Genomic DNA, 52,163 nt, shown 5'->3' with positions numbered 1-52,163 from the left:
CGGCAGGCTGAAGTGGATCCAGAACCCCGAGGAACTGGCTTCCGTCATCAAGAGGCTCTGCGCGGTCGCCGGGCAGGGGTCCGACATCCGTGTCCGCGCCCGGCTGGGCACGCGCGGCGGCTGGCAGACGATCCATACCGATGCCGAAAATGCCTGCGCCGGCTGACGCCATCGCCGACTGGCGTCCGGCGCAGGCCGTGGCGGCGCGCTTCGCCGGTTGGGCGGCCGGCACGGAAGGCTCGTCGCGTTCCTCCGCCTTGATCCGCATCGGCCTGGCGATGCTGTTCTGGTCGCGCTGGGCGTGCGAGCTGCTGCTCTATATGGACCAGTCGCCGGCCGGCCTGTTTCTCGCCGCCAACTTCTTCGTCGCCACGACGCTGCTCTTCATCGGCTATCACAGCCGCCTCGCGGCTGTCTGGACCGGCTCGGTCGGGCTGGCGATGTACTATTACTTCGGCTTCGAGCTCGGCCGCGAGCCCTGGACCCACCACCACACTTATCTGCTGGCGGTCGCGGCACTTTTGATCGCGCTCACCCCTTGCGATCGCTCCTATTCGCTGGACCGCTATTTGGCGGTGACGCGGGCCGAGCGCCTGGGCATTTCGCCGCCGGCCGAGCGCGGCAATCTGTGGGGGCTGCGGCTGATCGTGGTCCAGCTTTCGGTCCTCTATTTCTTCGCCGCCTTCGACAAGTCGAACCACACTTTTCTGAGCGGCGCCCGCCTCGAGCAGATATTCCTCTGGTTTTACGCTGGTTCGGACTATCCGGCCGGCCTTGCCTGGCTCGCTACCACCCTGGCCTTCGGTGTGGTCGCGCTCGAATATTGCCTTGCCTTGGGCCTGCCGTTTCGCGCGACCAGGCGCTATCTGGTCCTGCCGGGCCTGGCCTTCCACGCCATCATCTATGTGACCCTGCCGGTCTACACGTTCAGTGCCACCATGGCGTTGCTCTATCTCGCTTATTTCGACGCGGACGCCGTCGACAGGGTCATCGCGCGTCTCCAGGGGATCGGATCGGCAGCGACTGCCAAAGGAGAAATCTCGTGAAGCGTGGTTCGTTGGGCGCCGTCGCCGTCGCCGCCACCGGCCTGGCCATGGTCTGCGGCATGGCACGTGCCGGCGATGCGAATGACTATTATCCCAGGCGGACATGGGATTCCTTCACGGGCGGCCAGATGAACACCTCGTTGCTGGTGTTCCGCGACCTCAACAGGAACGGCGTCTACGATCTCGGCGACCGGCCGATGTCGCGCGTGGCTGTCGAGCTCGACAGGCCGAACGCCAGCACCATCATGCGATTGACCAATGCCGGCGGCTTCGCCAACTTCCGCATGTCGGTCACGCAGCGCGATTTCGAGGTCGTCGATCCCGGGCACTATGCGTTCCGCGTCGTGCCGCCGCCAGGCTACTCGGTCACCACCGGCAACGCCGCGCAGGAAAGCGATTATGTCGTTTCGCCCGGATCGCCGGGCGACATGATCGCCAGGACGACGACGCACCCTGTCGGACTTGCGGCGGATCTGACGATCAGCGGCGCGGTCGCTGCCGGGTCGCGCGTTTCGCTGACAGGGCCGGACGGCGTCACGACCGTCGCCAAGGTCGGTCCGGACGGGCGTTTCAGCGCCGCCGCTGCACCCGGCGAATGGCTGGTCGATTTTTCGGCCGGAGGGGCGACCGAGCGGCGGCATGTCGTCGTCGGCGCGGCGCCGGTGGTGCTCTCGGGGTTTTCGGGCAAAAGCGCACCGGCCGAGGCGCCGCTGCCCGTGGAGCATGTCGTCGGCTTCGACGACCTGTTGACGTCGCCCGGCGTGTTCGAGATCCCGTCGGGCTATGGCGGGCTCGACTGGTACAACCTCGTTGCCATGCACCAGCGCTTCACCGACGGCCCGGGCTATACCAACACCACCATGTCGGGCGAATTCATCGCCTACAACAGCTCAGGCCATCCCGCGCAGGTGTTCAGCGAAAAACCGTTCGATTTCACCGGCGCCTATTTCGGCGCCGGCTGGGACGATGCGGAGGGTGAGACGCTCATCCTCAAGGCCTGGCGGGGCGATGAGCCCGCCTATGAGGATCGCCTGACGCTATCCGCCAACGGTCTGGTCCACTTCGCGGCCGACTACAGGCGCATCACGCGGCTCGAGATCCGCACGCAGCATTACTGGCAGGCCGCTGTCGACGATTTCGCCTACCGCACCGGCCCATAGGGCGGCTCACCGCGCCGCGCAGGCGGCGAACCGGAACAGGCTTGAAGGACGTTGCTTTCTGCCGCTCCGGCGTGTGGCGTTTAAAGCATGTCTTCCGAAAGTGGGAACCGGTTTCGGGACAAAGACATGCGTAAATCAAAGACCTAAAGCGCATGGAGCGAATCCGAAGGATCGCGACGCGCTTTAGAGGTCAAGCGGCGTCAGCAAGACACTCGTTGGGAGGCTCCGCAGAAACGGGGCCCGCCATCCGAATGGCCGCCGTTGGAAACCTGATGGCCGCCATGGCCGCCATTGCTGCCGCCGTTTCCGGGGTTGCCGCCACTGCCGCCACCGTTTCCGGCGCCACCGCCATTGCCGCCGCCGTTTCCGGCGCCACCGCCATTGCTGCCGCCGTTTCCGGTGTTGCCGCCACTGCCGCCACCGTTTCCGGCGCCACCGCCATTGCCGCCGCCGTTTCCGGCGCCACCACCATTGCCGCCACCATTTCCAGCGCCACCGCCGTTACCGCCGCCATTTCCGCCAGCGTTGCCGCCATTCCCGCCGTTGCCGCCATTCCCTCCATTCCCTCCATTGCCGCCGTTCCCGCCATTGCCACCGTTCCCGCCATTGCCGCCTGCCGCTTGCGCCAGAAGTGCGCGCTTGGCCTCCTGCAGCATGGCTTTCGCATCCGGCTGGTGGAACTCGTCTCGCGGCTCTGGCAGGACCGACGCGGCGCGGCTCGAAATGGCCGCCGGCAGCAGCATGGTCGACGCCAGAAGCGCCGTGGCCAGCATAGTTCTCGGAAAGGAAAGGCGCGCGAAATCGGCCTTCGAGACGAGTTCGAAAATCCGTAAGCCTCGCGCCGGCCATCGCCGGGCGGCCTTCGCCCTGATCTTCATTGAGATGAAACCTGCCACCGCCGTACCCCCGTCACGACTATAGACAGGTTCGACGCCCGTTCTCGACCATCCCAGAAATAGTCAGGGCCCGGCGCGCCTTACGGCCGGCGCGCGCGGCCCATTCGGTGTGCTCGCCTCAACCCTTCAGCGCACGCGCCGCCGCCTCGGCAAAGGAGATGTCGCCCTTGATCTCGCGCATTGCCATCGAGGTCACCGTGCGGCGAACGCCGGGCAGGCGGCTGAGCTCCTCGCGCAGCATGCGGTCGAGCGCCATCATGTCGACGGTGACGATCTGCAGCAGATAGTCGGCTTCACCCGTGGTGGCGTAGCAGCGGCGGATCAGCGGATGCTTCTTCACCGCCGCCTCGAAGGCGTCCGACACCTCGAAGTCGATCGATACCTGGATGAAGGCCTCGATGCCGAAGCCGATCCTGGCCGGGTCGATGCGGGTGGAATATCCACGGATGACGCCTGCCTCTTCCAGCGCCTTCACGCGCTTCCAGCACGGCGTCTTGCTCAAGCCGACCTCCTCGGCGAGCTCGCCGAAGGAGATGCGCGCATCGCGCTCAAGCGCGGCGACTATTCTGCGGTCCAGGGCATCCAGCACTGTTCGTTCTCCATCGGGGGAAGCGCGATCGAGTATCGTTCTTCGTTTTGCGCCGATTGGATAACAGAAAGGAACAATGTTCAAGCCGGGGGCGCTATTGTTAAGGCGGTCAAGAGCATGCGCGAGAGGATGAGCCATGGACAAGACGGACTATCACGCCCGCATCGAGGCGCCCGAGATGCGCGACTACGGCGTCTACCTGAAATGCGACCAGCTGCTCGCCTGCCAGAAGCCGCTTGCCGAGATGGTCAACGCCGACGAACTGCAGTTCCAGATCGTGCACCAGGTCGAGGAGCTGTGGATGAAGCTCATCGCCTACACGCTGGTCGACGTGCTCGACTACCTGGAAAAACAGGACACGCACCGCATCGTCACGCTGATGGGCCGTGTGCACCGGCTGATGCGCATGATGACGGCGCAGCTCGATCTCCTGGAGACCATGTCGCCCAAGGAGTACCAGCAGATCCGCCTGCAGCTCGGCAATGGCAGCGGCCAGGAATCGCCGGGCTTCAAATTCCTGCTGCGCCTGCCGCCGGACCTTTGGCGGGCCTTCAAGCATGCTTATCTCGATGGCCGCGGAGTGACCGTGGCGGACATCTATGACGAGCACTACGACCATGGCGACGCCTATGTCGTGGCCGAGGCGCTGATCGAGTTCGACGAGCTGTTCCAGAAATTCCGCGCCAACCACCTCTACCTGATCCACCGCTCGATCGGGCTGGGCTCGAGATCACTGAAGGGCCGCCCGGTGGAGATGCTGGAAGGCGGCGCCCGTCACCGCTTCTTCCCCGAGCTCTGGGACATACGCTGCGACATGACCGACCGCTGGGGCGCCGAATACGGCACCGTGCGGGACTCGATCAGCCATCCGCCGCACCATTCTCCTTCTCCCCTTGTGGGAGAAGGTGGCCGCGAAGCGGCCGGATGAGGGGTGCTCCAGGGAACGCCGGCCTCTCACTCCGCTGGAACACCCCTCATCCGTCTCGGCGCTGACGCGCCGATCCACCTTCTCCCACAAGGGGAGAAGGGAAGGGCGCCGCGCCTCACGCCCAACTATTTTTCCACCCCCCTGTCGGAACCATCGCCCTTCGTCCGTCCTTGGAGCACATCAACCACTTCAACCGGAGGGACACTCGTGGAAACCCAATCGACCTGGCAGACCGTCGCCATTCTCATCGCCCGCCTGATCTTCGCCGCCATGTTCGCCATGGGCGTGGCCTTCAAGCTGATGGATATGGGCGCCACCGCCGGCTATATCGCCGCCGCCGGTTTCCCGTTCCCGCTGTTGCTGGCCTGGTGCGCGGCGATCCTCGAGACGCTGCTGGTGATCGCTTTCCTCACGGGCGCCTTCATGACGCCGCTGGCGCTGATCGGCGCGGTCTATGTCGTCTTCCTCGGCTTCGCCTTCCATGGCCCGTCGCACTGGGCCGGAAACCAGGCCGAGTTTGGCGCCTTCATGTCGCATTTCCCCTTCGCCGCCGGCCTGCTCTACGCCGCCGTCCACGGTCCGGGCAGCGTGCTCGCGCTCAAGCAGGGCTGGCCGGGCAGGGCGTGACCTTCCCCCTCACATCTGGTCGTTATACGGCTCCTTCATCTGCCCGACCATGCGCGCCAGCTTGGAGAAGGACGGCATGTCCGCTTCGGGCTGGCACTGGTTGGCGAGCTCGAGCAGCCGGATTGGGAAGTTGACGGCGTCGCGGCTCGACGCCGACATGCCTTCCGACCGGTCCTCGCCGGTTTCGACGGCCTCGGCTTTGCGCAGCGCGATGTCGATTTCCTCGACGGTGAGCACACCTTTGCGCACCAGCACATGGTTGATTGCCGCGACGGCCATCAGCAGGCCCTCGAGTTGGAGATTGGCGACGTTCATGGTGCTTCCTCCCATTGACCTCGCCACAAGAACGCATGAGCGGCGTTTCCGATCCGGGGGCCGGGAGCCTGCGCGGCTCTACGCCTCCATCAGCCGCTCGCCATACTCGCTCCAGAGCTGCTTGATCTCGCGGTTGCCGAGCGGCGGCGTCTGGCGGTCGCCGTAGAAGACGGCGACGGCGCTGAGGTCGTACTGGCCCTCGGCCTGGGCGATGAAGCGGATCGCCTCGCCGAGTGGTCTCGAATGAAAGATCGGATCGGCCTGGCCTCTGCCAAGGCTGCGAACGCCCGAAATGCTTGCAGGCACATGCCGCATCCGAAAGACGGATGCCATGGCAGGTCTGTCCATGCTGCTCTCCGCGATTCCCTAGGGGAATGATCCCATAAGCTCCGGCTAATGACCAGCCCGGGACAACCGGCCACAGCAAAAGCGTGGGGACGACACAACCTTGGAAAGAAGAGCCGGACATCCAAGAGAAAAGGCCGGGCGCCGGCCCGGCCTTCTGTCCGCGCGGCCGCCGCAAGGCAGCCTTCGCTTACTACCGTTGATCGGCCCGGCAGCTCGAGCCGGACCGGAAATGCTATCTGCGCCAGCGTTGCAGCCAGTCCGGCTCCGGGTCCGGATTCCGGCTGATCGCCATGCCGGCCAGCAGCCCGACAAGGCCGCCGATCAGCATGGCCGTCGAGAAGGTGCCCGGATTCTGCTGCACGGTTTCCGAAACGCTTTGCGCCTGCGTGCGCAACTGGCTTGCCGCGCGCGACGCGCGGCCGGAGGCGCCGCTGTAGAGGTTCGACGCGCGGTCGGCCGCGCTCTGGTACCAGCCCTGCGCGGTCTCGGCGGCCTCCTCGGCCTGCTCGGAAAGCGCCCGGTTCAGCCGGTTCACCTCGCGCTTCAGCTCCGCGATCTGCTTCTTCATCGCGCCTTCGGACGCCCTGGTGGAAGCCGTGTTGCCGCGCGATGCTGCGCCACTGCGCGACGCGCCGCTGCTGCGCGAGGCGGCGTTGCGGGAACGCGCTGCGCTGGCCGGGCTGTTGCTCGATGTGCCGGTGCCGTTTGCGGCGCCACCGCTACTGCTTTCGTTGTCTGCCATGGGTTTCTCCTTTGTGCCCCTTGCAACGGTCGGAAAGCCGCATGGTTCCGACCGACTTTGCCGGGCCGATGAAGCCGGCTTCAAGACAAAAGGCCGTGGAGTTGCTCCACGGCCTTTGCGTGGGAGCGAGTTGCAGGCCCTACTTGCCGCAATTCTTATCGTTGACGTTCGGCTGCACCGTGGCGGCTGAGGTGTTGTTGGCATCGCCCTGCGCGCCTTGCGGGCTGTTCGGGCAGTTCTTGTCGGCGTTGGAATTCATATCGCTGCCGGTGACGCTGCCGGTCGTGCCGGTGTCGGGCAAAGCCTGGTCGGGCGACGGAGCGGCCGGCGTCTTCGGCTGGACGGTCACGGTCTGGCCGCTACCGCCACTGCTGTCGGTCGAATTCGCGGTCTGGGCCATCGCCGCCGTGGCGAGGCCGATTGTCAGGGCCGAAGCCGCGAGAATTTTCGTAAGCATGATTCTTCTCCTCTGTTTCGAGACGGTTCGTCTGTTGCAGGGTCTGTCGCGTTGCGACTGAGGGTGGAACCCGTCGGACCACGGTTGGTTCCGACAAAAATTCGCGCGGCTTTTGACTTCGCTGTTCAATCCCTGGCTGTGGCGGATGGGATTTTTCGCCCGCATGTCCCGGAAAAGGCTGGCCTCAGCGCGATAGGAAAATATGCCTGCAACCTGTTGCCTGGTGAGGGCAGCTATGCTACTATTTTGTCCATGGTGCTGATTTGCGCCAACGACCCGCCGCGAGGCGGGTTTTGTTTTTGGCCCATCCATTTCTTTCGAGCGCTGGCGCGAAGGAGCGCGGCCTCACCATTCTGCCTGAGGCTCCATGCCACGCTATGCCACCATCATCACCGCCGATGACGGCGCCGAGATCGTCAGCGCCATCGGCGCGTTCGAGGGCGCGGACCCGCCACGCCGGACCGGGCGCGTCGAGCAGGTCGCGCCGGGCGTGCGCATCGGCATTGAAGCCACCAGGCCGTATGCGATCGTCGGCGCCGCCTGCTTCGCCGCCGGCCTTGTCATCGGGGTGCTGCTATGAGCGCGCTGCTGGCATGGCTTCTCACCAATCCGACGATCCTGGCGATCGGCGCCGGCCTTGTCGGGGCGCTCGGCTGGGGCTTTCACCAGCGCCTCGCGGGCGCAAGGGCCGAGCGCACCAAGCAGGCAGAGTCGGACGCTGCGGCCCGCAATATCGCCGACCAGATCGACAACGACATCGGCGCCTTGCCGGCTGAAGCGGTCAGGAAGGAGCTGAAGTCATGGGCAAGGGATTGATCCTCGTAGCCACTGTCGCCGCGCTTGCCGGCTGCGCGACAGCCAGGGGCGGTTTTTGCGCCGTCGCCGCGCCGATGCGCCTTTCCGCCAGGGCCGTCGAAACGCTGTCGGATCAGGAGGCGAGGGCGCTGCTTGCGCACAACCGCAAGGGCGAGAAGCTCTGCGGCTGGAGGGCGTGATGCAGGACATTTTCGATCTTCTGGGCATCAAGGGCCAGGTCGTGGCGGCGGGACTCGCCGGCGGCGTGCTGCGGGCGCTGTCGCGCCATCGCTACAAGCTGCGCGAGATGATCGCCTCGCCCATCTGCGGCGCCTTGGCCGCAGCCTATCTGACATTACCCGCCGTCGCGTGGGTCCAGGCGAGCGGCCTGCCGATGCCGGACGCCGCCGACGACACCACCACGCTCGCGGCTGCTTTCCTCATAGGTGTGTCGGCCATGTGGATTTCGGACATCGTGTTCGAGGTGGTGATGCGAAGGTTCAAATCGAAATCAGGCGAGTGATCGCGGCCGGGGCGGAGTCGCGGTGGGCCAGGTTTTCGAGATATTGAAACAGGCGCAATGGCATTTTTCCGAGACCTTCGTGAACCATTTCATGTTCTCAAGCGACATGTCGCTGCAAATGGACATTCATTGCACGGAGGAATCCAGATGACCAAAATGCTTCGCAATACTCTTCTTGCCTTTGTCGCCGTCGCTGCATTTGCCGGTTCGGCAATGGCCGACCAGCAAGGATGCGGCAACACTTCGACGAACAAGCTTTGGAGCGGTCGCTGCTGTGGCCTCGGCGACGGGGCCTGCCTTGGCGGCGGCCATGATCACGACCACGGTGGCCGGGGCCGGCAGCGCTGATCACCGCAATTGCGAACACCCGCCGAGCACTTGCCGGCGGGTGTTCGCCTTCGGTGACCGTCCAATCACGGCGCAATTCGCCAAGCCTTGGCGGACGACTACTCGAGCCGCTGGAAGAACCCGGCCACAACGCCTATCTATGGAGCAATCCAAAGGAGGTGTGACATGGCTTCTTCCACCGAGCGCGCGGTCCTTGCCGGCGGCTGCTTCTGGGGCATGCAGGATCTGATCCGACGCTTGCCCGGCGTGATTTCAACCCGGGTCGGCTACAGCGGCGGCGATGTCGCCAACGCGACCTATCGCAATCACGGCACTCACGCCGAGGCAATCGAAATCATCTTCGATCCGGCCAGGACCAGTTTCCGCACGCTGCTCGAATTCTTCTTCCAGATCCACGATCCGACGACGAAGAACCGCCAGGGCAACGACATCGGCCTGAGCTATCGTTCGGCGATCTACTACACCAGCGACGAGCAGAAGCGGATTGCCGAGGACACGATCGCCGACGTCGACGCGTCCGGCCTGTGGCCTGGCAAGGTCGTCACCGAGCTTGCTCCGGTCGGCCCCTTCTGGGAAGCCGAACCCGAGCACCAGGACTATCTGGAACGCTATCCCAACGGCTACACCTGCCATTTCGCGCGGCCGGGGTGGAAGCTTCCGGTCCGCCAGAAGGCTGCCGCATCATAGATCGGCAGCGAGGCTATAGCATTTAGCCTTGCTCATCCGAGCAAAAGCCCGCCATGCCGGAGAGGCATGGCGGGCTTTTTTGCGTTCAGGATGCTTGGCAGTGCCTTCGCGATTCAGCCTCTGACGGAAACGCTGAACCGCTCCAGGTATCGATCCAGGCAAATTCCGCGCGGAAACCGCGGTGCGCTTCCCCCGAACTGCCTTGGGCGGCTCAGCCCTTGGCGCGGCGGCTTTCATGTTCGTGGCTGCCGATCCAGTGGGCACGGATGCGGTCGCTGGCCTCGAGATAAGCCATGTCGATGAGATACGTCAGGAGTTTTTCGCCGTCGGCTTCGGCCTTCTGGCGAAGTTCTCGCAATATCCCCTGCGCAAACTGCAGGTTTTCCATTTTGCTAGGCTGGTCCATGGGCGCCCCCCAAATGTCTGCGCGATAAGTCTGGATCACTATGCTTGCATGAAAGTTGTAACATCATACGCGGTGTGGCTGCACTCGGTTGCACTGACGCCCGGCCAACGAACCTGTTGGACATTATGCGAAAATGTCGATATTTTACGCGCCCAATCGGATAGCGACCATGAACGAAGACGAGGGCGGCAGTCCTGACAAGTTGCAAGCCATGCTTGACGTGATTGCCAGGAGCGAGCCCTCGGTCGAGAGCGGGCAAGTCGATTTCGGCCGCTTGAAAGCCGATGCGGCCCGGGCAGCCGGGGTGCTGATCGAATTTTACGGCGATGCGGCGCTTGAGCGCGCCAGGCTTATCGAGCACCGATCGCCCCAATCGCATTTCGCGCGCATGGTCACGGCTGAGGTCGGCAGACGCGGCAAGCGAAGCTAACCCGCAAACGATCGGCGAAAGCTGCCTCAGGACGATCTTCGCCTCCTCAGCCTTCCGTCAAGCCGCTGCTCTACCTCTTCCTCGACGTTGTCCAGAAGATAGGACAATATGTCGTGTCCGATCGATCGCGCGATGTCCTTGGCTTGTTCGACGTGATTGTGGATCTCGCGCAGCGACTGTTCCTCGCACGTGGCGTCCTTCGTCAGATCGACGAACCAGCCAGGATAGAGCGCTGCCTCGCCCACGCCGTCTACGTAACATTGGCCGACGGCCAGGATCTTGCGCAGCCCCATCTTTTCTGACCGGACCCTGTAGACTTCCCTGAAGCCCGATTTGCGTTCTATTGCCTTGCGGATCGCCAATCGGACTCTGGGCCGGTCATCCACGTCGATGCTTTGCATGCACCGTTCCAGTGATGCGCCATGCGAGAATTCGTCGAGTGTCAGACCGAAATAGTCTGAAAGGTTGGCGTCGCCATAGACGCGGTCACGCTTGACGTCCCAAGTCCAGAACCCGTCAATCGGTGGATACCGCATATGCATGTTTCGGCCGTGTTCAGGCGCCGACGTCATGAAAACCGCCCCGTCCGGTTTCAAGATTCGACAGCACTATGTAGCAAAAAACGAAAGAAACAAAGGTGGCCTTTTGTACAAGGTCTGAAATCATAAGCCTTACTGCCTGTGGCAAGTCCGGGCGTCATATTTTGATACAACCAGAAAGGCAATGGTTTAAAAAATTTCTTAAGCCTAAAGAATTTTCACTTCGATATTGCAACTGCAGCTTGGTATTTGACGTGATGAACACAGCGGCCGTCAGGAGAAGCAAACCAAAAGGTTGTATTGGGAAAAAGGCGTGGCTAAAACATCTTAGTTCCGCGAAGCGGATAAAGCTCCATGGACGCCGCTGCCTGAAAACGTGCAGGTCACGACTCATCGCGAATGCTATCGGCGGCTGATTGACCGGCAAACCTACCGGTGGTTGAAAAGAGACGCAGCTTGGAGAAAAGCTTGGCGTCTCAATCGACAACCGGCCACCTTCCGAGCAGCGCCGGAGGCTTTCCAGGATGACGGGTCACTGCCGTTCAGACTTAAGTCCGCCGGCAATCCGACCTAGGCCGACCTTTGCTGTGGCCCGGGGTCGATTTCATCGCCGGCGACCGAATCAACGGCGACCCGGTCATGCTCGAACTGATGCGCCGCGGGGAGGGGCTGCAGCCAGGATTCGCGCCGTCCGATCCAGAGCTCGTACTCCGGCACCAGTCCTTCGGTCGGCGCGACGTCAAGGCTGCCGATCGTGACCTCGACTTCCTCTTCGCCGACGAACGGAACGCGGCTTCCGCAGGTAGGGCAAAAACTTCGAGCGCCATAGGTGCTGGTGATCCCGCTGGCTTCGAAGGCTTCAAGCGGCCATACGGCATAGGCATGGAAAGCCGATCCGCTGGTCTTGCGGCAATCCTTGCAGTGGCAGAGGCCGACCCGGCGCGGCTCGCCAGCCACGCGGAACTGCACGCCGCCGCACAGGCAACTGCCGGTGCGCGCGATTTCAGGCATTGCCGTTCCTCCCGCTGTTACACGCAGAACCAAGTCGCGGCCGGCCAGTCCTGCTGCTGGCTCCTACAACCCGCATGAGGTTGCTATGGTTCCGCGCGGGATCGCAAGAGGCAGTTATCGGTCGGGAAGATCGACCGGCTCCTCACACCGATAGACGCGGCACTCGCCGTCCTTGGCGGGAACGGTCGTCGATATTGGCACTTCCGGCCAGTCGCACTCATTGCCGAATTGCCGCACGAAGCGATCATAAGTGTCCGGACCGGTGGTCAAAACCACCGCATGGTCGCGTTTGATCCGCGCCTGCGTCTGCGCGCAAGTCATGGCGCGCGTATCCGGCCGGGCGTGGGCGGTGCTCGCGGGGCACAGCAGCGTGGCGGCGCTCAACAAGTTGCCGGCGAGGCGCGCGATCGACAGGGTTCTCATGGACACCAGGGTTCGGAGTTTCGTACCGAATATGGACCGCGGCTAAAAGACCGCAAGATATTTGAGCAACGATATGATTCCGATGATGATGACGATGATCTGCGCGATCTGTCTCGCGCGGGCGTCGAGCGGCAAGCGCTGCACAAGATAGAGCACCAGGATCACCACCAGGAAGGTGATCAGGATGCCGATGAGTACCGATGCGCCCATAAGTGAGCCTCCGTTATCCCAGGGTTGCCCTAACCGGGCTGCCCCAAACGTCGCGCATCAGAAAAAGGTTCCGCGAGGGCGAAGTGGAACGGGAGGTATGGCGCAGCGTTGTTCAGCACCTTTGAATATTCAGGATGCGAACATGAAGGACATATTCAGCACCGCGGCCATCATCGCGTCGATCGCGATTGCGATCGCACTCATGTTTTTGGTCCCGATCGGGCTTGAAGCCAATCCCGGGCCGCCGATCGTGTCATCCCACTCGGCCACGGCCGAATAGCATCGGCCCGCAGCCGAGCGGAACATGCGCGCCCCTTGCGAGTTGATTTCGTGATGAAAAGCGCCGGGTTGCGCTTCAGAGAGAGGAAGAGAACATGGGTCTCGGCACAATTCTTATCATCATTCTCATTCTGGCCTTGCTTGGCGGCTTCAGCGGCCTGGGGGGCGGGCCGTTTTATGGCACCGGCTATTATGGCGGCGGCGGTCTCGGGTTGATTCTTGTCATCGTCATTATTCTGGTCGTGCTCGGACGGATTTAAGAACAGCCAGAGCCATCAGGCCGGACAAATCAAGCCAGCGCCTCCCTGAGCTTCGCCGCCAGCTGCTCCAGCGTGAACGGCTTGGCGATGAAGTGCACATCGTGGTCGAGCACGCCGTTGTGCACGACGGCGTTGCGCGTGAAGCCGGTCATGAACACCACTTTCAGGGAGAGGGATTGCCTGCGAGCCTGTTCGGCGAGTTGCCGGCCGTTCATGCCCGGCATCACGATATCCGTCAGCATCAGCGCGATGGCGGCGTTCTGACCGAGTTTTTGTAAGGCTTCGTCACCGCCCGCGGCTTCGATGACGGTATAGCCGAGCTCCAGCAAGGCAGCGGCCGTCGAAGCGCGCACGCGGGCATCGTCCTCGACGAGCAGCACGGTTTCAGTTGCCGGAACATCGCTCCTGCCGCCGGCCTTCACCGGCTGCACCGCTTCCTCCGGACCGGTGAAGCGAGGAAGATAGATCTTGATTGCCGTGCCTTCGCCGGGCTCCGAATAGATCTTGACGTGTCCGCCGGACTGCTTGACGAAGCCGAACACCTGGCTGAGCCCCAGCCCCGTTCCCTTGGTCGCGGGCTTGGTGGTGAAAAATGGCTCGAAAGCCCTGGCCATGATGTCTGGCGACATGCCCGCGCCGGTATCCGTCACCACGATCATGACATACTGACCGGCCTTCACTTCAGGATGCGCCGCCGCATAGGCCTCGTCGAGATGGCAGTTGGCGGTCTCGACGGTGAGCTTGCCCTCTTCATCCATGGCGTCGCGCGCGTTGACTGCCAGGTTGATGATGGCGTTCTCGAGCTGGCTCGGGTCGACATGCGTCTTCCAAAGCCCGCCGGCCAGCACCGTTTCGATCTCGATCGCATGGCCGAGCGTGCGCCGCAAAAGGTCCGACATGCCGGTGACAAGGCGATTGGCATCGACGATCTGGGGCGCCAGCGGCTGCTGCCTGGAAAAGGCAAGCAGCCTGGCGGTGAGGTTGGCGGCGCGTGCCGCGGCATCTGCCGCCGCCTCGACGAAGCTCAGCACGTCGTGCTCGCCGCGAGCGAGCTTGCGCTGCGCGAGGTTCATGGCACTGGTGATGACGGCCAGCATATTGTTGAAATCATGTGCGATGCCGCCCGTGAGCTGACCCACCGCCTCCATCTTTTGCGCCTGGCGAAGCTGCGACTCCGCCTTCTCACGCGTTTCGATCTCGTTGAGCAGCGCCGTATTCTTGGCGCTCAATGCGTCCTGCGCGGCGGCCACCTCCCGGAAGCGGCGGCTGGATTGGCGAATCGTGTAGATGCCGAGCAGCAAGATGCCCAGCAGCGCCGCGAACGAGCCGACGCGCAGCCAGCCTTCGATCTGTTCCATCCGCTCGGCACGGGCAGCGAGGCTCGCGCCGTCGATGCGCCGGATCGCATCGATGTTGGCGCGGATCTGGTCCATGTCCAGCTTGCCCCTGCCGCCGCGCACGATCTCCAGCGCTTTCGCCGTGTTGCCCGCATCGTAGAGCCTGATCGTCTCAGCGAGCTCCGCTTGCTCGTGGGCAAGCGCGTCCTTGATGCCGAGCACCTGTTGCGCCCGATCGCTGCCGACCGGAACCTTCTCATCGACGCGCTTGAGCAGCGCCGGCAGCGCCTCGACCGCATGCTGATACGGCAGGAGATAGCTCTTGTCGCCCGTAAGCAGATAGCCGCGCTGGCCGGTTTCGGCGTCCTGAGCCAGCGAAAGCAGGCTCGACAGCAATTGCTGGGTTTCGATCGCTTCGCGGCTGGCGTTGCGGTCGGCGATCTGCGCTTCGGCAAGAATGGCTCGCGCGGTTATGATCAGCGCGACAACGGCAAAGCCGGCAAGAAGCGGGAGCGCTTGCCATCGCAGGGCGCGTCGCAGTCGGACGATCATTGCTTTGCAGTGGCCTGCGGAAAATCGTGAAATTCTCCAAGTGGTAGGCGCCGGTGAAGCGCAAGGCAATAGCCAAGTCCAAGGGGCAATGATCGCAAAAGCCCCGGCGGACCTGGCTATGTCAAACTTTAATGACGGCCGCCTTGGACAATGCCATGGTACGGGATTCCGCCACGGCGACGCTGTGGTCTATCGGCGGCTATCGGGTACCGCTAGCTGCCGCGCCCGCTACATTCGAGACAGACGATGCTGTGTCCTGGACAGTTAAGCCTGTGCGTGCCCTCCGGACAGCAATGGCCGTTCGAACTCAGCCAACGCGCGCAAACGAAAACTTTTTTGGCCCCGTGACAGCGGGGGCATTCCTGCGGACGCATCAATTCCTCCCGCGACGGGACGCGATGTTCCGCTTCAACGACCGTATTCATCCGTTTAGTCCCCAACGCCTGGATTATCGGTCAGATATGTTAATTCACTGTTCTTTACATTAGGGTTTATGAATGTGAAAGCCATGAAAGCGTCACCCCGTTTTGGTGCGCTTGCACGCTTTCCCTTTCCGCCGCCCTTGCTAAATGTGAGGCCGCCCCGTCTGATTCCGGCGGACAGGGCAGGCAACGGGAACCTTCTTGCAATGACATGGACCGGCGCGGGCGCGCTTTTAATCCTCGTGCTTACCTATGCCGGCGTCGCGGTCGGCCGCATTCCCGGGTTGCGCCTCGACCGCGCCGGGATCGCCCTGCTCGGCGGTGCCGCCATGATCGCCATCGGCGCGATCGGTATCGAGGATGCCTACAAGGCCATCAATTTCGACACCATCACGCTGCTCCTCGGTATGATGATCGTGGTCGCGCATCTGAAGGTTTCGGGTGCGTTTCGTGCACTTGGCGGCTTTGCCATCGAGCACGCCCATGCGCCCTTCATGCTTCTGGTCATGGTGACGCTGTTGACCGGCGTGCTCTCCGCCTTCCTGGTCAATGACGCGATCTGCCTGGTGATGGCGCCGATCGTCGTCCATGTCACCCGCGTCATCAACCGCAATCCGGTGCCTTACCTCATCGCCACCTGCACCGCCTCGAACTGCGGCAGCGTCGCCACCATCACCGGCAACCCGCAGAATATGGTGATCGGCGCGCTGTCCGGCATTTCCTATCCGGCTTTCACGCTGGCGCTCGCGCCTGTGGCCCTGTTCAGCCTGCTCTGCGTTATCGTCATCATACGCATCGTCTACCGCGCCGAATTCTCCCGCCCCGCCGAACTCAGCCCGGAAGTGTATCGAGGCCGCATGCTGCCCGGACAGGTGCTGAAGGCCACCATTGTCTGCGTGCTGCTGGCGCTCGCCTTCTTCGCCGGCGTTCCCGTCGCCAAGGCGGCGCTGATTGCCGGCGCTTTCCTGCTCGTCACCCGAGCAATCAAGCCTCGGCGCATCTATCGCGAGATCGACGGGCCGCTGCTCTTCATGTTCGCCGGCCTGTTCGTGGTGGTGGCGGGCGCCGAGCGCACGCTGCTCACGCCCGACATGATCGCCTGGGCGAAGAACATAGGCCTCGACGATGTCTGGCGGCTTTCCGGCTTCACCGCGGTGCTTTCCAACATCATGAGCAATGTGCCGGCGGTGCTGGCGCTGCGCCCCTTCATTCCCGGGCTGGAGAACCCGGAGCGCGCCTGGCTGGTGGTGGCGATGAGCTCGACACTGGCCGGCAATTTCACGCTGCTCGGCTCGGTCGCCAACCTGATCGTCGCCGAGCAGGCGAAGGCGGCCGGCAAGGAGCTTTCCTTCTCCGCCTTCTTCAAGGTCGGCCTGCCGCTGACGCTGGTGACGCTTCTCGCCGGCACCGCCTGGCTGGCGTTCACCTTCTAGCCACCGAGCTTCCTCAAGCTCGAAGATATTCTGCGCAAAGTCATCGAAACGATTGCGCAAACGTTTCGATCTCTATGGTTCGTTCAGATCCGCCGGAGAGCGGACGGGAAACGCGAGATTAGGGAGGGAGCGCTTGCGAGCACTCCGCACGAGCCGCCATGCCGACCATGGCTGAGGTCGCGCGCCGCGCCGGCGTCTCGGTTTCGACCGTCTCGCATGTTGTCAACCGCACGCGTTTCGTCTCGCCCGAAAAGGCGCAGCTCATCAACGATGCCATTGCCGCCATGGGCTATCAGCCCAATGAGCTGGCGCGCTCACTGAAAGTCGCCTCGACCAACAGCGTCGGGCTCGCCATTTCGGCCATCTCCAATCCCTACTTCACCGATATCATCTGCGCGGTCGAGGCAGAATGCGCGCGCCTTGGCCTGATGGTGTTCCTGTCGGATACGCAGGAAGACCCGGACCGCGAGCTTCAGGTCGTGCGCGCCTTCCACCAGCGCCGCGTCGACGGCGTCATCCTGGCGCCGTCCGGCTCGCCCGAGCGCGCGATCGCCTATCTCGCCGACAAGAAGCTGCCTTGCGTCTTGATCGACCGCTTCGCCGACGACCGCTTCGACCAGATCGGTGTCGAGAACGAGACGGCGATGCGGGCATTGATCGACCATGTCGCATCCTTCGGCCACCGGCGCATCGGCTACATCGCCGGCCAGCCGGGCCTCGCCACCACGCGCGAGCGCGTCGACGCGTTCCACGCCTCGCTCGCCGCCAATGGACTTGAATGCCTGCCGCACTATGTCTCGCCGGAGAATGTCGACACGGCGAGCGCCACGGCATCGACGCATGCGATCCTGTCGCTGCCCGCGCCGCCCACCGCATTGGTCACCGGCAACAACATGACGACGATCGGGGCAGTCCGCGCTATCCGCGAGAAAGGTCTTTCGATCCCGCGCGACCTCTCGCTTGTCGGCTTCGACGATTTCGAATGGGCCGACTGCTTCGAGCCCAGGCTGACGCTGGTCGAACAGCCTTGCACCGAGATCGGCCGCCAGGCGGCAACGCTGCTCAGCGAGCGCATCGCATCCAGCCATGCCCCGCCACGCGCTGTGCGGCTTAAAGCGACGCTGCAGGCCCGCGAATCCTGCGCGAGGCCGGTCAACAGGAGGTCGATATGAGCGCGCCGCTGCTTTCCGTCACCGGCGCCGTAAAGCGTTTCGGCGGCGTGCAGGCGTTGCGCGGCGTCGACTTCGATCTGAAGGCTGGCGAGATCCACGCGTTGCTCGGCGAGAACGGTGCCGGCAAGTCGACGCTGATGAACCTTTTGTCCGGCGTCTACACGCCGGACGAGGGCGAGATCCACATTGACGGCAAGTCGGTCACCTTCAACAACCCACGCGAGGCGCAGGCCGCCGGCATCGCCACCATCTTCCAGGAACTCGATCTCGTGCCCTCGCTCGATGTCGCGGCGAACCTCTTCCTCGGTCGCGAGCTGATGCGGCAGGGCGCCGTGCTCGACGTGCCTGCGATGCGTCGTGAGGCCAAGCGGCGGCTTGAGGCGATCGACCTCGCCATCGACCCGGCGCGCCTTGTCGCTGACCTATCGATCGGTCAGCGCCAGGTGGTGGCGATCGTCAAGGCGCTGTCTTATGCGTCCCGCGTGTTGATCATGGACGAACCGACGGCGGCGCTTACCGTCGGCGAGGTCGAACGTCTGTTCGAGATCATGAGGAAGCTTGCCGCCTCGGGCGTCGGCATCATCTACATATCGCACCGGCTGGAGGAAGTGCCTGAGATCGCCGATCGCGTGACGGTGATGCGCGACGGCCGTGTCGCCGGCATCACTGAGCCGCACGCGCCCCAGGCCGAACTGGTGCGCCTGCTGGTCGGGCGGCCGCTGGACGAGCTCTATCCCGAACGCGCCAGGAGCGCCGGCAAGCCACTGCTCACCCTTAGGGATGCCAGCTTCCGGCTCGTCCGGGAAAGCGCCGGTTGGCAGCCTCCGACTGGCGTCTCGCTCGAGGTCAGGGAAGGCGAGATCGTCGGCCTGGCCGGGATCATGGGGGCGGGGCGCACCGAACTGCTCTCCGCGCTTTACGGCACGGGCCTCGCTGGCCGCTGGCAGGGCGAGGTGGCGGTCGACGGCAAGCCGGTGAGGCTCGATTCCATTAACGCCGCGCGCAAGGCCGGCATCGCCTTCGTCACCGACGACCGGCGCGGCAGCGGCCTGATGTTACGCATGGCTGTCGGCCTTAATCTGGTGATGTCAGTGATCCGTCGCATATCGCCGGCCGGACTAATGTCGCCGCGCCGCCAGGCCGAGGCGGTGGCGCGGTCGTTCGGCCAGTTCGATATCCGCCCGAAAAACCCGGATATCGCCGTCGGAGCGCTGTCGGGCGGCAACCAGCAGAAGGTCGTGCTGGCCAAGGAAATCCTCGGCAACCCGCGCCTGCTCCTGCTGGACGAGCCGACCCGCGGCGTCGATGTCGGCGCCAAGGGCGAGATCTATGCGAGGCTCAGAGCACTTGCCGCGCAAGGGCTGGGTATTCTGGTCGCATCGAGCGAGATGCCGGAGCTGATCGGACTCTGCGACCGCATCGTGGTCCTGCGTCAGGGGCGCAATGTGGCGGAATTCAACGGCGGCGTCGACGAGCACACTGTGCTTGCCGCGGCTAACGGCAGGGAGGCCTGATGTCGGACCAGAAGATTTCGGTGGCGGCCAACCCGGCGGTTCCAGCCACGGCAGCGCCCAGACATCGCGTCGACCCACTGGCCATTGTCGTGCGTTTTCAGAGCCTGATAGGCCTGGTGCTGGTGGCGATCGGCGGCGTCATCTTCTCGCCCCGGCGCCACGGCGAGATATTGTTTCTCAACCCCGACAACATCGCCAATATCGTGCGCGCAGTGTCCGAGACCGGTATCATCGCCATCGGCATGACCTTCGTCATCATCACCGCCGGCATCGACCTTTCGGTCGGCGCGGTGCTCGGGCTTTCCAGCGTCGTCACCGCCTCGATGATGATCTCCGGCGGTTTCGGGCTAATCCCGACCATCCTCGCCGTGCTCGTCATGGGCATCGTCTTCGGCGTCGTACAGGGCACGATCTCCTCCCGCTTCCGTCTGGAGCCGTTCATCGTCACACTGGCCGGCCTGCAGGCGGCACGCGGCCTGGCGCTGATCGTGTCCGGCAACCAGTATATCAACATTTCCTATGGCGACGGCCCGGGCCTGGCGCCGCCGGTCTTCGCGGTGCTGGGCGAGCGGCTGTTCGACAACACCGTGCCGGTGGCGACCATCGTCTTCATCATCTTCGCCGCGATTGCCACGCTGTTGCTCAACACCACGCGCTTCGGCCGCTACGTTTATGCCGTCGGCGGCAACGACCGCGCCGCCCGCATTTCCGGCGTGCCTGTGTCCATGGTGAGGATTTCGGTCTACGCCATCACCGGCTTTGCCTCGGCACTTGCGGGCATCGTCCATGCCGGCCAGTTCAATTTCGGCAGTGCCAACGATGGTATGGGCTATGAACTGACGGCCATCGCGGCCGTCGTCATCGGCGGCACAAGTCTGTTCGGCGGCGCCGGCTCCATGGTCGGCACCGTCGCCGGCACCATCATGCTCGGCGCTTTGGCCAACATCCTTCAACTCAACAACATCACCCCCGCCACGCAACTGCTCGCGACCGCCGCGATCATCGTGCTGGCGGCAGTGCTTCAATCCCTCGTTCGCCGCCGCGAGGGATTGGGTCGATAGGCGAGTCGGCGGCAGCGTCCCGAAAGAGCAACCAAAGGTCTGGCACCTCGAGCCGGACAAGGAGGAGACTGAGCATGAGAACCACACTGAGAGGATCGCGCGTCCTTCGGGCCGCGCTGCTGGCCGGTGCCGGCCTTTGCATCGCCGGCGTGGCCCAGGCGGCCGAGCCGCTGGTGAAGGCCTGCGCCAAGGACGGCCAGTTCGTCATCGGCTTTTCACAGGCCAACAATGCCGAGCCCTATCGACAGCACGTCAACGACGAGCTGACGGCGGCGGCCAAGGAAGTGCCGGGCTTCACGCTGCAGATCGCCGACGGTGCCGGCAACGTCAACACGCAGACGTCCCAGGTCGACAATTTCATCACCCAGAAGGTCGACGTCCTGCTGATCTCGCCCTTCGAGGCCGCTCCGCTGACGCCAGCCGTCAAGCGCGCCATGGATGCCGGCATTCCGGTGATCGAGCTCGACCGCAAGACGGTGGGCGATCCCGGCAAAGACTACACTGCCTTCATCGGCGGCGACAACTTCAAGATCGCCGAGGAAGCCGGCAAGTTCACGGCGACGAAGCTGTTGCCCGACGGCGGCGAGGCGGCGGTGCTGGAAGGCCTGCCGAGCTCGACACCGGCGGTGGAGCGTCTCAACGGCTTCAAGGAAGGCGTGAAGGCGAACTCAAAGATCCAGATCGTCGCCGAGCAGGCCGCCGACTGGGTTCCGGATAAAGCCCAGACCGCCTTTGCCGCGATGCTTCAGGCGCATCCCGACATCAAGGTCCTCTATGCCTCGAACGACATGATGGCGGCGGGCGCGCTGCTGGCCGCCAAGGGTGCCGGCAAAGACGTCAAAATCATTGGCACCGACGGCCTGCCTGGGCCGGCCGGCGGCATCGAGGCGGTGGCCAAGGGCGATTGGGCGGCGACCTTCACTTACCCAACCGGCGCCAAGGAAGCGATCGAGATGTCGAAGAAGATCCTGCTCGACTGCGCGACATCGGTGGATGCGACGGTGACTGTTGATACAACCGCCATCACTTCGGAGAATGCCAAGCAGTTGGCGGGGAAGTAACCGCCGACCCCTACAATGGAAGTATTGCGACAAGGCCCTCGCGGGCCTTGTTTTTTACGAGCGGTCAAGTCGCCTCGCAGCTAAGGTCGGCCTGCCGCTGACGCTGGTGACGCTTCTCGCCGGCACCGCCTGGCTGGCCTTGTCCTGAAGAGGCTGCCCTCGGACGCTTCGATCGACGCGCCGGGAGCTACGATTTAAGCTGCGTGTTTGCCTGCCATCCTAGCCCGTATCAGCGTCGCGGCGGCATGTCCGGCGGCATTGACGTAGTCGGGATTGTGATGGATCAGCATGCTGGAAAAGGCGCCGTCCATCAAAAGCACGATCTCGCGCGCCAGCATCTTGGCCTGGGCGACATCGTGGCTTGAAAGCGCGCCGGCCAGCCATTTCTCGAAATTGGTCTTGTGGCGTGCTCCAGCCTTCACCGCCGGATGTCCCGGCATCGCCGCCAGCTCGGCCGCCGTGCGCAGGAAGCCGCAGCCCTTCCATCTGGGATGGCGGGCAACCCGCGCCAGGTTGGTGAAGATCGCCTCGACCTTTTTGTCCGCGCCGCCCTCCGCCGCGTCGAACCAGCCCGCCATCTGCTCGAGATTAGGCTGGTCGCGCCCATCGAGATAGGCCGCGATCAGATCGTCCTTGCTCTTGAAATGGTAGTAGAGCGTGCGCTTGGTAAGTCCTGCCTTTTCGGCCACGGCGTCGACGCTGACGCGGCCTATGCCTTCGGCATAGAAAAGCTTGGTCGCCGCGTCGACAAGGCGTTTTCGCGTGGGATTGGTCCTTTCGCTCATCGCGCAAGTATACCGACTAGTGAATATACAAGCAACCGAAAGCCTGCTCCTTATCCCGCCGAACCACCGGAAAGGAAAAAGCCATGACCGACCTTCTACTGAGCGAGACGCGTGACGGCGTTGCGATCCTCACTCTCAACCGCCCCGACAAGCTGAACGCGCTGAATTACGCGCTGATCGACCGGCTGCTGTCGCGCCTCGACCTGATCGAGACGGATGATGACGTGCGCGCCATCATCCTCACAGGGGCAGGGGAGCGCGCCTTTTCAGCCGGCGGCGATATCCACGAATTCTCGTTGAGCGTGGCCGAGGGCACCGATGCCGCGCTGCGCGATTTCGTCATGCGCGGCCAGCGTCTGACGGCGCGGCTGGAAGCGTTCCGCAAGCCGGTGATCGCCGCTGTCAACGGTCTCGCCTTTGGCGGCGGTTGCGAGATCACGGAGGCGGTGCCGCTGGCCGTCGCCAGCGAGCGCGCCTTGTTCGCCAAGCCGGAGATCAAGCTTGCCATGCCGCCGACTTTCGGCGGCACGCAGCGCCTGCCGCGGCTGGCCGGCCGCAAGCGTGCGCTGGAGCTGCTGTTGACCGGCGATACATTTTCGGCCGGACGCGCCGCCGAGCTTGGCCTGGTCAACCAGGTCGTGCCGCACGAAGAGCTGATGCGAGCGGCCTTTGATCTTGCTCGCCGCATCGTCGGTCATTCGCAGACGGCGGTCGCCAGCGTCCTCACAGCGGTGGCGCGCGGCATCAACTCGAGCATCGCGGAAGGCTTGCTGGTGGAGGCCGAGCAATTCGCCCGCGTGGCCCCAACTGCGGACCTGCGCGAAGGCTTGAGCGCCTGGATCGAGCGGAGGCAGGCGGTCTATGACAATTCATGGGCGCATGTCGCCCGGCCGGACAAGGCCGCGCGCGCCACGCGCCGTCTCGGCCGGGCGGCTGGCTTGCCTGCCTGATGCCTTGCCTGAAGCGGCTCGACGTTCACGAAAGCGCCGAACCGCTCCATCTCCTTGTTTTTTGCGCAATTCCAGACGGAAAACCGTGTCACACTTTTCCTGGGATTGCTCCTAGGCCACCGCTTTCGACGGCGCCTCGCCCGCCAGCTGCACGCGAGCGGCCGCCGCCAGCAGGTCGGTCTGCGTGATCAACCCGAGTATATGCCGGCCGCCATCGACGATCACCGCCGCATGACTGCGCCCGTCGGTCAGCGCCGGCAGCAGGCTCATCGCCGGCATGTCGGGCAAGGCGGTGCTTGCTTTCGACATCACTCCTCCCACCGTGTCGGTCGGTCTCGTCAGCTCGCGCAGGCCGATTGCACCGGTGAGCCGTCCTTCCGCGTCGACGACCGGCAAGGTGCGGATGTTGTGGTCGATCAAAAGGTTGCGCGCCTCGTCGGCTGAAGCCGTCTCCGGCACCGAGATCACATCGCGGGACATGATGTCTCGGCAAAGCAGCGTGCGTTGCGAGCGCACCATCGCCTGCAGCTCGACCTGGCGCAGCAGGCGCTCCAGGTCATCACGGTCGATGTCGAAGGTTTCGTCGAGCGCCGAGAGCGCCGCATCGACGTCCTCGGGCCGGAAGCCGACGCGCTCGGCCGGCGGCCGGTCGGTTGTTCCGTGGCCACTGGCGGCGGGTTGATGCACATGGGGATAGTTGCGGCGCGACAGCTTGTGGAAGAGGAAACCGAGCGCGACCAGGATGGTTGAATTCAGCGCCACCGGCACGAAGGGAAACAGGAAACCGGCCGCGGCAACCGCCGGCCCTCCGAGCACGCCGGTAAGCGCGGCGGCGCCGCCTGGCGGATGCAATGATCGCGTGAACGACATGGCGGCGATCGCCAGCGCCACTGCAAGGCCGGAGGCGATCACCGTGTCATGCACAAAATGCGCCACCGTCACCCCGACCAGCGCCGAAATCGTGTTGCCGCCGATGATCGACCAGGGCTGCGCCAGCGGGCTCGACGGCACGGCAAAAAGCAGCACCGCGGACGCGCCCATCGGCGCCACCAGCATCGCAACATCCGCGCCTTTGCCCATCACCAATCCGCTGATCACGCCGGTCAGCGCGATACCGATCACGGCGCCGATGCAGGCAAGCAGCCGTTCGCGAAGCGTCGCGCCGGCAAGGATTGGAACAAAGAGGCGGGACGCCATGGCAGGCCTTGGTCGAATGGGTGGAATTGCGTTGCTCGCAATGACGCTGAAGTCACGGATTTGGAAGCCAAACCAATCCGTGTATTCGCAGCTGGAGAGAATATTATTGCGCGTCGCGCTGCGCAGGACATGCCATCAGCGGCCCGGGCTTTGTCAATCGCGTCAAGGCGTTACGATGGTTTGTGGTATCGGCTGCGCAACTCGCCGGAATGTCCCCGCTTCGGCTAGGGGTGCATTGGCGCAGTATAGCGGCGGGCCGCGGCCGGCAGGGCGGGTTGCGCGCCGGCATTCGGAAGATTGCCGCCAGGCAAGCGAGACGCCGCGTGCGCCTCGCTCTCCCAGCGCCAGGCAGGGGGGCAGCAGGTTAAGGGGTCACCTCGATACGGCCCTTCATATTCGGATGGAAGCGGCAGAAATAGTCGACCGCTCCTGCCGTCTTCAGCGTGACCCTGCCCTTCGACTTTGCCGGGATCATCACATCCCAGCCGCCTTTGACCGTCGCGGTGTGGGCATACACGTCCCGGTTCGTCCATTCGATCGTGTCGCCGACCTTGGCCTGAACGCTTGCCGGCGAAAAGACCAGCTTGTCGATCGTCACCTCGATGGTCGCCGCGAAACCTGGCGATGCGCCCAGCGCCAACGCCAGTGCGGAGCCAAGAAGCGGCGGCCTCATTTCAGCATGCCGGCGACATGTTCGGCATGCTGCTCATGCCCCTGGAAGATCTTGAGCCCGGTCTCCAGCAGGCTCTTCAGCTCGGCATTGCTTGCCGACGGGATAAGCAGAGTTTCGAGCGCGGCGTCGACCTGCTTGTGATAGGCCACTTCGTTCTCGATGTAAGCCTTGTCGAAGTCGGCACCCTTGAGCTTCGCCAGCTTGGCGCGCTCTTCTTTTGCGGCTTTGGCCAGCGCCTTGCTGGTGTCATTGTCCTCGGGCGTGACCTTCAGCTTCTTCACCAGGTCAAGCGCTTGGTTGTTCACCGCCTCATGGTCGCGCTCCATGTCCTTGGCGAAGTCGACGACCTCCTTGTTCTTGGATTTCTTGATCGCCAGCTTGGCCGCCTCGATGTCGATCGAGCCGGCCGTATAGGCGATGTGGGCGATCTGCGGGTCGGTGGGCTTTTCGGCGGCTGGTGCCGGTGGCGCGGCGCTTACGAAGAAAAGGGCGGCTAGGGCGGCGGTCGGTCGCGTGAACATGGCATCTCCTTCGCCCGTCGGCGTGGCCTCGGGCTTCATCTTGTGTTGACTGCCATTGGATGCGGGCGAGAACGAAACGTTCCCGGGAAAGACCAAGATCAGGGCTCGAATCCCAGCCTTCCCATCACCGCCCGGGTCAGCCGCTCGCAGCGCCGGCCGGCGAAGGGGAAGGCGTCGAGCAGCACCGGGCCGATCTCGTCGTCCAGCGCCTTGCGCACCAGGCTGCGCGCCCGGTGCAGCCTGGTTTTCACCGTCTCCGGCCGGATGCCCAGAAGGTCGGCTGTTTCCTCGATGCTGAGGCCCTCGATGACACGGGCGACGAAAACACCGCGATAGGCATCGGGAAGGCTGTCGGTCGCCCGTTCGACAAGCCCGAGGATCTGCCGCTGCGCCATTGTCCGCTCCGGATCGTCGCTTGGATTCAGGGGAAACGGGATGATCCGCGCCTCCGGGTTCTCGGGCATCGCCACGACGCGCCTGCGCTTGCGCAGCCGGCCGAGCGCCTCGTTGATGACGATGCGCGACAGCCAGGTCGAAAGCGAGGCCTCGCCGCGAAAGGCGTCGAGACTGGCGAAGGCGCGCATATAAGCCTCCTGCACGATATCCTCGGCCTCGGCGTCGTTGCGCACCACGCCGCGTGCGATGCGATAGAGCCGCTGGTTGTGCGTCTTGATGATGGCGCGGACCGCAGCTGGATCGCGCGCAAGGGCCCGGCGCACCAGCGCCATGTCGCCGGCCTCGGTCTCGCCAATCCCGGCGGCTTCAATAGCAGGCCTTCTCATCTCGCTCCGATCTCCCCACAGTGCATCCGGAATTTGATGCGCCTGCCGGCAAAAGGTTCCCGAGTTGATTGCGGCGCTATGCTGTCGCTTCGGCCAAGACGTGTCTGCCGCTGCAAGTGTGGCGGCGTCCGCCGGTCGGCCTGTCAGCCGGCGGCGGCCGCCGCGGCCAGCCCACGCGCGATGTCGGCTTTGAGATCTTCGACATCCTCAAGGCCAATCTGCAGGCGGATCAGCGAACCGGCATACGAACCCTTGGCAAGCGTGCGGTCGCCGAGGTGGACCGGCACGGCGAGGCTCTCATAGCCGCCCCAGGAATAGCCGAGGCCGAAGATCTTGAGCGCGTCGAGGAAGGCGTGTTGGGCCTTCTGGCCGCCACCGTCGAGCACGATCGAGAAGACGCCGCTCGAGCCGCAGAAATCGCGCTTCCAGAGCGCATGGTCGGGATGGCTTTCCAGCGCCGGGTGCAGCACCTGCGCGACCCCCGCCTGCTCCTCCAGCCAGCGCGCGATATCGAGCGCGGACTTGCGGTGATGTTCGAGCCGCACGCCCATCGTGCGCAGGCCGCGCAGCACCTGGTAGATGTCGTCGGGTCCCGAACAGCAGCCGAGCGTGCAGAAGCCATCAAAGAGCTGCTTCCAATGGGTCTCGTTGGCCGACACCGTGCCAAGCAGCACGTCGGAATGGCCGGCCGGATATTTCGTCGCCGCATGGATCGAGATGTCGACGCCGTGGTCGAGCGGCTTGAAATAGAGCGGCGTCGCCCAGGTGTTGTCCATCATCACGATCGCGCCGGCTTCATGCGCCGCCTTCGCGATCGCCGGTATGTCCTGGACCTCATAGGTGTTCGATCCCGGCGATTCGGTGAACACCACCCTGGTGTTGGGCCTGATCAGCGAAGAAATGCCGGCGCCGATGCGCGGGTCGTAATACTCGACCTCGACGCCAAGCCGCTTCAGCATCGTATCGGCGAACTGGCGCGTCGGGTGGTAGACGCTGTCGACGATCAGCAGATGGTCGCCGGCGGCGAGGAAGGCGAGCAGCGGCACCGTCACCGCCGCCAGTCCCGAAGGCACCGCGATGGTGCCGGCCGAGCCTTCCAGTGCGTCGACGGCGAGCGTGAGCGCATCCATAGTCGGCGTGCCGCGCGTGCCGTAAGTGTATTTCTGGCTGCGTCCGGCCATCGAGGCGGCATCGGGGTAAAGCACCGTGGAGGCGTGCACGACCGGCGGGTTGACGAAGCCGAAATAGTCGCGCGGGTTGTTGCCGGAATGGGCAAGCAGTGTGTTGGTACCGATTTGGATGCCGTCTTTAGCCATGGGTCGTCGCCAGCCAATTGATGTAAGGGGTCGAATGTCAGGGGATCAGCCATAAAGCGGCGGCCAAGCCTGCGCAACCGCGCCAGGCCCGCCAAAAGCCGGTCTTCGGCTGGGCCAATCCTGGCCCGCCCGCGCCCAATAAAGCACCGCTATTGCCGAAGCGGATTCCGCCGTCGGCTCCTGGGTTCGCGCTGCCGGAACTTGGCTGATTTATTCGCATCGCCTGCCGGTTTCATGGTGCTCCTGTCTGCATTTCAGGCATTTGCGGCAATTGCTTTTCAAACGCGTCGCAATTCGGTCATTTCCCTTGACCTCACAGGAATAATCGCCTTCGATGCGCTTCGTGAATGGGAGGCAGCGCATCGGCAATCGATGCGGGTCCGGGAGTGGGCCTTGAAGTGGGAGCTGCATTCACAAACGAAAAAAGATCAAGCGTCGCCTGGCAGCAGGGGCGCCTGTAACAGAAAAGGGTATGTGGGTCATGAAACACATTGCAATCGGCATTCTTGGCGCCGCCGCGCTCGGGTTCATGGCGTCCGCCGCTTCGGCAGGCACGCTCGATACCGTGAAGCAGAAGGGCTTTCTTCAGTGCGGCGTCTCGACCGGTCTCGCCGGCTTTTCGGCGCCGGACGACAAGGGTGACTGGAAAGGCATCGACGCGGACTTCTGTCGCGCCGTTGCGGCCGCCGTTTTCGGTGACGCCTCCAAGGTCAAGTTCACGCCGCTCAGCGCCAAGGAGCGTTTCACCGCGCTGCAGTCGGGCGAGATCGACCTCCTGTCGCGCAACACCACCTGGACCAGCAACCGCGACAGCGCGCTCGGCCTCGATTTCGTCGGCGTCACCTACTATGACGGCCAGGGCTTCATGATCAACGCCAAGAAGCTGCCGGGCGTGAACTCCGCGTTGCAGCTTTCGGGCGCCGCCGTCTGCGTGCAGAGCGGCACCACGACCGAGCTCAACCTCGCCGACTACTTCAAGAAGAACAAGATGGAATACAATCCCGTCGTGTTCGAGAAGCTGGAAGAGGTCAACGCCGCCTATGACGCCGGCCGCTGCGATGCTTACACCACCGACCAGTCCGGCCTTTATGGCATCCGCCTGACGCTGTCCTCGCCGGCCGACCATGTCGTGCTTCCCGAGATCATCTCCAAGGAGCCGCTCGGCCCGGCCGTGCGCCAGGGCGACGACCAGTGGGCGCATATCGCACGCTGGACCTATTTCGCGCTGCTCAACGCCGAGGAAGCCGGCATCACCCAGGCGAATGTCGAGGAGATGAAGACCTCGACCGACCCGAACATCCAGCGCCTTCTCGGCACCGAGCCGGACGGCAAGTACGGCGCCGATCTCGGCCTTTCCAACGACTGGGTCGTGAACATCGTCAAGGCTGTCGGCAACTATGGTGAAATGTTCGAGCGCAATGTCGGCTCGGGCAGCCCGCTCAAGATCGCCCGCGGCATCAACGCGCTGTGGACCAAGGGCGGCCTGCAATACGGCCCGCCGATCCGCTGATTGAAACGTGATCCGGGAGGCAGGTCGTCTGCCTCCCGGTTTCTCTTTCCAGGGGACGGTCCATGGCTTCGCAGGAAATCCTTCGCGAGGAGCCGAGCCGCGGCTCCTTCATCAATGACCCGAGAATACGCAGCCTGTTCTTTCAGACGCTGGTTGTGATCCTTCTGTTCAGCTCGATCTGGTGGATCGTCCACAACGTCATCGAAAACCTCCAGCGCCTGCACATTGCCTCAGGCTTCGGCTTCCTGAAGAGCAGGGCCGGCTTCGACATCTCCGACACGCCAATCGCCTACACGTCCGACTCGACCTATTTCCGCGCGCTGGTCGTCGGTTTGCTCAATACGATCATCATTGCCGTCGCAGGCATCGTGCTTGCCACTGTCGTCGGCTTCCTCATCGGCATAGGCCGCCTGTCGCAGAACTGGCTGATCCGCAAGATCTGCACGATCTATGTCGAGGTCTTCCGCAACATTCCGCCGCTGCTGGTCATCTTCTTCTGGTATTCCGGCGTGCTCGCCGTGCTGCCGCCGCCGCGCGAGAGCATCCATCTGCCCCTCGGCTCCTTCCTCAACCAGCGCGGCTTCTATCTGCCGCGCGCCGTCTGGGGAGATGGTTCCTGGCTGATCGGCGTCGCATTGCTGCTCGCCATCGCGATGGCCTGGTTCGTCGCCCACAGGGCGCGGCAGCGGCAGCGGGCAACCGGCCAGCAATTCCCGGTGTTCTGGACGTCGGTCGCCCTCATCATCGGCCTGCCGATGCTTGCCTTCCTGCTCGGCGGCATGCCGCTCACCTTCGATTTCCCGAAGCAGTCGACCTTCAACCTGACCGGCGGCTTCTGGATCAAGCCGGAGTTCCTGTCGCTGCTGCTGGCGCTGTCTTTTTACACCGCGGCCTTCATCGCCGAGATCGTGCGCGCCGGCATCAGGGGCGTCAGCAAGGGCCAGACCGAGGCGGCAGCGGCACTTGGCCTTCGCTCCGCTCCGATCCTGCGGCTGGTGGTGATCCCGCAGGCAATGCGCATCGTCATCCCGCCGCTCACCAGCCAGTATCTCAACCTGACCAAGAACTCATCGCTGGCCATTGCCATCGGTTATCCCGATCTGACAGCCACCGCCGGCACCGTGCTGAACCAGACCGGGCAGGCGGTGGAGGGCGTGTTCATCATGATGATCGCCTATCTGGTGCTGAGTCTCGTGACGTCCTTTGTCATGAACATCGTCAACGCCAGAATGGCACTGGTGGAGAGGTAGGGTCATGCAGGAACACGACATGTCCTGGGTGCGCACCGAGATGGCGCTGGCGCAGCCGGCGCCGCCTACCGAACGCGGCGCCTATGCCTGGGTGCGCAAGAACCTGATCGGTTCGGTCGGCGACACCATCCTCACGGTGCTGGGCATCGCCATCGTGCTTTGGGTCTTGCCGCAAATCATCAACTGGGCCTTCATCAACGCCGTTTGGACCGGCCCGGACCGCACGGTATGCACGACCGCTTCGCAAGGCGGCATCCAGCCCGACGGTTGGACCGGCGCCTGCTGGGCCTTCGTCAACGCCAAGTTCGGCCAGTTCATGTTCGGCACCTATCCCATCGAGGAGCGCTGGCGGCCGATTCTGGTCGCCGTCCTGTTCGTCGCGCTGCTGGTGCCGATGCTGATCCCGCGCGTGCCGCGCAAGGGACTGAACGCGCTTCTGCTCTTCGTGGCGCTGCCGATCGTCGCCTTCTTCCTGCTGGTCGGCGGCGTGTTCGGCCTGCCGCATGTCGAAACCCCGCGTTGGGGCGGGCTGCTGGTCACGCTCAGCCTGTCCTTCGTCGGCATTGCCGTGTCGCTGCCGATGGGCATTGTGCTGGCGCTCGGTCGGCGTTCGAAGATGCCGATCATCAAATGGCTATGCGTCGTCTTCATCGAGACGGTGCGCGGCATTCCGCTGATCACGGTCCTGTTCTTCGCCAGCGTCATGCTGCCGCTGTTCCTGCCGGAAGGCGTCAGCTTCGACAAATACCTGCGGGCCCTGATCGGTGTCTCGCTGTTTGCCGCCGCCTATATGGCGGAAGTGGTGCGCGGCGGCCTGCAGGCGATCCCGAAGGGCCAGTATGAAGGCGCCGACTCGCTCGGCCTCGGCTATTGGCAGAAGATGGGCCTGATCGTGCTGCCGCAGGCGCTGAAGCTGGTCATCCCCGGCATCGTCAACACCTTCATCGGCATGCTCAAGGATACCAGCCTGGTCCTGATCATCTCGATGTTCGACCTGCTCGGCGTGGTGAAGCAGAATTTCGCCGACCCGAATTGGGCGACGCCGCAGACCCCGAAGTCCGGCCTGATCTTTGCCGCCTTTGTTTTCTGGCTGTTGTGCTTCGGCATGTCGCGCTATTCAATGTACACCGAACGCCGGCTCGACACCGGCTACAAACGCTGATGCATGTCGCCCAAAACCGTGGAGTGGTTTTGGGACATGCATCAAGAACAACGATAAGGGGAATTGGCCATGGCCACCGAAAACGCCGTCAGCGCGGAAGACCTGAAGGTCGATGCCAAGAAGATGCACATCTCGACCACCGATGTCGCCATCGACATTGTCGGCATGCACAAATGGTATGGCGAGTTCCATGTGCTGAAGGACATCAACCTCAAGGTGATGCGCGGCGAGCGCATCGTCATTTGCGGTCCGTCCGGCTCCGGCAAGTCGACCATGATCCGCTGCATCAACCGGCTGGAAGAGCATCAGAAGGGCAAGATCATCGTCGACGGCAAGGAACTCACCAACGACCTGAAGAAGATCGACGAGGTGCGCCGCGAGGTCGGCATGGTGTTCCAGCATTTCAACCTGTTCCCGCATCTGACCATCCTGGAAAACTGCACGCTGGCGCCGATCTGGGTGCGCAAGATGCCGAAGAAGCAGGCCGAGGAAATCGCCATGCATTTCCTCAAGCGCGTCAAGATCCCGGAACAGGCCAACAAATATCCGGGCCAGCTCTCCGGCGGCCAGCAGCAGCGTGTGGCGATCGCGCGCTCGCTGTGCATGAATCCGCGCATCATGCTGTTCGACGAGCCGACCTCGGCGCTCGATCCCGAGATGATCAAGGAAGTGCTGGAGACGATGGTGGGTCTGGCGGAAGAGGGCATGACGATGCTGTGCGTCACCCACGAGATGGGCTTTGCCCGCAAGGTCGCCAACCGGGTGATCTTCATGGATCAGGGCCAGATCGTCGAGCAGAACACGCCGGCCGAGTTCTTCGATCATCCGCGCCATGAGCGGACGAAGCTGTTCCTCAGCCAGATCCTGCACTGAGCGGCCACGGCATGGATCCTCGGGTCAAGCCCGAGGATGACGAAATCACGAGGCGACCGACTTATCGCGCCCGATGAGAAGAGCGCTGCGATACCTTGCGATGCTGGTCGCAGCGGTGGCACTCGCCGTCGCGCTCGGCGCGCTGGTGCCGCGCCCGCTCTGGCCTGCGATAGCCGAAGGCGAGGGGACGCGGCACATCCTTGTCCTGAAGAACCCGATCCATACCGACATCGCCGTGCCCCTCGACGATGGCGTGCGCCGGCGCTTCGCCTTTCTGGCCGATGCCGGTCTGCCGATGGATGTCCCGGATGCACGCTACATCGTCTTCGGCTGGGGCGGTCGCGCCTTCTACCTGGAGACGCCGACGTGGTCGCAATTGAAGGCCGTGCCGGTTCTGAAAGCGCTGACGCTCGATGCCTCGGTGATGCATGTCGATGTCGCCGGCGCGATCAAGGACCCTCATCCGGATGTCGCTGGCTTCGACATCGGCGAGGCGCATTTCGTGGCGTTGCTCGACTATATCGCTGCGAGTTTCCGGCAGGGGCCGAATGGACCCATGGTGGTCGAGAACTCGGGTTATTCAACCTATGACCGTTTCTACGAAGCCGACGGCCATTTCAACGCGCTGGTCGGCTGCAACACCTGGACGGCGGCGGGACTGCGCACCGCCGGCCTCCGCACCGGCTGGTGGAACCCGATCCCGGTATCGCTGTGGTGGTCATTGAGGCTGTACGATTGACGGCCGCTTTCAGAGATCTGCGGACGCCTCCTACCGCCGCACCACCTTCCGCTCCTCCCACCCGTAGAGCCAGTCCAGATCCGCCGCGAGCTTTTCCGCAGGCCGCGTCGCCAGCACCAGATTGCGGGCGACCGCCACCGGTCCCCAGGCGTGCCAGGCGAGGCGATTGAGCGCGCCGCGCTTGAGTACCCTTTCGACGCGCGGCCGCCTGAGATTTTCCCAGACGGCGAGGCTGTGGGCCGGATCGCCGGGAAAGTCGGCGACCAGATTGGCGAGCATCGAGGCATCTTCGATCCCCATGGCCGCGCCCTGCGCCGCGAACGGTGTCATGGCATGCGCGGCGTCGCCGATCAGCGCGATGCCTTGCGGGATCGCCCAGCGCTGTTGCTGCACAGTGTGCATTGGAAACGCCGTCCATGGCCCCGCCAGCGCGACGAGCCTTGCGAGCATCGCCGCGGTACCACGCATGGCATTGGACAGGATGGCCGGGTCGGCATGGCCCGACCAGCCTTCCGCGATGCGTTCGCCTCTGGTGAAGGCGGCTAGGTTGACGGTGCGGCCCTTGCTCACCGGGTAGGCGACCAAATGGAAGCCGGGATGCAGAAAGGTTGTGACGCAGCCCGCCGCGCCGATCTCGGCAAAAGCCTGCCCGGCAGGGCTGTCGACCGCCACCGTGGCGCGCCAGGCCAGTCTGCCCGAGAAGCGGCTTTTCGTGAAGGCGGGGTCCCGGGCCGCAAGCTGCGTGCGAACCGTCGACCAGACGCCATCGGCTCCCACCAGCAGGCCGGCTGCAACCGGCATGGTTTTGCCGTCGATCTCGACCGTCGCGGTCACGCTTGCCGGGTCGGCGGCAATGCCTGTCAACCGCGCGCCGGTAACGAGCTCGATATCGGGCCGATCCGCCACTTCCTCCGTCAGGGCCGCCTGCAGGTCGGCGCGGTGCGCCACCAGATAGGGCGCGCCCCAGCGCTGCTCGGCCGCCTGTCCAAGCGGCACGCGCGCCAGCTCGCGCAGGCTTCTGGCATCCTTCAACACCACCGCTTCGGGCCGGACCGCGTTGGGCAACAGGCGGTCCAGTGCGCCAAGCCGGCGCAGGATGCGGGTCGCATTCGGAGACAGCTGGAGGCCCGAGCCGGCCGCTTGGAGCTGCTTGGCCTGCTCGAACAGTTTCACCGGCAAGCCGCGGGCTGCAAAGGCGAGCGCTGCCGTCAGCCCGGCGATGCCTGCCCCGGCTATGACGATTTGCCGGGACCGTGCTTCAGTCATGTTTGGAAAAGGCTCAGGCAGCCTGATCGACATAGAGGCAGCCGGCCGGCTGCGTTTCCGTCGCCTTCAGCGACGGCGAATAGCGGTAAAGCGTCGAGCAGTAGGGGCAGACTTTTTCATTGTCGTCGCCCATGTCGAGGAACACATGCGGATGATCGAAGGGCGGGTTGGCGCCGGTGCACATGAATTCCTTGACGCCGATCTCGATGACCGGATGGCCCGCGTCGTTCTGGAAATGAGGAATGCTACCGCCTGCCATCGTCGTCTCCAATCGGGTTCGGCCAGTGGGTGTGACCCGCCTGCATCTGGAGCATAACATGCCAGTTTGCAAGATCGATGAAATCAAACTGTCGCAAAAGGCTGGCAGAGGATAAGTTGAGCCGGTTAAGCGCGTGAGGCCGGGCACGGAGCGATTCCGTGACGCTCATGCGTCACAAAGAGATGTTAGGGCGCCGCCGGACGGCAATGCGGCGCTCCCAGGGACGGTTGCGGCAGAGCGGGAAACCATGAACGAACTGAAGCCGGTGCAGAGCGAGTTCATTACCGTCGAGGCGGCGAGCCCGGATGGCGGCAATCCCGACCGTTTCGTCAACCGCGAGTTTTCCTGGCTGCAGTTCAACCGGCGCGTGCTGGAAGAGTCGCTCAACGAGCATCATCCGCTGCTCGAGCGCGTGCGCTTCCTGTCGATCTCGGCCGCCAATCTCGACGAGTTCTTCATGGTTCGCGTCGCCGGCCTTGCAGGCCAGGTGCGTGAGGGGATCGCGCTGAAAAGCCCGGACGGCCGAACCCCCGAGCAGCAGCTCGAACAGCTGCTGCGCGAGGTCGAGCGCCTGCAGGAGGACCAGCAGAAGAGCCTCTCGGTGCTGATGACCCTGCTCAACAAGGAAGGCATCGAAAGCATCACCCGTGACGCGCTGACCAAGGATGAGAAGACCTGGCTGGAAGAGCATTTCCAGGAACAGGTCTTTCCGGTGCTGACGCCGCTGTCGATCGATCCGGCGCACCCGTTTCCCTTCATCCCCAATCTCGGCTTTTCCATCGCCTTGCAATTGCGCCACCGCAAGAATGGCGAGGAGATGAGCGCGCTCTTGCGCCTGCCGGTGGCGCTCAGGCGCTTCATCCGCCTGCCGGACCGCAAGCGCCATGTGCGCTTCATCCCGCTGGAGGAGGCGGTCGGCATCTATATCGGCAAGCTGTTCCCCGGCTATGAGGTCAAGGGCTCGGGCACGTTCCGCATCATCCGCGACAGCGACATCGAGGTGGAGGAAGAATCGGAGGACCTCGTGCGCCTGTTCGAAACGGCGCTGAAGCGGCGTCGCCGCGGTTCCGTGATCCGCATCGAATTCGACACGCTGATGCCGGCCGAACTGCGCGATTTCGTCGCCGGCGAGCTTGGCGTCTCTGCGAGCCGCATCAGCGTGCTCACCGGTCCGCTGGCGCTCAACCAGATTTCCGAGATCGTCGCCATTCCACGCGACGACCTGAAGTTCACGCCCTACAATCCACGATTCCCCGAGCGCATTCGCGAGCATGGCGGCGACTGCCTGGCCGCCATCCGCGAGAAGGACATCATCGTCCACCACCCCTACGAATCCTTCGACGTGGTGGTGCAGTTCCTGCGCCAGGCCGCCGCCGACCCGGAAGTGGTGGCGATCAAGCAGACGCTCTACCGCACCTCGAACGACAGCCCGATCGTGCGCGCGCTGATCGACGCCGCCGAGGCCGGCAAGTCGGTGACCGCGCTGGTCGAGCTGAAGGCGCGCTTCGATGAGGAGGCCAACATCCGCTGGGCGCGCGACCTCGAACGCGCCGGCGTCCAGGTCGTGTTCGGCTTCCTGGAGCTGAAGACGCACGCCAAGATGTCGCTCGTCGTGCGCCGCGAGGACGGCCGGTTGCGCAATTACGTCCATCTCGGCACCGGCAACTACCATCCGGTCACCGCCCGCATCTACACCGATCTGTCCTTCTTCACCACCGATCCGACGATCGCGCGCGATGTCGCGCAGATCTTCAACTTCATCACCGGCTATGCCGAACCGGCCGAGGAGATGCGCCTTGCCGTGTCGCCCTTCACGCTGCGCAACCGCATCCTGAGGCACATCGCCGAGGAAGTCGTCCATGCGCGCGAAGGACGGCCGGCGCGCATCTGGATGAAGATGAACGCGCTGGTCGACCCGACCGTCATCGACGCGCTCTACGACGCCAGCCGCGCCGGGGTCGAGGTCGACCTCGTCGTGCGCGGCATCTGCTGCCTGAGGCCGCAAGTGCCGGGTCTCTCGGAGAACATCAGGGTGAAATCGATCGTGGGCCGCTTCCTCGAACACAGCCGCATCTACTGTTTCGGCAACGGCTACGGCCTGCCGTCGGACGAGGCGGTCGTCTACATCTCGTCCGCCGACATGATGCCGCGCAATCTCGACCGCCGCGTCGAGACCCTGGTGCCGATCACCAATCCAACTGTGCATGAACAGGTGCTCGGTCAGATCATGCTGGGCAACATCATGGACAACCAGCAAAGTTTCGACGTATTGGCTGACGGCACCTCCCGGCGCGTCGTGCTGGAGGAAGGCGAGGAGCCGTTCAACGCGCAGGAATATTTCATGACCAATCCGAGCCTCTCCGGACGGGGTGACGCGCTGAAATCGCATGCGCCCAAGCGCATCGCCCAGTTCAAACGCCGCAAGAAGAACAGCGCCGCGTGATTGCAGTTTCCCAAGGCCGGCTTCAGGACCGGCAACCGCTGTCGATCATCGACATAGGGTCGAACTCGATCCGCCTTGTCGTCTATGAAGGGCTGGCGCGCTCGCCCTCGCTGCTGTTCAACGAGAAGATGCTGGCAGGGCTGGGCCGCGGCATCGTTTCGACGGGCAAGCTCGACCCCGAAGCTGTGACGCGCTCGATGGAGGAGTTCCGCCGCTTTCGCGCGCTGTCGGATCAGGCCGGCGCCGAGCACATTTATGTGCTGGCCACCGCCGCCGCGCGCGAGGCGGTCAACGGTCCCGATTTCATCCACCGCGCCGAGGAGGTGCTGAAGACCGAGATCCGCGTGCTCACCGGCCGCCAGGAAGCCTATTATTCGGCGCTTGGCGTCATTTCCGGCTTCCATCCGGCCAATGGCATCGCCGGTGACCTTGGCGGCGGCAGCCTCGAGCTGATCGACATCAACCGAGAGGCGATCGGCGAGGGCATCACGCTGCCGCTCGGCGGCCTGCGCCTGCAGGACATGGCGAAGAACTCGTTGGTGCAGGCGCAGAAGATCGCGCGCCAGGAACTGGCGCGGGCAAAGCTGCTCAAGGGCGGGCAGGGCAGGGTCTTCTATGCCGTTGGCGGCACCTGGCGAAACCTTGCCAGGCTGCACATGGAGATGACCAACTACCCGCTCGGCGTCATGCATCACTACGAGATTTCGGCCGACAGCGCGCAGACCTTCCTCAGGCAGGTGGCCAAGGGCGAGGTCGAGAAGGTGAGGGGCATCGAGGGCGTTTCCAAGAACCGCCGCTCGCTGCTGCCCTACGGCGCCGTCGTGCTGCAGGAGATCATGTCGGCGATGCAGCCTTCGAAGATCGTCGTCTCGGCGCAGGGCGTGCGCGAAGGTTTCCTCTATTCGCTGCTCGACGCGGAGGAGCAGAAGGCCGACCCGCTGATCTCGGCGGCCGAGGAATTGGCGCTGCTGCGCTCGCGCTCGGTCCACCACGCGCATGACCTGGTCGAATGGACCGGCAGGGCATTCAAGGCCTTCGGCATCGACGAGACGGAAGACGAAACGCGCTACCGCCATGCCGCTTGCCTGCTCGCCGATATCGGCTGGCGCGCGCATCCGGAATATCGCGGCAGGCAGTCGCTCAACATCATCGCGCATGCCTCCTTCATCGGCGTCGACCACCCCGGCCGCGCCTATCTCGCCCTGGCCAACGCCTATCGCCATGACGGCATCTTCAACGACGGCATCGCGCCCGAGATCAAGGCGCTTGCGCCGCCGCGCCTTCTGGAACGCGCCCGCGTGCTCGCGGCCATGATGCGCGTCGTCTATTTGCTGACGGCGGCGATGCCGGGCGTCATGCCGAGGCTCAAATGGGAAAGCCGCGGCAACGGCGCACTGGCGCTGGTGCTGCCGGCCTCGCTTTCTGATCTCTACGGTGAGCGCCCTGCCGGACGGCTGGCGCAACTTGCGCGCATCACCAACCGCCGCCTGGTGCTGGCGGTGGAGGGCGGGCCAAGTGTCTCGGTAAAATAGAGCGTTTCGGTCAAATAGGCCGCTCTCGACTCAGGTCACCTCAGCGCTGATCCCAAAGCTGCGCCCGTCAGCCGACCACGCGCCGGCGCCGGCCATGGCGAGCGCCAGGAAGCCGCCGGCAATGGCGATGTCCTTCATCAGCATCTGCTGGTGCAGGAAGGACAATGTCGCATCCTCGCCGCCCTGGCCGTAATGGCCGATGAAGCCCGCGACGATACAGAAGGCGGCAAGCAGCAACGCCACGATCCGGGTCTGGAAGCCGACGAGGATCAGGAGCCCGGCAATCAGTTCGAACAGGCCGGTGCCCCAGGCAGCTAACGTCGGCAACGGCAGGCCGAGGCCGGCGAAATAACTGATCGTGCCGCCGATATTGGTCAGCGCCTGGAAGCCCGACGGTACGAACAGCGCTGCGAGAAGCAGCCGCGAGACCAGAAGCAACGCATTGCGAAACATTGGCCACCTCCCATGCCGGCCCGGTACGGCTGACGCCGACTGCGGCGCAGTCTACGCCTGCAACGAAAAAGCGGCGCGGAAAATTCCGCGCCGCTTTTGAGTTTGGGCCTGGGAGGAAAGAAGGATCAGCCGCGCTTGGCGTCGATCGAATAGGCGCCCGCACCCGAGGAGGCGAGCAGGATGAAGCCGCCGGTGATGGCCAAGTTCTTGAGGAACTGGATCATCTGCATCTGGTCGGCCCAGCCGGTATGCGCGACAAGGCCGGTGGCGATCGTGAAGATGGCGAGCACCCAGGCGACGATCCTGGTCTGGAAGCCAATGAGGACGGCAAGGCCGCCGAGCAGTTCGATCAGGCCGACGACAACGGCCGTCACGGTCGGCACGGGCAGGCCAAGGGAGCCGAAATAGGCGGCGGTGCCGGAAATGGCGGTAAGCTTGCCGAAGCCGGAAAGCAGGAAGATCACGGCCAGCAGGATGCGGCCGAGCAGGATCGTGGTGGAGCTGTTGGTAGCGGTGCCGTTGCCGGCGACGGAAGAGTTGATGGACATGGCGGTATCTCCGAGCGGGTTGAATGAGCCGTCAGATAAACGATGGAGACTGTTCACAAAAGACCACCTATGTGGCGACACATTGTTCACAGGATGGATATTCTTGGCATCCGCGGCCGCGCGAGAAAATCATGTCGGCGGATTGGGTTGGGGAAGCAAATTGTGCTGCCGCAAAGTGTCTAGAAATTTGCTGAGACACTCATCAATTCGTCATCCACGGGCGAAGCAAGGAGCGAAGCGACGCGGCGCAGACCCGAGGATCCATTCCGTGACGTCAAAATAGCCGCTGCGGTGCAGATTTTGCTGCGCTCTGCTCCACGCCCGGAGTAGCGGCAGGGATTCCAGGGTTTCCGCGACGGAGCTTCGCTCCTGCTTCGCCCTGGAATGACGACCTCGCGAGGACCTTGCCTTTGCATCGGGTCCTCTACCCCGGATGCGTCATGTCCTCAGGGCGCACCAGTCGGTCGTAGTCGGCTTCGCTGACCAGTCCGGTGGCCAGCGCTTCCTCACGCAAGGTCGTGCGGTTCTTGTGCGCGGTCTTGGCGATCTTGGCGGCGTTGTCGTAGCCGATGGTTGGCGCCAGCGCCGTCACCAGCATCAGCGAGCGCTCGAGCGCCGCCTTGATGTTGTCCTCGCGCGCCTCGATGCCGACCACGCAATTGTCGGTGAAGGACACCGAAGCGTCGGCCAGCAGCTGCACCGACTGCAGGAAATTATAGGCCATCAGCGGATTGTAGACGTTGAGCTCGAAATGGCCCTGGCTGCCGGCGAAGGTAAGTGCTGAATTGTTGCCGAACACCTGCACGCAGACCTGCGTCAGCGCCTCGCACTGGGTCGGGTTGACCTTGCCCGGCATGATCGAGGAGCCCGGTTCGTTTTCAGGCAGCGACAGTTCGCCGAGGCCCGAGCGCGGGCCGGAGCCGAGGAAGCGGATGTCGTTGGCAATCTTGAACAGTGCGGCCGCCGCCGCGTTGATCGCGCCATGCGAGAACACCATGGAATCATGCGCCGCGAGCGCCTCGAACTTGTTCGGTGCGGTCACGAAGGCGATGCCGGTGATGGCGGCGATGCGGTCCGCCACCTTTTCCGCGAAGCCGACCGGCGCGTTGAGGCCGGTGCCGACGGCGGTGCCGCCTTGCGCCAGTTCCTGCAGGCCGGGCAGCGTCTGCTCGATGCGCTTGATCGAGGAAGCGACCTGCGCGGCATAGCCGGAAAATTCCTGGCCAAGCGTAAGCGGCGTGGCATCCTGCGTGTGCGTGCGGCCGATCTTGATGATGTGGTTGAAGGCGCGCGCCTTGGCGTCGAGCGCCTTGTGCAGATGGTGCAGGGCGGGGATGAGATGATGCACGACCCGCTCGGCGCAGGCGATGTGCATGGCCGTCGGATAGGTGTCGTTGGACGACTGGCTCATATTGACATGGTCATTGGGATGCACAGGCTTCTTCGAGCCCATCACCCCGCCGAGCATCTCGATCGCCCGGTTGGAGATCACCTCGTTGGCGTTCATGTTGGACTGCGTGCCGGAGCCGGTCTGCCACACCACCAGCGGGAAATGCTCGTTGAGCTTGCCGTCGATGACTTCCTGCGCGGCCTCGACGATCGCCTTGCCGATTGCCGGATCGAGCCGCTTCATCTCCATGTTCACCTCGGCCGCGGCGCGCTTGACGATGCCGAGCGCGCGCACGATCGAAGCCGGCTGCTTTTCCCAACCGATCTTGAAATTGCCCAGAGAGCGCTGCGCCTGCGCGCCCCAATAGCGGTCGGCCGCCACCTCGATAGGGCCGAACGTATCGGTTTCGGTTCTGGTCTTTTCAGCGCTCACGGGAAGTCTCCGGTCAGTCGATTTGGGCAAGGGCGTATCGCGTTGCACAAACCGCATCAAGCGGAGATTGCGGGCGGGGAAGATGCAAATCGGTTGAAGGGAGCGCCTATTCCTTCCCCTTGTGGGAGAGGGTGGCCGAGCGAAGCTCGGTTGGATGAGGGGTGCTCCAGGGAACGCCAGCGTCTCGCTCCGCTGGAACACCCCTCCTGCAATTGGAGCGGCAATGCAGCGCCGAGCAAGGCGGCCGGTCAAGCGCGCTAGCCATCGATGGGTATGAACTTTATCCCGCCGAGGCCAGCTCGACGGGCGCGGGCTGGCGTAGCGCCAGCCGCCCCGTGACGAAGTCCTTGACCTGGCGCACCGCCTGCTCGCGCGTGACGCTGCCCGGCTGCAGGCCGAGCCTGAGCCACAGCCCGTCGATCAAGGCGGTGACGCCAAGCACGATCTCCTCGGCCAGTTCGGGCGAAGCGAGGCCGCGCAGGCCGGACAACAGGTTCGAGCGCATGCGCGCGTGGATCACCTTCTGGATGCGCGCCAGCTTCTCGTCGCGCGGCACCTCGGCGCAGAGCGACAGCCAGGCATGGCAGAGCGGCGGCAGGAACAGGTGCTCCTCGAAATTGCCCTCGATCACGGCGTCCAGCCGTTCCATCGGCGTCCGCGCCCGCTGCAACCGGGCGACAACGGCGTGACACAGCACGGCGTTCGCCTCGCGCATGGCGTGCTCGAACAGCTCCTGCTTGTTGCGGAAATAATGCAGCACAATGCCCTTCGAGGCGCCGGCCTGGGCCGCGACCTTTTCCAGCGTCGCGCCGGCGATGCCCTCGCGCTCCAGAACGGCGAACGCCGCCTGCCGCAGCTCCTTGCGGCGTATGTCGCTGAGACGCGTGAGCTTCACGGGACCGATCCATGCATGGCGAATCCATGTTGACATTTTCGTCCGCTCAGATCAATCATTGACCAATGGGACAATAAAATGACCAATTGGTCAAAATGATCGAAAAGAGGAGAACCGGAATGTTGCGCGTGCTTGCGAAGGGCGTCTGTGTCGCGGCCCTGATGATGGCATCCCAGGGGGCGCGGGCCGCCGAGGCCGAAAGCTGCAAGGCAGTCCGCATGGCCGAGCCCGGCTGGAACGATCTCGCCTTCACCACGGGCGTGGCCAAGGTCCTGCTCCAGGCGCTCGGCTACGAACCGCAGAGCGAGGTGCTCGGCATCAACGTCATCTACGAAGGCATGAAGAACAAAGACCTCGACCTGTTTCTCGGCTACTGGGATCCGGCGATGGTCACCTATTACGAGCCGTACAAGAAGGACGGCTCGATCGAGAATGTGCGGGTCAATCTGGTCGGCGCCAAATACACTTTCGCCGTGCCGACCTATGTCTGGGACGCCGGCGTCAAGGACCTGTCCGACCTGCACAAATTCGCCGACAAGTTCGGCAAGAAGATGTACGGCATCGAGCCGGGCTCCAACCAGCTGATGATGGACGCCATCGCCGATCCTCAGTTCGGCCTCGACGGCTGGCAGGTGGTGGAATCGAGTGAAGCCGGCATGCTTTCGGAGGTCGGCTACGAGATCAAGGAGAAGCAGTTCATCGTCTTCCAGGGCTGGGCGCCGCATCCGATGAACACCATGTACGACTTCAAGTACCTGACCGGCGGCGACAAGTTCTTCGGTCCGAATTTCGGCGCCGCCACCGTGACGACGCAAGTGCGCAAGGGTTTTCTGCAGGAATGTCCGAACGTGGCGCAATTCCTGAAGAACCTCGCCTTCGACATCGACATGGAAAATGTCGGCATGGGCTATCTCATCAATGACGGCATGAAGCCGGAGGAGGGCGCGCTGAAGTCGATCGCCTTGCACAAGGATCGCCTCGACGCCTGGCTCGCCGGCGTCACCACTTTCGATGGCAAGCCCGGACTTGCCGCAGTCAAGGAAAAGCTCGGACTGTGAGGCCGGCGCTGTCGGAGCCTGAGGGGCAGGACATCGATCAGGCGGCCTGGGCCGGACGCAAGCGGATCGTCGATGTCACCGGCCTCGACATAGCCTATGTCGAGATCGCCGGCGCGGAGCCGCCGATTGTCCTCGTGCATGGCTTCACCGACACCAGCCGCAGTTTTTCGCTGCTTGCGCCGCATCTTTCCGGGCGCCGGCTGATCATACCGGATCTGCGCGGTCATGGCGGCTCGCAGGCGGGCGAGGGGTGCAGTGTCGTCGATTTCGCCGAGGACATTGCCGACCTGATCCGGCGCTTGCGGCTCGACCGGCCGGTTGTTGTCGGGCACTCGCTGGGCGGCATGGTGTCGATCGCGCTGGCCGCGCAATATCCGGAACTGATCGGTGGGCTGGTGATCCTGGCCAGCACGCTGAAGCCCGATTTCGGATCACATCACCAGCTGATCGACGGCGTGGCGGCGTTGCGCGACCCGATCTCGCCGTCGGATCCGTTCTATGACTGGTGGCATGCCTGCCAGCCGGGCGTGCCGCGGGCTTTGCTCGCCGGTCTCGCGCAGGACGCCTCAGCGATTCCGGCGGCGCGCTGGCGCGCCATTCTCGAGGAAGTCCGCCGCACCGATCTGACCGCGGCGGCGCGGGCCCTGCGTGTCCCGACGCTGATCATCGCCGGCGGACGTGATCCGCTCTTCGGTGAAGCGCACCAGCAGGCGCTGGCCCAGGCAATCATCGGATCGCGTCTGGTCTGGGCGCGGGATTGCGGCCACAATCCGCACTGGGAAGATCCGGCATTCGTAGCTGCAAGCATCGGCTAAGCCTTCGGGAACGACGACATCCGGTAGGGTAGTCGGGTCCAAGGCATTCGCCGACTGTCCGTGTTTTTCAGCATATCGGTTTGATCCAGCGCAAGGTCGGGTGCGGCCGGCGGTGCAACCATGCAGGCACCGTTCGGCTAGGTCCATGGCAGGGAGCGGTCGGTTGCCGGTGTCGGTTCCACCGGTGTCTGCCGGAGGAGTTTTGCTGTGAAAAAACTGGTCAGGAATGCGTTTCTAGGGCTTGCCGCGATTGTTGCGACGGCTGGTGCCGCTCAAGCCGCCGCCACGGTTCAGGTTTCGCTGTGGGACAAAGGGGCGAACGTGCCCATGACCACAGGTTTCGCCTACGGAATGTCGGGCGCGGATATGTCGAAGGCAACCATGGGGATAACGGCCAAGCCCGCGACGGTGAAGGCCGGCAACGTCACCTTCAAGGTGAAGAACAGTTCCAAGGATACCATCCACGAAATGATCGTGATGTATCTGGCGAATCCCAAGGACCCGCTTCCCTATATTGCCGACGAGAACAGGGTTGACGAAGACAAGTCCGGCGACAAGGGAGAGGTTTCCGAACTCGACCCTGGCGCTTCGGGCACGCTTACCGTGGACCTGAAACCCGGCAAATACGTGCTCATCTGCAACGTCCCCGGTCATTTCGCGACAGGCATGTGGACGGAGTTCACCGTTCAGCCATAGCGGCCGGTCGGCGTCGACGCGGCTGATACCCGGCCGGCTGGCGGTTTTCAGTCGGCCGAAAGAGCCTCACTGCGCCAGCGGCTTGATCCTCTCGAACCCCACCTCGCTCTGCGCGCTCGTCCCTTCGTCATACCGCCGCGCCAGCACCGCCTGCAGGTCCGGCGAATAGAGCGCGGTGAAGGTATCGATGACGTTGCCACTCTCGCCGGTGATCGTTTCGCCGACCACGAGCACATTGTATTTGCAGTCGCCGAGCCTGTAGGTGTCCTTGCCTTTGACGGTGAGCGCCAGCGTCTCGGTGCCCTGCGGCGCCTTTTTCGAAGACAGCCGCACGAATTCGGTTTTGCTCTTCGCGCCCGCCTTCAGCGGGAACAGCTTCTTCAAGTCGCCGAGCGGGATCATCGACAGCCGCCCGGTGTCGCTGTCGCGGAACACCTCGATCAGCCCGGCATAAAGATACTGTGTCTGCGGCGAATCCGATTGATACTTGTTGGCGACCGCGACCATGCCGCCGGGCGCCGGTCGGAACTCGCTGCTTATCCCGGCCTTTTCGAGCACGAAGCCGGCTTTGGCGGACTTTGCGTCGACGCAGTCCGAGGCCTGTGCGGCGCCGGCGAAGGTGAGCATGGCGAATGCCATGCCGGTTGTGAGGGTCTTCATGCCTTCTTCCCCTGGATGCATGTACCGAAGCAATGACAGACCGCCATTGCGCTGTCGACCCAGGAGCTTTTCATGCCTGGGCATGAAAAGCCTCCAGGCGCCGGCCGGGCATCGAACTGGACGAGGCGGTTCGAGGGTGTTTAATCGGGTGACGATGAATCGCTCTTCGCCAGCAACCGTTTCGCGCCGCACCTTCATCACCCGCATGTGTGCGCTCGCTGCGGCCGGCGCCGTTCCGGGGGTGGCCTTCGGCCAGACCGGAAAGCGCATTCAGCCGATCGACGCCACCTTCCTTTTCATCGCCGACATCCACGCCTGCCGCATGGCAAGCGGGCTAAGCCCCAACTGCCTGCAGGAGGGCAAGACCGATGCCGCCCTTCTGCGCAATGTCGCGGCCCTGAACGCGATTGCGGACAAAAGGTGGCCGGCCGAGATCAACGGCGTTGCGACCGGCCTGCATTCGGCCGGCACCCGCATCGGCACGCCGCTTGGGCTTGTCACCGGCGGCGACATCACCGACGATGGCGGCGGCCAAGTCACCGAGCCCAGCGAAGGCACGCAGCTTCTGCAGTTCTCCCAGCGCTACCAGGAAGGCATCGGGCCGGACCGCGTCCACATCCCGGTCTATGTCGGGCTGGGCAACCACGATCTCGACCAGAACGGCTCGCCGCCGCATGTCGACTGGTATCGCCGCGAATTGCGCGACTATGTCGAGGTCAATCATCGCCCCGGCGTGTTCTTCAAGCCGCCGGTGCCGGCGACAGAATATGACGTCGACACCGACTGTTATTCCTGGGACTGGGGCGGCCTGCATCTCGTCCAGACGCACCGCTTCGCCGGCGACACCGGCCATGGCGTGCCGGGCAGCCTGCCCTGGCTGAAGCAGGACCTCGCCACCTATGCCGGCGATGGCCGACCCGTGGTCATCTTCCAGCACTATGGTTGGGACACCTTCTCGACCGAGCGCTGGGATCCGGTGAAGCGCACCTATGATGACGATGGTTCAGGCCGCCCGCACTGGTGGGGCGAGGCCGACCGCCAGGCGCTGCTGGCGGCGATCGGCGGCTACAATGTCATCGCGATCTTCCACGGCCATCAGCACGAAGTGCCGATGATCTACCAGCGCGACGGGCTCGACCTCATCAAGCCGAAGGCGGCCTATATGGGCGGCTTCGCGCTGGCCAGGATCACCGCCGACAACATGGACGTGGTGCTTGGCGAGGCGGCCGGCGACCATGGCGAGATCGTCTTCACCAACGCTTTCGCCAAGCAATTCCAGACATGAAAAGGCCGCCTCGCGGCGGCCTCCATGGTCCTGTCATCGAGGTGCTTGAGAGGGTCAGAACGCCTTCTTGACCTTGTCCTTCACGTCGCCATAGGCCTTCTGTACCTTGCCGGCGATCTTGTCGGCGGCGCCTTCGACCTGGGTCCGCCGGTTGCCGGTGGCCTTGCCCGCCGCCTGCTTGACCGAACCTTTCATTTGCTTGGCAATACCGGCGACCTGATCCCTGTTCACCATGCGCGCATCTCCTGGGTCTCGAGGGGAGCTGGACGCGAGAACCGCATCCGGGTCTCATAACGTGCCGGCACCGGCTTGGGTTCCCGGCCGACGCGATGGCTTTCGCGGCGAGGTTGCATGGGACAACGCAATCCGGCTAGGGTTCGTCGCGGCCGCGGGGCGAGCGCGGCCCATGGGGCTGGGTTTGCGTCTTCGTGTGGCCTTTGTCGCAGTCTCCATGGCCGTGGCCGGCTGCGTTGCCGACGATGTCGGACCGATCAACACGTTGCGGGCTGCCGGCCTCGACCGTTTTGGCCTATCGCGCTTCGTCGGCCGCGTGGAACTGCCGTGAGGGCCGGCACGGGCCTGGATCGCGGTCACCGCCGCCTGTATGTGGGGATGGACTTCGAGCGCCTTGCGGCCGGCGTCGATCAGGAGGTCGACCTGGTCGACAGGCAGCCTGAGCCTGGTGGGGATCTCGTTCAGCTTCGCCTCGGTTGGAGGGTCGAGGTCGGCGAAGGAAAGGTGCTGGACTACAAGGCGGACACGCGAGGCCGGCGATCATGACGGCCGAAGCGAATTGACATCATCAGGAGACGGTTCTTGGCAGAGTTCACCCTCTATATCGGCAACAAATGCTTTTCTTCATGGTCGCTGCGGCCCTGGGTGGCGATGAAGCACCTGGAGATTCCCTTTGAGGAGGGTTTCGTGCGCCTGCGCACGCCGCAGACCTTCGCCAACCTTGCCAAAGTGTCGCCGACCGGCCTGGTGCCGGTGTTGAACCATAAAGGCAGGATCGTCTGGGAAACGCTTGCTATCCTTGAATATCTGGCCGATCTCTATCCCGAGAAGAAGCTTTGGCCCGAGGATATCGGCGCCCGCGCGCTGGCCCGCTCGGTGGCGACCGAGATGCATTCCGGCTTCCGCGAGGTTCGCTACGGCTGGCCGATGAATCTGCGCCGGCCGAAATCGCACAAGCCGCTCGATGCCGAAGGCGAGGCGCAGCGGGCGAGGATCGAGGCGATCTGGCGCCAGTGCCGCGAGGAATACGGTCAGGGCGGCCCGTTTCTGTTCGGCCATTTCACCGCGGCCGATGCCATGTATGCGCCGGTGGTCACCCGCTTCGACACCTATGGCGGCGAGCTGGCGCCCGTCACCCGCGCCTATGTCGACGCGGTGCTGGCGACGCCCGCGATGCGGCACTGGTATGCGGAAGCCGCCAAGGAGCCCTGGCCTGAGCCAGGGCCCCACGAGCAGGATTAACGGGCAGACGGCTTTCAGGCCGCGATGCCTATCCCTTCGACCGCGCCGCTTCAGCCCGTGCGGCTGAGCGCCGCCTGCCTGGCTGGCCAGCGTGTGGCGAGGAAATCGGCCACACCGGTAGCGATCTCCTCCCAGCCCGGCTCTTCCAGCAGCCAATGGGCATGTTGCTCGCGGATATCGGCGATGACGCCGAGCTTTTGCGCCGTCCATTCGACCAGCGCCGGAGCGACGATGCGATCCTCGGCGGCGCCGACGACCATGGCCGGGCAGGAGATTTTCGCGAAATCGACCTTGTAGGTGCCGAAGATCAGCTCGCGATAGACCTTGCCGGATTCGGGCACCAGTTGCGCATGCAGGATCGGGCAGGCCTCCTTCGGCATACGGTTGAGCGCGATGGTGGCGCAGCCTTTGGCCGAGGGCAGGATCGGTTGGCCGGTCAGGATTTTCGGCATCATCGGCAGATAGGTGGACAGCGCCACCTTTTGCGCCGGCAATTTCGCCGCCGGCGCCGGGCAGAGCAGGACGATCGCCTCGGCCTGGCCGAGTGCCGCGATCTGTTGGGCGATCAGGCCGCCAAGGCTGTGGCCGACCACGACCGGCCTTTCGCCGAGCGCCGCGATCACCTTCAGCGTGTCATCGACATAGTCGGAAATGGCGAGACCCTTGGCCTGGGCGGGGCCGATGCCCGCACGGCCACGCCGCGCGGCGGCGAAACCACGCCAGCCTTGCGCGGCGAAGAATTCAAGCCATGGCCGGAAGCTGGTGTGGTCGACGAAGGCGCCGTGGACGAACAGCAGGGGCGGGCGCTCGGTAGCTCCTTTCGCCTCGATTGCCGGAAATCCGGCGATGATGGTCGGCGAGACGCGCTGCGAATCCATGGCTACCTCCCTCGGCGCGGATCGGATTGGCAAAGGCTCAGCTTGTGCTCGTCAACAAGCTTGCCTAAATTGTCAACCTGCTTGCCTAGTTTGTCAACCGCCTTGCCTAAATTCCATGGTGCGCAATTGGACGGTCCGGAATCGAAGGCCACTGAAGCCGAGTTTCGCGCCCGCCGCGAAAAGATCCTGCTGCGGCAGCTGGTGCGGCTGTTTCGCCTGATGAACGATGAGACCGTGGCGCGCATGCAGGCTCGGGGTTTCGGCGGCTTGCAGCCCTCCTATCCGCGACTGCTCGGCAATCTGGACACCGAAGGCACGCGCATTTCCGGCCTGGCCAGGCGCATGGGCATCACCCGGCAGGCGGTCGCCCAACTGGTGAAGGAGATCGAGGCCGCGGGTTTCGTGGAGCGGCGTGCCGACCCCGAGGACGGCCGCGGCGTTATCGTCGCCTTCACGCCGCAGGGGCGACAGGGGCTCGCCACGGCGGTCGAGGTGATGGCGGAGATCGAAGCCGAATATGCGGGGGTGGTCGGTCAGTCCGGGCTCGACGAGCTCAAACGCCATCTCAAGACGATCCTCGACCGCTTTGACCGGCAAGGCGGTTTCGGCATGGATTGAAGCTTGCGCCTGCGGAACTGCCGGGCGCAATATTGATCCAGGAGGAAGACCGATGGCCAGCAGCGAAGCACCGCATGAAAGCACGGCGCCCAAAATCTTCCATTGCCGGTTGATCCCGCCGCGGCCGGATTTCGCCTTTACCATGACTGAGGACGAAAGGGCGCTGATGGGCCAGCATGCCGACTATCTGCGCGAGAAGCTGCGCGAAGGCATCATGATCATGGCCGGTCCGGTCGCCGATCCGGCCGGCCCGTGGGGCCTGCTGATCTTGCGTGCCGGCAGCGAAGCCGAGGCGAGGGCGGTGACCGATGGCGACCCCGTGGCGCGTTCGGGCCGCGGCTTCCGCTATGAAATCCTGCCGATGTTGAGCGTGATCATGTAGGCGGCACACGAAAAGAACGCCTCTCGCGCGTTTTATGACGCGGGAGGCGTCCTTGTGCCGTTAGCCTTCTTTCGACTGCTGACGGCATTGCAACAACGCCCGACACCGGCGGCGGTTCCCTAAGTCGGCAAAATAATTGTCGTCGGTTCGCGGACGTCACGACCGGAGCGGTATGGTCGGCAACCGAAGGTCTTTTCCGTTCCGCTTGCCTGATTGTGTGCTAGGAACCGGTCGACCGCGACGTGAGTCACCGACGCATTTCAGGAATTGACATGGCCATCAAATTTTCCGCCAAGGAGCAGCCGCCGACTCCGGCCGCTGCCATGAAGCCGGCCAAGCCGGCCGCCGGGCCGAAAGCCGACAAACCGCTGGACGTCGATCTCCTCGGGCAGCCGCCCCAGAAGCCGCCGCGCAAGACCAGGAAGAAGTAGAAGATTGCCGCACGAGGCCAATCCCAGCCGTTTGCCTTGGCCGTCCTTCACGGCGGCCGATCCCGGCTTGCCGGCGGGCGATGCCGCGGCCGTGTTCGACTGCCAGAGCTGCGGCGCCTGCTGCGCCTATTCGGCGGATTGGCCGCGCTTCTCGACCGAGGAGGACGCGCAACTCGAACGCATTCCGGAGAAATTTGTGTCGGCCGACCTCTCCGGCATGCGCTGCGAGGGCGCGCGCTGCTCGGCGCTTACTGGCGAGGTTGGCAAGCACACGTCGTGCGGCATCCATGACCTCCGCCCCGATGTCTGCCGCGCCTGCATGCCCGGCGGCGAGGACTGCCTGATGGCGAGGGCCGCCCATGGGCTGGCGGTGAGCTAATTTCCTCGCCCCCGCAAAGCGGGGGAGAGGTGGCCGCGCAGCGGAGAGGGGGCTGCGACGCTGGCGGGCTCCCTCTGGTTGCCTTCAAGGGTAGCGCCATCCCCTCTCCGTCTCGGCTTCGCCGGGCGAGGAAGAGCGCCCCGCTTGCCTCGCCCCACACCTCCCGGTACCTTCCAGCCGGGCAGGGCCGCGGAGGAGATTCATGAGCATCGAATTCTTGTTGACCTCGCTGATCATCGTGGCGTCGCCCGGCACCGGTGTCCTCTACACGCTGAGCGCCGGCCTCTCGCGCGGCGCGCGTGCCTCGGTCGTCGCCGCCTTCGCCTGCACGCTGGGCATCATCCCGCATATGGCCGCCGCCATCACCGGCCTTGCTGCGGTGCTGCACACCAGTGCCGTCGCCTTCGAGACGCTGAAATATCTCGGCGTCGCCTACCTGCTCTACATGGCCTGGAACACGCTGAAGGAGAAGGGCGGGTTGAGCATCGACGAGAATGCAGCGCCGCGCTCGACCGCCAGGACCATCACGACCGGCATCCTGGTCAACGTGCTGAACCCGAAACTGTCGATCTTCTTCTTCGCCTTCCTGCCGCAATTCGTCAGCACCACCGAGCCGCACGCTTTTGCCAGGATGCTGGAGCTCTCCGGCGTCTTCATGCTGATGACCTTCGTCGTCTTCGCCGTCTATGGCGTGTTCGCGGCTTCGGTGCGCAGCCATATCGTGACGCGGCCGAAGGTGCTGACCTGGATGCGCCGCAGCTTCGCCGCCGCCTTCGTCATGCTTGGCGCCAAGTTGGCGCTCGCCGATCGCTAGCCCTCTGATCCATTCGCGGTTTCGGAAGCTCGTCGCATCCGGACCCGGCCGCGGCCCTAGAGCGTTTCACCGTTTCACGGAAACGACGAACCGCTCTATCTCTTTGTTTTTACGCAATTCCGGA

Annotated in this window: 64 protein-coding genes (1 of these 64 cut by a window edge); 37 read left to right on the top strand and 27 right to left on the bottom strand. The window is 64.0% G+C overall.

Features of this window, described 5'->3' with window-relative positions; translation table 11 throughout:
* From DPM35_RS27795 to DPM35_RS32590, 4 genes are all read left to right on the top strand, one after another.
* Nucleotides 1-166, top strand: the end of a protein-coding gene (locus DPM35_RS27795) for a hypothetical protein (protein WP_112130369.1). Its footprint begins 194 nt before the window's first position; only the last 166 of its 360 coding nucleotides appear in the window; the start codon falls outside the window, past its left edge; its stop codon occupies nt 164-166.
* Nucleotides 150-1,046, top strand: a complete 897-nt coding sequence (locus DPM35_RS27790; RefSeq protein ID WP_181592173.1) for an HTTM domain-containing protein — start codon at nt 150-152, stop codon at nt 1,044-1,046. Before DPM35_RS27795 ends, DPM35_RS27790 begins: the two co-directional genes overlap by 17 nt.
* Complete coding sequence (locus tag DPM35_RS27785) at nt 1,043-2,206, top strand: SdrD B-like domain-containing protein (protein ID WP_146768000.1); 1,164 nt, start codon at nt 1,043-1,045, stop codon at nt 2,204-2,206. The genes DPM35_RS27790 and DPM35_RS27785 overlap by 4 nt, the downstream gene beginning before the upstream one ends.
* A 272-nt stretch (nt 2,207-2,478) precedes the next feature.
* A complete protein-coding gene (locus DPM35_RS32590) occupies nt 2,479-3,039 on the top strand; it encodes a hypothetical protein (RefSeq protein ID WP_181592172.1) in 561 nt (186 codons plus the stop codon).
* A gap of 181 nt (nt 3,040-3,220) precedes the next feature.
* On the opposite strand, the gene DPM35_RS27775 is transcribed toward DPM35_RS32590, so the two are convergent.
* Complete coding sequence (locus tag DPM35_RS27775; protein ID WP_112130366.1) at nt 3,221-3,691, bottom strand: Lrp/AsnC family transcriptional regulator; 471 nt, start codon at nt 3,689-3,691, stop codon at nt 3,221-3,223.
* Between the two features lie 136 nt (nt 3,692-3,827).
* Here DPM35_RS27775 and DPM35_RS27770 point away from each other — a divergent pair, with 136 nt between their 5' ends.
* Both DPM35_RS27770 and DPM35_RS27765 read left to right on the top strand, forming a co-directional pair.
* Nucleotides 3,828-4,619, top strand: a complete 792-nt coding sequence (locus DPM35_RS27770) for a tryptophan 2,3-dioxygenase family protein (RefSeq protein ID WP_112130365.1) — start codon at nt 3,828-3,830, stop codon at nt 4,617-4,619.
* A gap of 207 nt (nt 4,620-4,826) precedes the next feature.
* On the top strand, nt 4,827-5,246 hold the full coding sequence (locus DPM35_RS27765) for a DoxX family protein (RefSeq protein ID WP_112130364.1): 420 nt from the start codon (nt 4,827-4,829) through the stop codon (nt 5,244-5,246).
* Between the two features lie 9 nt (nt 5,247-5,255).
* On the opposite strand, the gene DPM35_RS27760 is transcribed toward DPM35_RS27765, so the two are convergent.
* The 4 genes from DPM35_RS27760 to DPM35_RS27745 form a co-directional block, all read right to left on the bottom strand.
* Complete coding sequence (locus DPM35_RS27760; RefSeq protein WP_040975155.1) at nt 5,256-5,561, bottom strand: hypothetical protein; 306 nt, start codon at nt 5,559-5,561, stop codon at nt 5,256-5,258.
* A 78-nt stretch (nt 5,562-5,639) separates the two neighbouring features.
* Nucleotides 5,640-5,909 (bottom strand): hypothetical protein, encoded by a 270-nt coding sequence (locus tag DPM35_RS27755; protein WP_112130363.1) that lies wholly within the window; start codon nt 5,907-5,909, stop codon nt 5,640-5,642.
* A 232-nt stretch (nt 5,910-6,141) separates the two neighbouring features.
* Entirely contained in the window at nt 6,142-6,651 is a 510-nt protein-coding gene (locus DPM35_RS27750) for a hypothetical protein (protein WP_112130362.1), read from the bottom strand.
* Nucleotides 6,652-6,790: 139 nt separating this feature from the next.
* Complete coding sequence (locus tag DPM35_RS27745; protein WP_112130361.1) at nt 6,791-7,108, bottom strand: hypothetical protein; 318 nt, start codon at nt 7,106-7,108, stop codon at nt 6,791-6,793.
* Nucleotides 7,109-7,475: 367 nt separating this feature from the next.
* Here DPM35_RS27745 and DPM35_RS27740 point away from each other — a divergent pair, with 367 nt between their 5' ends.
* The 6 genes from DPM35_RS27740 to msrA all read left to right on the top strand — a co-directional run bounded on the left by DPM35_RS27740 (nt 7,476) and on the right by msrA (nt 9,461).
* Nucleotides 7,476-7,688: a hypothetical protein gene (locus DPM35_RS27740; RefSeq protein ID WP_112130360.1), complete on the top strand. Its 213-nt coding sequence runs from the start codon at nt 7,476-7,478 to the stop codon at nt 7,686-7,688.
* Nucleotides 7,685-7,924, top strand: a complete 240-nt coding sequence (locus DPM35_RS27735; protein WP_112130359.1) for an ABC transporter permease — start codon at nt 7,685-7,687, stop codon at nt 7,922-7,924. Before DPM35_RS27740 ends, DPM35_RS27735 begins: the two co-directional genes overlap by 4 nt.
* Nucleotides 7,909-8,103 (top strand): hypothetical protein, encoded by a 195-nt coding sequence (locus DPM35_RS27730; RefSeq protein WP_112130358.1) that lies wholly within the window; start codon nt 7,909-7,911, stop codon nt 8,101-8,103. The genes DPM35_RS27735 and DPM35_RS27730 overlap by 16 nt, the downstream gene beginning before the upstream one ends.
* Entirely contained in the window at nt 8,103-8,426 is a 324-nt protein-coding gene (locus DPM35_RS27725; protein WP_112130357.1) for a hypothetical protein, read from the top strand. Before DPM35_RS27730 ends, DPM35_RS27725 begins: the two co-directional genes overlap by 1 nt.
* A 147-nt stretch (nt 8,427-8,573) precedes the next feature.
* Nucleotides 8,574-8,774: a hypothetical protein gene (locus DPM35_RS27720; RefSeq protein ID WP_112130356.1), complete on the top strand. Its 201-nt coding sequence runs from the start codon at nt 8,574-8,576 to the stop codon at nt 8,772-8,774.
* Between the two features lie 165 nt (nt 8,775-8,939).
* The gene (gene msrA, locus DPM35_RS27715) at nt 8,940-9,461 is read left to right on the top strand and encodes a peptide-methionine (S)-S-oxide reductase MsrA (RefSeq protein WP_112130355.1); all 522 of its coding nucleotides are present in this window, start codon (nt 8,940-8,942) and stop codon (nt 9,459-9,461) included.
* Between the two features lie 211 nt (nt 9,462-9,672).
* On the opposite strand, the gene DPM35_RS32250 is transcribed toward msrA, so the two are convergent.
* Complete coding sequence (locus DPM35_RS32250) at nt 9,673-9,867, bottom strand: hypothetical protein (protein ID WP_127865372.1); 195 nt, start codon at nt 9,865-9,867, stop codon at nt 9,673-9,675.
* Between the two features lie 169 nt (nt 9,868-10,036).
* Here DPM35_RS32250 and DPM35_RS27710 point away from each other — a divergent pair, with 169 nt between their 5' ends.
* Nucleotides 10,037-10,297, top strand: coding sequence for a hypothetical protein (locus tag DPM35_RS27710; RefSeq protein WP_112130354.1), 261 nt, complete (start codon nt 10,037-10,039; stop codon nt 10,295-10,297).
* A gap of 26 nt (nt 10,298-10,323) precedes the next feature.
* Here DPM35_RS27710 and DPM35_RS27705 read toward each other — a convergent pair whose 3' ends face one another.
* From DPM35_RS27705 to DPM35_RS32585, 5 genes are all read right to left on the bottom strand, one after another.
* Nucleotides 10,324-10,833 (bottom strand): PAS domain-containing protein, encoded by a 510-nt coding sequence (locus tag DPM35_RS27705; RefSeq protein ID WP_146767999.1) that lies wholly within the window; start codon nt 10,831-10,833, stop codon nt 10,324-10,326.
* A gap of 573 nt (nt 10,834-11,406) precedes the next feature.
* Entirely contained in the window at nt 11,407-11,847 is a 441-nt protein-coding gene (locus tag DPM35_RS27700; protein WP_112130352.1) for a GFA family protein, read from the bottom strand.
* 114 nt (nt 11,848-11,961) lie between these two features.
* A complete protein-coding gene (locus tag DPM35_RS27695; RefSeq protein ID WP_181592185.1) occupies nt 11,962-12,270 on the bottom strand; it encodes a hypothetical protein in 309 nt (102 codons plus the stop codon).
* A gap of 42 nt (nt 12,271-12,312) precedes the next feature.
* Nucleotides 12,313-12,480, bottom strand: a complete 168-nt coding sequence (locus DPM35_RS27690; protein WP_095819989.1) for a Thivi_2564 family membrane protein — start codon at nt 12,478-12,480, stop codon at nt 12,313-12,315.
* Nucleotides 12,481-12,609: 129 nt separating this feature from the next.
* Entirely contained in the window at nt 12,610-12,786 is a 177-nt protein-coding gene (locus DPM35_RS32585) for a hypothetical protein (protein WP_181592171.1), read from the bottom strand.
* Nucleotides 12,787-12,854: 68 nt separating this feature from the next.
* On the opposite strand from DPM35_RS32585, the gene DPM35_RS27685 reads away from it, so the two are divergent.
* Nucleotides 12,855-13,019, top strand: coding sequence for a DUF3309 family protein (locus tag DPM35_RS27685; RefSeq protein ID WP_112130351.1), 165 nt, complete (start codon nt 12,855-12,857; stop codon nt 13,017-13,019).
* Between the two features lie 29 nt (nt 13,020-13,048).
* On the opposite strand, the gene DPM35_RS27680 is transcribed toward DPM35_RS27685, so the two are convergent.
* Nucleotides 13,049-14,908 carry a CHASE3 domain-containing protein gene (locus DPM35_RS27680; RefSeq protein WP_245431673.1) on the bottom strand — a complete coding sequence of 620 codons (1,860 nt, stop codon included), beginning with the start codon at nt 14,906-14,908 and terminating at the stop codon, nt 13,049-13,051.
* A gap of 628 nt (nt 14,909-15,536) precedes the next feature.
* Between DPM35_RS27680 and DPM35_RS27675 the strand changes: the two genes are divergently transcribed.
* From DPM35_RS27675 to DPM35_RS27655, 5 genes are all read left to right on the top strand, one after another.
* Nucleotides 15,537-16,763, top strand: a complete 1,227-nt coding sequence (locus DPM35_RS27675; RefSeq protein WP_112130350.1) for an anion transporter — start codon at nt 15,537-15,539, stop codon at nt 16,761-16,763.
* A gap of 158 nt (nt 16,764-16,921) precedes the next feature.
* The gene (locus tag DPM35_RS27670; RefSeq protein ID WP_112130349.1) at nt 16,922-17,935 is read left to right on the top strand and encodes a LacI family DNA-binding transcriptional regulator; all 1,014 of its coding nucleotides are present in this window, start codon (nt 16,922-16,924) and stop codon (nt 17,933-17,935) included.
* Nucleotides 17,932-19,449, top strand: coding sequence for a sugar ABC transporter ATP-binding protein (locus DPM35_RS27665; RefSeq protein ID WP_112130348.1), 1,518 nt, complete (start codon nt 17,932-17,934; stop codon nt 19,447-19,449). Before DPM35_RS27670 ends, DPM35_RS27665 begins: the two co-directional genes overlap by 4 nt.
* Nucleotides 19,449-20,510 carry an ABC transporter permease gene (locus DPM35_RS27660; RefSeq protein WP_112130347.1) on the top strand — a complete coding sequence of 354 codons (1,062 nt, stop codon included), beginning with the start codon at nt 19,449-19,451 and terminating at the stop codon, nt 20,508-20,510. The genes DPM35_RS27665 and DPM35_RS27660 overlap by 1 nt, the downstream gene beginning before the upstream one ends.
* Before the next feature lie 74 nt (nt 20,511-20,584).
* Nucleotides 20,585-21,571 carry a substrate-binding domain-containing protein gene (locus tag DPM35_RS27655; protein ID WP_112130346.1) on the top strand — a complete coding sequence of 329 codons (987 nt, stop codon included), beginning with the start codon at nt 20,585-20,587 and terminating at the stop codon, nt 21,569-21,571.
* A gap of 194 nt (nt 21,572-21,765) precedes the next feature.
* On the opposite strand, the gene DPM35_RS27650 is transcribed toward DPM35_RS27655, so the two are convergent.
* The gene (locus tag DPM35_RS27650) at nt 21,766-22,356 is read right to left on the bottom strand and encodes a TetR/AcrR family transcriptional regulator (RefSeq protein WP_112130345.1); all 591 of its coding nucleotides are present in this window, start codon (nt 22,354-22,356) and stop codon (nt 21,766-21,768) included.
* A gap of 83 nt (nt 22,357-22,439) precedes the next feature.
* Between DPM35_RS27650 and DPM35_RS27645 the strand changes: the two genes are divergently transcribed.
* Nucleotides 22,440-23,306, top strand: a complete 867-nt coding sequence (locus DPM35_RS27645) for a crotonase/enoyl-CoA hydratase family protein (RefSeq protein WP_112130344.1) — start codon at nt 22,440-22,442, stop codon at nt 23,304-23,306.
* Between the two features lie 111 nt (nt 23,307-23,417).
* Here the strand turns inward: DPM35_RS27645 and DPM35_RS27640 are convergent, their stop codons facing one another.
* From DPM35_RS27640 to DPM35_RS27620, 5 genes are all read right to left on the bottom strand, one after another.
* Entirely contained in the window at nt 23,418-24,503 is a 1,086-nt protein-coding gene (locus DPM35_RS27640; RefSeq protein ID WP_112130343.1) for an HPP family protein, read from the bottom strand.
* Between the two features lie 364 nt (nt 24,504-24,867).
* Nucleotides 24,868-25,176, bottom strand: coding sequence for a cupredoxin domain-containing protein (locus DPM35_RS27635; protein WP_112130342.1), 309 nt, complete (start codon nt 25,174-25,176; stop codon nt 24,868-24,870).
* A complete protein-coding gene (locus DPM35_RS27630) occupies nt 25,173-25,697 on the bottom strand; it encodes a DUF4142 domain-containing protein (protein ID WP_112130609.1) in 525 nt (174 codons plus the stop codon). The genes DPM35_RS27635 and DPM35_RS27630 overlap by 4 nt, the downstream gene beginning before the upstream one ends.
* A gap of 98 nt (nt 25,698-25,795) precedes the next feature.
* Entirely contained in the window at nt 25,796-26,479 is a 684-nt protein-coding gene (locus tag DPM35_RS27625) for an RNA polymerase sigma factor (RefSeq protein ID WP_112130341.1), read from the bottom strand.
* A gap of 143 nt (nt 26,480-26,622) precedes the next feature.
* On the bottom strand, nt 26,623-27,795 hold the full coding sequence (locus DPM35_RS27620) for a cystathionine beta-lyase (protein ID WP_112130340.1): 1,173 nt from the start codon (nt 27,793-27,795) through the stop codon (nt 26,623-26,625).
* Between the two features lie 481 nt (nt 27,796-28,276).
* Between DPM35_RS27620 and DPM35_RS27615 the strand changes: the two genes are divergently transcribed.
* From DPM35_RS27615 to DPM35_RS27595, 5 genes are all read left to right on the top strand, one after another.
* Entirely contained in the window at nt 28,277-29,305 is a 1,029-nt protein-coding gene (locus tag DPM35_RS27615; RefSeq protein ID WP_112130339.1) for an amino acid ABC transporter substrate-binding protein, read from the top strand.
* Between the two features lie 62 nt (nt 29,306-29,367).
* Nucleotides 29,368-30,555, top strand: a complete 1,188-nt coding sequence (locus tag DPM35_RS27610; protein ID WP_112130338.1) for an amino acid ABC transporter permease — start codon at nt 29,368-29,370, stop codon at nt 30,553-30,555.
* A 4-nt stretch (nt 30,556-30,559) separates the two neighbouring features.
* Nucleotides 30,560-31,717, top strand: a complete 1,158-nt coding sequence (locus DPM35_RS27605) for an amino acid ABC transporter permease (protein WP_112130337.1) — start codon at nt 30,560-30,562, stop codon at nt 31,715-31,717.
* A gap of 69 nt (nt 31,718-31,786) precedes the next feature.
* Nucleotides 31,787-32,590 carry an amino acid ABC transporter ATP-binding protein gene (locus DPM35_RS27600; RefSeq protein ID WP_112130336.1) on the top strand — a complete coding sequence of 268 codons (804 nt, stop codon included), beginning with the start codon at nt 31,787-31,789 and terminating at the stop codon, nt 32,588-32,590.
* Nucleotides 32,591-32,663: 73 nt separating this feature from the next.
* Nucleotides 32,664-33,329 (top strand): TIGR02117 family protein, encoded by a 666-nt coding sequence (locus DPM35_RS27595; RefSeq protein WP_112130335.1) that lies wholly within the window; start codon nt 32,664-32,666, stop codon nt 33,327-33,329.
* Nucleotides 33,330-33,359: 30 nt separating this feature from the next.
* Here the strand turns inward: DPM35_RS27595 and DPM35_RS27590 are convergent, their stop codons facing one another.
* Both DPM35_RS27590 and DPM35_RS27585 read right to left on the bottom strand, forming a co-directional pair.
* Complete coding sequence (locus tag DPM35_RS27590) at nt 33,360-34,595, bottom strand: FAD-dependent monooxygenase (RefSeq protein WP_112130334.1); 1,236 nt, start codon at nt 34,593-34,595, stop codon at nt 33,360-33,362.
* A 13-nt stretch (nt 34,596-34,608) separates the two neighbouring features.
* Entirely contained in the window at nt 34,609-34,854 is a 246-nt protein-coding gene (locus DPM35_RS27585) for a zinc-finger domain-containing protein (protein WP_027169907.1), read from the bottom strand.
* A gap of 247 nt (nt 34,855-35,101) precedes the next feature.
* On the opposite strand from DPM35_RS27585, the gene DPM35_RS27575 reads away from it, so the two are divergent.
* Entirely contained in the window at nt 35,102-37,297 is a 2,196-nt protein-coding gene (locus DPM35_RS27575; protein WP_112130332.1) for an RNA degradosome polyphosphate kinase, read from the top strand.
* The gene (gene ppx, locus DPM35_RS27570; protein ID WP_112130331.1) at nt 37,294-38,829 is read left to right on the top strand and encodes an exopolyphosphatase; all 1,536 of its coding nucleotides are present in this window, start codon (nt 37,294-37,296) and stop codon (nt 38,827-38,829) included. Before DPM35_RS27575 ends, ppx begins: the two co-directional genes overlap by 4 nt.
* 30 nt (nt 38,830-38,859) lie before the next feature.
* Here the strand turns inward: ppx and DPM35_RS27565 are convergent, their stop codons facing one another.
* The 4 genes from DPM35_RS27565 to betI form a co-directional block, all read right to left on the bottom strand.
* A complete protein-coding gene (locus DPM35_RS27565) occupies nt 38,860-39,282 on the bottom strand; it encodes a DoxX family protein (protein ID WP_112130330.1) in 423 nt (140 codons plus the stop codon).
* A gap of 125 nt (nt 39,283-39,407) precedes the next feature.
* Complete coding sequence (locus DPM35_RS27560) at nt 39,408-39,830, bottom strand: DoxX family protein (RefSeq protein ID WP_112130329.1); 423 nt, start codon at nt 39,828-39,830, stop codon at nt 39,408-39,410.
* 424 nt (nt 39,831-40,254) lie between these two features.
* A complete protein-coding gene (gene fumC, locus DPM35_RS27555) occupies nt 40,255-41,652 on the bottom strand; it encodes a class II fumarate hydratase (protein ID WP_112130328.1) in 1,398 nt (465 codons plus the stop codon).
* 280 nt (nt 41,653-41,932) lie between these two features.
* Complete coding sequence (gene betI, locus DPM35_RS27550) at nt 41,933-42,583, bottom strand: choline-binding transcriptional repressor BetI (RefSeq protein ID WP_112130327.1); 651 nt, start codon at nt 42,581-42,583, stop codon at nt 41,933-41,935.
* Nucleotides 42,584-42,666: 83 nt separating this feature from the next.
* On the opposite strand from betI, the gene choX reads away from it, so the two are divergent.
* From choX to DPM35_RS27535, 3 genes are all read left to right on the top strand, one after another.
* Entirely contained in the window at nt 42,667-43,605 is a 939-nt protein-coding gene (gene choX / locus DPM35_RS27545; protein WP_112130326.1) for a choline ABC transporter substrate-binding protein, read from the top strand.
* Entirely contained in the window at nt 43,602-44,420 is an 819-nt protein-coding gene (locus DPM35_RS27540; protein ID WP_181592170.1) for an alpha/beta fold hydrolase, read from the top strand. The genes choX and DPM35_RS27540 overlap by 4 nt, the downstream gene beginning before the upstream one ends.
* Before the next feature lie 207 nt (nt 44,421-44,627).
* Nucleotides 44,628-45,116 (top strand): sulfocyanin-like copper-binding protein, encoded by a 489-nt coding sequence (locus tag DPM35_RS27535; RefSeq protein WP_245431672.1) that lies wholly within the window; start codon nt 44,628-44,630, stop codon nt 45,114-45,116.
* A gap of 66 nt (nt 45,117-45,182) precedes the next feature.
* On the opposite strand, the gene DPM35_RS27530 is transcribed toward DPM35_RS27535, so the two are convergent.
* The gene (locus DPM35_RS27530; protein WP_112130603.1) at nt 45,183-45,776 is read right to left on the bottom strand and encodes a hypothetical protein; all 594 of its coding nucleotides are present in this window, start codon (nt 45,774-45,776) and stop codon (nt 45,183-45,185) included.
* A gap of 154 nt (nt 45,777-45,930) precedes the next feature.
* Between DPM35_RS27530 and DPM35_RS27525 the strand changes: the two genes are divergently transcribed.
* Complete coding sequence (locus DPM35_RS27525) at nt 45,931-47,061, top strand: metallophosphoesterase (protein WP_181592169.1); 1,131 nt, start codon at nt 45,931-45,933, stop codon at nt 47,059-47,061.
* A 54-nt stretch (nt 47,062-47,115) separates the two neighbouring features.
* Here the strand turns inward: DPM35_RS27525 and DPM35_RS27520 are convergent, their stop codons facing one another.
* Entirely contained in the window at nt 47,116-47,295 is a 180-nt protein-coding gene (locus DPM35_RS27520; protein WP_112130324.1) for a CsbD family protein, read from the bottom strand.
* Between the two features lie 582 nt (nt 47,296-47,877).
* Between DPM35_RS27520 and DPM35_RS27510 the strand changes: the two genes are divergently transcribed.
* Nucleotides 47,878-48,537 carry a glutathione S-transferase family protein gene (locus DPM35_RS27510; RefSeq protein WP_112130323.1) on the top strand — a complete coding sequence of 220 codons (660 nt, stop codon included), beginning with the start codon at nt 47,878-47,880 and terminating at the stop codon, nt 48,535-48,537.
* A 50-nt stretch (nt 48,538-48,587) separates the two neighbouring features.
* Here the strand turns inward: DPM35_RS27510 and DPM35_RS27505 are convergent, their stop codons facing one another.
* On the bottom strand, nt 48,588-49,415 hold the full coding sequence (locus DPM35_RS27505) for an alpha/beta hydrolase (RefSeq protein WP_112130322.1): 828 nt from the start codon (nt 49,413-49,415) through the stop codon (nt 48,588-48,590).
* Between the two features lie 126 nt (nt 49,416-49,541).
* On the opposite strand from DPM35_RS27505, the gene DPM35_RS27500 reads away from it, so the two are divergent.
* From DPM35_RS27500 to DPM35_RS27485, 5 genes are all read left to right on the top strand, one after another.
* Nucleotides 49,542-50,033 carry a MarR family winged helix-turn-helix transcriptional regulator gene (locus DPM35_RS27500; protein WP_112130321.1) on the top strand — a complete coding sequence of 164 codons (492 nt, stop codon included), beginning with the start codon at nt 49,542-49,544 and terminating at the stop codon, nt 50,031-50,033.
* Between the two features lie 52 nt (nt 50,034-50,085).
* Nucleotides 50,086-50,415, top strand: coding sequence for a YciI family protein (locus DPM35_RS27495; RefSeq protein ID WP_245431671.1), 330 nt, complete (start codon nt 50,086-50,088; stop codon nt 50,413-50,415).
* Between the two features lie 272 nt (nt 50,416-50,687).
* Nucleotides 50,688-50,846, top strand: coding sequence for a hypothetical protein (locus DPM35_RS32580; RefSeq protein WP_181592192.1), 159 nt, complete (start codon nt 50,688-50,690; stop codon nt 50,844-50,846).
* Nucleotides 50,847-50,913: 67 nt separating this feature from the next.
* A complete protein-coding gene (locus DPM35_RS27490; protein ID WP_245431680.1) occupies nt 50,914-51,225 on the top strand; it encodes a YkgJ family cysteine cluster protein in 312 nt (103 codons plus the stop codon).
* 202 nt (nt 51,226-51,427) lie between these two features.
* Nucleotides 51,428-52,039 carry a LysE family translocator gene (locus DPM35_RS27485; protein ID WP_112130318.1) on the top strand — a complete coding sequence of 204 codons (612 nt, stop codon included), beginning with the start codon at nt 51,428-51,430 and terminating at the stop codon, nt 52,037-52,039.
* Nucleotides 52,040-52,163: the final 124 nt, after the last annotated feature.

Origin of the sequence: Mesorhizobium atlanticum, assembly GCF_003289965.1 — a bacterium.
Classification (GTDB): domain Bacteria; phylum Pseudomonadota; class Alphaproteobacteria; order Rhizobiales; family Rhizobiaceae; genus Mesorhizobium; species Mesorhizobium atlanticum.
This window is presented reverse-complemented; position numbering and strand designations above follow the sequence as displayed.

Excerpts from the sequence above, each read along its gene's own strand:
- DPM35_RS32250 (WP_127865372.1), bottom strand. The coding sequence starts at position 9,867 with ATGGACCAGCCTAGCAAAATGGAAAACCTGCAGTTTGCGCAGGGGATA.
- DPM35_RS27560 (WP_112130329.1), bottom strand. The coding sequence starts at position 39,830 with ATGTCCATCAACTCTTCCGTCGCCGGCAACGGCACCGCTACCAACAGC.
- DPM35_RS32590 (WP_181592172.1), top strand. The coding sequence starts at position 2,479 with ATGGCCGCCATGGCCGCCATTGCTGCCGCCGTTTCCGGGGTTGCCGCC.
- DPM35_RS27760 (WP_040975155.1), bottom strand. The coding sequence starts at position 5,561 with ATGAACGTCGCCAATCTCCAACTCGAGGGCCTGCTGATGGCCGTCGCG.
- DPM35_RS27575 (WP_112130332.1), top strand. The coding sequence starts at position 35,102 with ATGAACGAACTGAAGCCGGTGCAGAGCGAGTTCATTACCGTCGAGGCG.
- DPM35_RS27770 (WP_112130365.1), top strand. The coding sequence starts at position 3,828 with ATGGACAAGACGGACTATCACGCCCGCATCGAGGCGCCCGAGATGCGC.
- DPM35_RS27670 (WP_112130349.1), top strand. The coding sequence starts at position 16,922 with ATGCCGACCATGGCTGAGGTCGCGCGCCGCGCCGGCGTCTCGGTTTCG.
- DPM35_RS27680 (WP_245431673.1), bottom strand. The coding sequence starts at position 14,908 with ATGATCGTCCGACTGCGACGCGCCCTGCGATGGCAAGCGCTCCCGCTT.
- DPM35_RS27635 (WP_112130342.1), bottom strand. The coding sequence starts at position 25,176 with ATGAGGCCGCCGCTTCTTGGCTCCGCACTGGCGTTGGCGCTGGGCGCA.
- DPM35_RS27790 (WP_181592173.1), top strand. The coding sequence starts at position 150 with ATGCCTGCGCCGGCTGACGCCATCGCCGACTGGCGTCCGGCGCAGGCC.
- DPM35_RS27685 (WP_112130351.1), top strand. The coding sequence starts at position 12,855 with ATGGGTCTCGGCACAATTCTTATCATCATTCTCATTCTGGCCTTGCTT.
- DPM35_RS27620 (WP_112130340.1), bottom strand. The coding sequence starts at position 27,795 with ATGGCTAAAGACGGCATCCAAATCGGTACCAACACACTGCTTGCCCAT.
- DPM35_RS27730 (WP_112130358.1), top strand. The coding sequence starts at position 7,909 with ATGGGCAAGGGATTGATCCTCGTAGCCACTGTCGCCGCGCTTGCCGGC.
- DPM35_RS27530 (WP_112130603.1), bottom strand. The coding sequence starts at position 45,776 with ATGAAGACCCTCACAACCGGCATGGCATTCGCCATGCTCACCTTCGCC.
- DPM35_RS27640 (WP_112130343.1), bottom strand. The coding sequence starts at position 24,503 with ATGGCGTCCCGCCTCTTTGTTCCAATCCTTGCCGGCGCGACGCTTCGC.
- DPM35_RS27710 (WP_112130354.1), top strand. The coding sequence starts at position 10,037 with ATGAACGAAGACGAGGGCGGCAGTCCTGACAAGTTGCAAGCCATGCTT.
- DPM35_RS27745 (WP_112130361.1), bottom strand. The coding sequence starts at position 7,108 with ATGCTTACGAAAATTCTCGCGGCTTCGGCCCTGACAATCGGCCTCGCC.
- DPM35_RS27485 (WP_112130318.1), top strand. The coding sequence starts at position 51,428 with ATGAGCATCGAATTCTTGTTGACCTCGCTGATCATCGTGGCGTCGCCC.
- DPM35_RS27505 (WP_112130322.1), bottom strand. The coding sequence starts at position 49,415 with ATGGATTCGCAGCGCGTCTCGCCGACCATCATCGCCGGATTTCCGGCA.
- DPM35_RS27595 (WP_112130335.1), top strand. The coding sequence starts at position 32,664 with ATGAGAAGAGCGCTGCGATACCTTGCGATGCTGGTCGCAGCGGTGGCA.
- DPM35_RS27565 (WP_112130330.1), bottom strand. The coding sequence starts at position 39,282 with ATGTTTCGCAATGCGTTGCTTCTGGTCTCGCGGCTGCTTCTCGCAGCG.
- DPM35_RS27590 (WP_112130334.1), bottom strand. The coding sequence starts at position 34,595 with ATGACTGAAGCACGGTCCCGGCAAATCGTCATAGCCGGGGCAGGCATC.
- DPM35_RS27625 (WP_112130341.1), bottom strand. The coding sequence starts at position 26,479 with ATGAGAAGGCCTGCTATTGAAGCCGCCGGGATTGGCGAGACCGAGGCC.
- DPM35_RS27705 (WP_146767999.1), bottom strand. The coding sequence starts at position 10,833 with ATGCGGTATCCACCGATTGACGGGTTCTGGACTTGGGACGTCAAGCGT.
- DPM35_RS27660 (WP_112130347.1), top strand. The coding sequence starts at position 19,449 with ATGTCGGACCAGAAGATTTCGGTGGCGGCCAACCCGGCGGTTCCAGCC.
- DPM35_RS27525 (WP_181592169.1), top strand. The coding sequence starts at position 45,931 with ATGAATCGCTCTTCGCCAGCAACCGTTTCGCGCCGCACCTTCATCACC.
- DPM35_RS27650 (WP_112130345.1), bottom strand. The coding sequence starts at position 22,356 with ATGAGCGAAAGGACCAATCCCACGCGAAAACGCCTTGTCGACGCGGCG.
- DPM35_RS27615 (WP_112130339.1), top strand. The coding sequence starts at position 28,277 with ATGAAACACATTGCAATCGGCATTCTTGGCGCCGCCGCGCTCGGGTTC.
- DPM35_RS27695 (WP_181592185.1), bottom strand. The coding sequence starts at position 12,270 with ATGAGAACCCTGTCGATCGCGCGCCTCGCCGGCAACTTGTTGAGCGCC.
- betI (WP_112130327.1), bottom strand. The coding sequence starts at position 42,583 with ATGTCAACATGGATTCGCCATGCATGGATCGGTCCCGTGAAGCTCACG.
- DPM35_RS27655 (WP_112130346.1), top strand. The coding sequence starts at position 20,585 with ATGAGAACCACACTGAGAGGATCGCGCGTCCTTCGGGCCGCGCTGCTG.
- DPM35_RS27720 (WP_112130356.1), top strand. The coding sequence starts at position 8,574 with ATGACCAAAATGCTTCGCAATACTCTTCTTGCCTTTGTCGCCGTCGCT.
- msrA (WP_112130355.1), top strand. The coding sequence starts at position 8,940 with ATGGCTTCTTCCACCGAGCGCGCGGTCCTTGCCGGCGGCTGCTTCTGG.
- DPM35_RS27735 (WP_112130359.1), top strand. The coding sequence starts at position 7,685 with ATGAGCGCGCTGCTGGCATGGCTTCTCACCAATCCGACGATCCTGGCG.
- DPM35_RS27725 (WP_112130357.1), top strand. The coding sequence starts at position 8,103 with ATGCAGGACATTTTCGATCTTCTGGGCATCAAGGGCCAGGTCGTGGCG.
- DPM35_RS27700 (WP_112130352.1), bottom strand. The coding sequence starts at position 11,847 with ATGCCTGAAATCGCGCGCACCGGCAGTTGCCTGTGCGGCGGCGTGCAG.
- DPM35_RS32580 (WP_181592192.1), top strand. The coding sequence starts at position 50,688 with ATGGCCATCAAATTTTCCGCCAAGGAGCAGCCGCCGACTCCGGCCGCT.
- DPM35_RS27520 (WP_112130324.1), bottom strand. The coding sequence starts at position 47,295 with ATGGTGAACAGGGATCAGGTCGCCGGTATTGCCAAGCAAATGAAAGGT.
- DPM35_RS27600 (WP_112130336.1), top strand. The coding sequence starts at position 31,787 with ATGGCCACCGAAAACGCCGTCAGCGCGGAAGACCTGAAGGTCGATGCC.
- DPM35_RS27755 (WP_112130363.1), bottom strand. The coding sequence starts at position 5,909 with ATGGACAGACCTGCCATGGCATCCGTCTTTCGGATGCGGCATGTGCCT.
- DPM35_RS27605 (WP_112130337.1), top strand. The coding sequence starts at position 30,560 with ATGCAGGAACACGACATGTCCTGGGTGCGCACCGAGATGGCGCTGGCG.
- DPM35_RS27740 (WP_112130360.1), top strand. The coding sequence starts at position 7,476 with ATGCCACGCTATGCCACCATCATCACCGCCGATGACGGCGCCGAGATC.
- DPM35_RS27665 (WP_112130348.1), top strand. The coding sequence starts at position 17,932 with ATGAGCGCGCCGCTGCTTTCCGTCACCGGCGCCGTAAAGCGTTTCGGC.
- DPM35_RS27690 (WP_095819989.1), bottom strand. The coding sequence starts at position 12,480 with ATGGGCGCATCGGTACTCATCGGCATCCTGATCACCTTCCTGGTGGTG.
- DPM35_RS27630 (WP_112130609.1), bottom strand. The coding sequence starts at position 25,697 with ATGTTCACGCGACCGACCGCCGCCCTAGCCGCCCTTTTCTTCGTAAGC.
- DPM35_RS32585 (WP_181592171.1), bottom strand. The coding sequence starts at position 12,786 with ATGTTCCGCTCGGCTGCGGGCCGATGCTATTCGGCCGTGGCCGAGTGG.
- DPM35_RS27495 (WP_245431671.1), top strand. The coding sequence starts at position 50,086 with ATGGCCAGCAGCGAAGCACCGCATGAAAGCACGGCGCCCAAAATCTTC.
- DPM35_RS27645 (WP_112130344.1), top strand. The coding sequence starts at position 22,440 with ATGACCGACCTTCTACTGAGCGAGACGCGTGACGGCGTTGCGATCCTC.
- DPM35_RS27675 (WP_112130350.1), top strand. The coding sequence starts at position 15,537 with ATGACATGGACCGGCGCGGGCGCGCTTTTAATCCTCGTGCTTACCTAT.
- DPM35_RS27585 (WP_027169907.1), bottom strand. The coding sequence starts at position 34,854 with ATGGCAGGCGGTAGCATTCCTCATTTCCAGAACGACGCGGGCCATCCG.
- DPM35_RS27610 (WP_112130338.1), top strand. The coding sequence starts at position 29,368 with ATGGCTTCGCAGGAAATCCTTCGCGAGGAGCCGAGCCGCGGCTCCTTC.
- choX (WP_112130326.1), top strand. The coding sequence starts at position 42,667 with ATGTTGCGCGTGCTTGCGAAGGGCGTCTGTGTCGCGGCCCTGATGATG.
- DPM35_RS27750 (WP_112130362.1), bottom strand. The coding sequence starts at position 6,651 with ATGGCAGACAACGAAAGCAGTAGCGGTGGCGCCGCAAACGGCACCGGC.